This is a genomic window from Meridianimarinicoccus roseus, from assembly GCF_003172915.1.
Taxonomy (GTDB): domain Bacteria; phylum Pseudomonadota; class Alphaproteobacteria; order Rhodobacterales; family Rhodobacteraceae; genus Meridianimarinicoccus; species Meridianimarinicoccus roseus.
In genome coordinates this window covers 55,591-110,367 of sequence record NZ_QGKU01000015.1, presented here as the reverse complement: position 1 = coordinate 110,367, position 54,777 = coordinate 55,591, and the positions used below count along the sequence as shown (strand labels likewise).

Below are 54,777 nucleotides of genomic sequence, written 5' to 3'. Positions count from 1 at the left end.
TGCTCTTCGGCATCGGGCAGCACCGCCTCGCCCAGCGACAGCAGGTCCAGATCGGCCGTCCGCGCGCCCCAGCGATCCGTGCGCGCGCGCCCACATGCGGATTCGACCGCGGTCAAATGCGCCAGAACATCGTCCGGTCCGGCCGCTTCGGGCAGGCTAAGCACGGCGCAGGCATTCACGTAGTCAGGCCCCACGCCTGCCGGAAAGCACGGTGTGGCATAAAACAGGCTCGCCTTTTCGACCGTGTAGCCGTCGGCCGAAAGCAACTTCAGGGCCGCCGCAAGTGTGTCCAAAGGCACACCAATTCGTGACTTGAGGTTCGCGCCCAGCGCTATCAGTGCATTGGCCCGAGGCATCTGCTACAGTTCTCTTTCAGGTTTTTCGTGTTGCGTAACTGTCATATTTGCCTAAGACCTTATCATTCTGTGGCTTGCAACCAGCATTGCCTGCCCCGGGATATTACGAAGGGAAGGTTGGATGTTTTATCGTGACGAACGTCTTGCCCTGTTTATTGACGGGGCAAATCTGTATGCAGCTGCACGCGCTTTGGGTTTTGATATCGATTACAAGCTGTTGCGCCAGGAATTCATGCGGCGGGGCAAACTTCTGCGTGCGTTCTACTACACTGCGCTGCTCGAGAATGAAGAATACTCCCCGATACGGCCGCTTGTCGACTGGCTCAACTACAACGGTTTCTCCATGGTCACCAAGCCGGCCAAGGAGTACACGGACAGTCAGGGCCGACGCAAGGTCAAGGGGAACATGGACATCGAACTGACGGTCGATGCGCTCGAACTTGCCCCCCATGTCGATCACATTGTCTTGTTCTCTGGCGACGGCGACTTCCGGCCGCTGATAGAGGCGTTGCAGCGCAAGGGTGTGCGGGTGTCCGTCGTCTCGACGATCCGCAGCCAGCCGCCGATGATCTCGGACGACCTGCGCAGGCAGGCGGACAATTTCATCGAACTGGACGAGTTGAAGGACGTGATCGGTCGCCCCCCGCGCGAATTTGCGCGCGAGTACGAGGGCAACGGAAACGGGGGCAGCGCGCCGACCGAAACGCAGTCGCGTTGACGCAGGGATCCGGGGCGGCGGCACGATGCTGAGCCTGCCCGCCGCCGGAGCGCTGGCCGGATTGTTCGCAGCCGCGTTCGGCGCGGCAACGCTTCTGCCGTTCCAGTCCGAAATCGTGTTTGTCGGGCTGCAGGTGGCTGGCACGGCGCCGCTCTGGTTGATCGTGACCGTGGCGAGCATCGGGAACACCGCGGGGTCGGTGGTGAACTACGCGATGGGCCTCGGGGTGGAACGGTTCCGCGGCAGCCGCTGGTTCCCGGTGAGCGACCGCCAGCTGGAGCGCGCCCAGGGATGGTACGCGCGCTATGGAGTATGGACGCTGCTGATGTCATGGGCCCCGTTCGGAGACGGGTTCACCGTTGTCGCCGGGATCATGCGCACCCCGTTCTGGCTGTTTCTCGGGCTGGTGGCGCTGGCGAAGACAGGCCGCTACGCCGTGCTGGCCTGGGTTACGGTACACGCGGCCGGCGGATGACATGCGACGCACCCCGAATTGCTGGCAGACACCGCCGCGATGGCCGCTGCGCGCATCGCTGTCGACCTTGGTACGGCGCTCCCGCGTCCGCTCGTGCCGGACCACCCCGCGTCGTCCCCGCGTTGCAATCCCTGCAGTCCGGCCCTCCCTTGTCCCTCGGCGCACCGCCGTTGTCCGACCTTCCCTGCCGGCAAGATCACGTCACGCCCGCGCCAGCCCCGCGCCATTCGGCCCCGGCCGCGCCCTGCCCTCTGGACCCGCGCGGCGCGGTCGCTTAGGTCTGTCGCAGGACCCGGAGACTGCCATGACCCTACCCCCCCTCACGATCCTGCTCGCCGCGCCGCGCGGCTTCTGCGCCGGCGTGGACCGCGCCATCAAGATCGTCGAGATGGCGATCGAGAAATGGGGCGCGCCTGTCTATGTCCGGCACGAGATCGTGCACAACAAGTATGTCGTCGATGGGCTGCGCGCCAAGGGCGCCGTCTTCGTCGAGGAACTGGACGACTGCCCGCCCGACCGCCCGGTCATCTTCTCGGCACATGGCGTGCCCAAGGCCGTACCGGCCGAGGCCGAACGCCGCCGCATGGTCTATGTCGATGCCACCTGTCCGCTGGTCAGCAAGGTCCATATCGAAGCCGCCCGGCACGCCGAGAACGGGCTGCAGATCATCATGATCGGCCATGCAGGCCACCCCGAGACGATCGGTACGATGGGCCAGTTGCCCGACGGCGACGTCCTGCTGGTCGAAACCGAGGCGGACGTGGCCACTGTCGCGCCGCGCGACCCGCAGGCGCTTGCCTTCGTCACCCAGACCACGCTGTCGGTGGACGACACCGCCGGCATCGTCGCCGCGCTGAAGGCGCGCTTTCCCGCCATTGTCGGCCCCCACAAGGAAGACATCTGCTATGCCACCACCAATCGGCAGGAGGCGGTGAAGGCGGCTGCCCCTCGCGCCGATGCGCTGCTCGTGGTCGGCGCACCGAATTCCAGCAACTCGAAACGCCTTGTCGATGTCGGCGCGCGGGCCGGATGCGCCTACGCCCAGCTTGTCCAGCGTGCCGCCGATATCGACTTCCGCGCCCTCGACGGCATCCGCACGCTGGCCGTCACGGCCGGCGCCTCGGCCCCCGAAACCCTCGTGACCGAGGTGATCGACGCCTTCCGCGCTCGTTGGGACGTGACCGTGGAACTGGTCGAAACCGCGCAGGAGAATGTCGAATTCAAGGTGCCGCGCGTGCTGCGCGCACCGGCTTGAGGAGTCCTCCATGCTGTCGCTCCAGTTCCTGCTGACCGCCTTCGTCGTCGTCATCGCCCCCGGCACCGGCGTGATCTACACCCTTGCCATCGGTCTCGGGCAAGGCCGCCGCGCGGCCATCGCCGCCGCGACGGGTTGCACCTTCGGCATCGTGCCGCACCTCGCCGCGGCGATGCTGGGGCTGGCGGCACTGTTGCATACCAGCGCGCTGGCGTTCCAGATCGTGAAGTTCGCCGGCGTCGCCTATCTTCTGTGGCTTGCGTGGCAGGCCCTGAAATCGGACGGCGCCCTGTCCGTTGCGCCCGACCGAAGCGCCACCCCCGCCACCGCGATCGCAGTGCGCGGCGCTCTCATCAACATCCTGAACCCCAAGCTGTCGATCTTCTTCCTCGCGCTCCTGCCGCCCTTCTTGTCGGGCGATCCGTCCAGCGCCAGCGCCGAGATGGCGGCGATGGGCGCGGTGTTCATGGCGCTGACCTTTGCCGTCTTCGTCGGCTACGGGCTGTTTGCAGACGCGGTGCGTGTGCGGCTCTTTGGTCGGCCCGGCGTGCTGCGCTGGCTGAACCGCGGCTTCGCCGGGGTCTTCGCGGCGCTTGCCGCCCGTCTGGCGGTGGAACGGGCATGACCAACCGCCCGCCGGGAGGCGAGCCGCGTATCCCGACCGCTGCTCTCGCGTTGGGGCTCGCCGGGGTGCTGCCCTTCGTCTGGGGGGCGCTGACCGACATGAACCCGGCCCTGCACGGCTGGGCGGTGCGCACCCTAGGACCGCGCTTCGCCGGGCAATACGTGCTCATCTTCTACGGCGCGGTGATCCTGTCTTTCATGTCCGGGGTGCTGTGGGGCTTCGCCGCCCGGACCGAAGGGCGCACGGCCGCCATCGGATTCACGGTCAGTGTGATCCCCGCACTTTGGACATTTTTTCTTGTCGGCGGCGGCGAGGACCGGGCGACCTGGGCGCTGATCGCGGGCTTCCTCGGGCTGCTCGGCCTCGATTACGGCTTCGCCCGCGTCGGCCTCGCGCCGCCCTGGTGGATGAACCTGCGCAGCCTGCTGACCGTGCTCGTGGTGGGCTGCCTCACACTGGGACTGCTGTTCTGACATGACCCAAGATCTGACGCTCTACGCGATGCCGTCCTCCGGCAACAGCTACAAGGTGCAACTGCTGCTGGGGCTCCTGCACCGCTCTTACCGGCAGGTGGATTGCGAAAACGCCAGTTCGGCGCTGGCGCAAGCCCGCGCAGCAGGCGCGCTGCCGCTGGGCAAGGTGCCCGCGCTGCACCTCGCAGACGGTACGATCCTGTCCGAATCCGGCGCGATCCTGTGGTATCTCGCGCAAGGTTCAGCCTTCATCCCGGCGGACCCGCTGGCGCAGGCGCAGATGCTGGGATGGATGTTCTTCGAACAGAACCGGCTGGAAGGCGTGATCGCCGTGCGCGCCTCGCTGCGCTGCTACCCCGAGCGCGCGGCGCAGGCGACGCCCGAACGGCTCGCAGCGCTTCTGGAGGACGGGCACACTCTGCTGGCGCTGCTCGATGCCCACCTCGCAGGGCGCAACTGGCTCGTGGGGGACGCGCCCAGCCTCGCCGATATCGCGGTCTACGGATACACACACTCTTCAGGATCGCGCGGCGGCTACGACATGGACCGCTTTCCCGCCATCGCCGCCTGGTGCGCACGCATCGCCGCCCTGCCCGGTTACGTGCCGCTTCAGGTGCCCGCATGACCCGGCTCTACGCCTATACCGACGGCGCGTGCAGCGGCAATCCGGGACCCGGCGGCTGGGGCGCGCTGCTGATCGCGCGCGACGGAGAAGCGGTGCTGCGCGAGCGGGAATTGAGCGGCGGCGAGGCCGACACCACCAACAACCGGATGGAACTGCTGGCCGCGATCCACGCGCTGGAGACCCTCGTCCGGCCCTCGGCGGTGACGGTGGTCACCGACAGCGCCTATGTGAAGGGCGGCGTGACCCAGTGGATCCACGGCTGGAAGCGCAACGGCTGGAAGACCTCGCAGAAGAAACCCGTCAAGAACGAGGACCTTTGGCGCAGGCTGGACGCCGCCGCCGCGCGCCATGACGTGACCTGGGAATGGGTCAAGGGCCACGCGGGCCACCCGGAGAACGAACGCGCGGACGAACTGGCGCGCGCAGGCATGGCACCGTTCAAACCGGGCCGGGGTGGCGCATGAGCCCACCCGCGCTTCTCGATCTAGCCGCCGTCTTCGTCTTCGCGCTGACCGGCGCGCTTGTGGCAAGCCGCGCGCTGCTCGACCTCGTGGGCTTCCTGTTCGTGGCCTGCCTGACGGCGGTGGGCGGCGGCACCGTGCGCGATCTCCTGCTGGATCGGGCGCCGGTGTTCTGGGTGCAGGCGCCGCATTTCGTGCTGCTGGCCTCGGCCGCGGCGGTCCTGGTTTTCTTCACCGCGCATTTCCTGGAAAGCCGGTATCGCGTTCTGCTCTGGCTCGACGCGGTAGCGCTGTCGGTGGCGGTGGCCGCCGGGGTCGCCGCGACGATCGGAACGGGGCACGGCCCGGTGATCGTGACGCTCATGGGTGTCATCACGGGATGCTTCGGCGGGCTGATGCGCGACGTGGTGTGCAACGAGGTGCCACTGGTGCTGAAGGCGGGAGAACTGTATGTCACCGCCGCCTTCGCCGGGGCGATCGCGGCGCAACTGGCCTTCACCCTGACCGATATGCCATGGTTGCCGCTGGCGGCCTGCATGGCCGTGACCTTCGCGCTTCGCGCAGGGTCGATCCGGCTGGGCTGGCGGCTTCAGGCCTACAAGCCGCGTCCGCCCCGGCACAAGTAGACCCCCGCCAGCAACAAGCGGCGCAGCGCGCGGGCGCGCTGCCGGGGTCGTGTCGGGCCGCAGGCCCGCCCGCCGGATCAGCCGCGATCCTATTGATCAGATAAGGCGGACCTGCGCGCCCACTTCGACCTGATCGTACAGCAGCGCGATCTGTTCGTTGAACAGCCCGATGCACCCATCCGACGAAGGACGCCCGATCTTGCGCACGTCATGGGTGCCGTGGATGCGGTAATATTGCCACGACAGGTACAGCGCATGGCTGCCAAGCGGATTGTCGGGGCCGGGGCCGACCACGGCGGGCCATTCCGGGTTGCGCTCGCGCATGGACGGGGTGGGGCGCCAACTCGGCCCTTCGACCTTCTGCGTGATTTCGGTATAGCCGAGCCGTGTCAATTCGGGCGAGATCGGCACGCTTGTCGGAAACACCTGCACCGGTCGGCCGTCCCGGTGCCAGAAATGCAGCGTCCGGGTGCGCGTATCGGCCAGCAGCAGGTCGGTGGCGCGGTTGTCGAAATGCTCGCGCCAGTCATGGCTGCGGAACCCGGCAAGGTTGCGTGCAGCGCGGGCGGGGGCGTCGGCGGTGGCGGTGGCGCCTGCGTCCGCCGGGGCGGTCTGGGCGGTTGCCGCGCGGGCGGTCAGGCCAAGGGCGGCAGCCCCCGCCATCAGGCGGCGGCGGGTGATCGGGTCGGTCATGGGGCACTCCTGCTCGGGGCGTTTCTTGCGGTCTTTCCGCCATCAGTGCCCGCAAACGCCGACGCCGCATAGCCCCGCACGCTCAACCCTTCGTGAATGGGCGGCGCGGTCAGTCCAGCCGGGCGGGCAGCGGGGCGCCGCGCAGCACCTCGGCGGCGGGCATCGGGCGCTTGCCCTCGCGCTGCGCCTCCAGAACCTCGATTGCCCCACTCCCACAGGCCACGGTAAATCCGTTCAGAACGGTGCCCGGCGGGCCGGAGCCAGACACACAGCGCGTGCGCAGCAGCTTGAGCCGCCTGCCCCCCGCAAGGCACCAGGCGCCGGGAAACGGCGCAAGGCCACGCACCTGCCGGTCGATCTCGGCGGCGGCGCGGGTCCAGTCGATCCGCGCCTCGGCCTTGTCGATCTTGGCGGCATAGGTCACGCCCGTATCAAGCTGGGGCTGCGGGGCAAGCGTGTCGATCTGCGCCAGCGCCGTCACCACCAGCCGCGCGCCCAGTCTTGACAGTGCGTCGTGCAGGTCGGCGGCGGTGTCGGTTGGACCGATCGCCACCGCTTCGCGCAGCAGCACCGGCCCGGTATCGAGCCCGGCTTCCATCTGCATGATGCACACGCCGGTTTCCGCGTCGCCCGCCATGATGGCGCGCTGGATCGGGGCCGCCCCGCGCCAGCGTGGCAGCAGCGAGGCGTGGATGTTCAGGCAACCCCGCGCGGGCGCGTCGAGGATCGGCTGCGGCAGGATCAGTCCGTAGGCCACGACCACCGCCGCCTCGGCCCCGATTGCGGCGAAGGCCGCCTGATCATCCGCGCCGCGCAAGCTGCGCGGGTGGCGCACCGGCAGGCCCAGCGCCTCGGCCCGCGCCTGCACCGGGCTGGGACGGTCGCGCTTGCCCCGACCGGCGGGCCGCGGTGGTTGGCAATAGACCGCAGCGATTTCGTGCCCGGCCTGCATCAGCGCGTCCAGAACCGGCACAGAGAAGTCCGGCGTGCCCATGAAAATCAGCCGCATGATCGCTTCCTTTCGCTGGGCGGGGGACCTCCCGCCCGTCTTCGACATCCTGCCGGATGTCTCATCCCGTTGGGCCCGGCAGGCTATGCCTGCGGTCCCGCCCGCATCAGCCGCTGCGCCCGGCTTTCCCGGTCTTCGCCGCCTTTTCCGCCTTGCGCAGCAGCATCGCCCGCCGCGTCCGGCTCAGCCGGTCGAAATACATCCGCCCCGCCAGGTGGTCGATCTGGTGCTGCACCGACACCGCCCAAAGTCCGACGAAATCCCTGTCCTCCACCAGCCCGTCCGCATTGAGGAAACGCACGGTGACGGCGCGAGGGCGCATCACCTGCGCCGACACACCCGGCAGGCACGGGCTGGCCTCGTCATGGGCACGCGGCTCCACGCTCGCATGCAGCACATGCGGGTTGGCCATCCGCACCGCCTGCCCGCGCGCCTCGGACGCATCCACCACGGCCAGTCGCCGCATCACGCCGATCTGGCAGGCCGCAAGCCCCACGCCCGGCATCGCGTCCATCGTGTCGATCATGTCGTCCCAGGCCGCGCGCACCACATCATCCACCGCCTCCACCTCGGCGCAAGGGGTGCGCAGCCGCTTATCCGGCCAGAGCAGGATCGCCCGGACGGTCATGCCCGCCTGCCCGTTCGGTCCGGATAGGTCGGCTTGGCCTGCGCCTTCGGCCCGGATGCTAGCGGATTACGCACACCCGCGTGCCAACATCGAAGGCCACCGCACGGCATCCGGGTTACGCCGGTCTCAGGGCCGCGCGCGCGCGATGTCCGTCGAGGCCGGCCTTTGTGCGTGGCGGCGTCCGGACGGCGGCAAGAGCGACAGCCATGGTGCACCGGTCAGCCCCGCGCCTTGTCACGCTTGAGCTTGACCATCTTGCGGGTGATCAGCTGGCGCTTTAGCGGGCTGAGGTAATCGATGAAAAGCTTGCCGTCGAGGTGGTCGATCTCGTGCTGCACGCAGGTCGCCCAAAGCCCGCCGAAATCCTGCTGCCGTTCGACCCCGTCGCGGTCGATCCACGCCACCGTCACCTCGGCCGGGCGTGTCACCTCGGCAAACTGGTCGGGGATCGACAGGCAGCCTTCCTCGTATGTGTTCATCTCGTCGGACGCCGCCAGAACCCGCGGGTTGAACATCACCATCGGCTTTGGCTCCGCGCCTTCTTCCTTTTCGCAATCCATCACGATCAGGCGGCTGCCCACGCCGATCTGCGGCGCCGCAAGCCCAATTCCCGGCGCGTCATACATCGTTTCCAGCATGTCGTCGGCCAGCGTACGCAGCGCGTCGCTCAGGTCCGGGACCGCGTCGGCGACCTTCTTCAGGCGGGGATCGGGATGGATCAGGATCGGTTTCACGCTCATGGCCGTGCATGTAGGCCAAGCCGCCCGCGCGTGCAATCACGCCTTGCACCCGCCGACAGGAGGCCTACGCTTCGCCCGCAGCTTACGGAGAATACAATGACCTTCGACACCCTGATCGACCGGCGCGGCACCCATTGCTCCAAGTGGGACGCGATGCAGCCGCTCTATGGCGTATCGCCCGACGACGGGCTCGCGATGTGGGTCGCCGACATGGATTTCGCCGCCGCGGACCCGATCCGTGACGCGGTCCGGCGCATGGCCGATCACGGTGTATTCGGCTATTTCGCCGATGACAGCGCATACCGCGCGGCGATCTGCGGCTGGATGGACACGCGCCACGGCTGGCAGGTTGACCCGGACGCGATCTTCACCACGCACGGGCTGGTCAACGGCGTTGCCATGTGTGTGGACACCTGGACCGCGCCGGGAGACGGGGTGGTGCTTTTCACGCCGGTCTACCACGCCTTCGCACGGGTGATCCGCGCCGCCGGGCGCGACGTGGTCGAATGTCCGCTGACCGAACGCGACGGCCGCTACCAGATGGACTTCGCGGCACATGACGCGCAGATGACCGGGCGCGAGAAGATGGTGATCCTGTGCTCGCCGCACAATCCGGGCGGGCGCGTCTGGACCACCGAGGAGTTGCGCGGCGTGGCCGATTTCGCGCAGCGCCACGACCTGCTTCTCGTCTCGGACGAAATCCACCACGACCTCGTCTATCCGGGAGCGCGCCACGTGCCGATGCCGTTGGCCGCGCCCGACATCGCTGACCGACTGGTGATGCTAACCGCCGCCTCCAAGACCTTCAACACCGCCGGCGCGCATGTCGGCAACGTCATCATCCACGACCCGGATCTGCGCGCTCAGTTCGCCGCGCGCATGGCGGCGATGGGCAGTTCGCCCAATGCGTTCGGTCTGCACATGGTGACGGCCGCCTACAGCCCCGAAGGCGCCGAATGGCTGGATGCGCTGATGCGCTATCTCGACGGCAACCGCGCGGTGTTCGACGCGGGCATCGCCGCGATCCCCGGCCTGCGCTCCATGCCGCTGGAGGCGACATATTTGTCGTGGGTCGATTTCTCCGGCACCGGCATGGACAGGGCCGAGTTCACACGCCGGGTCGAACGCGACGCCCGCATCGCGGCCAACCACGGGCCCAGTTTCGGACAGGGCGGCGCGGATTTCCTGCGCTTCAACATCGCCATGCCCCGCGCCCGCGTGGAAGAGGCCGTCACCCGGCTGCGCGCCGCCTTCGCCGACCTGCAATAGGCCGAGGCGCGCGATGATCCGGACCACGCTGATCGGCGGCGCCATCTTCCTGATCCCGGTCGTCTTCGTGATCTACATTCTCGCCAAGGCGTTCGAGACCTCCAGCGGCGTCGCGCACGCCATCGCGCGCGTCGCGCCGGAGGACGGGCTTGCCGGGGTGCTGCTGGCCGACGCGCTGGCGGTGCTGTTGATCCTCGCGGTGTGCTATGCGGCAGGGCTGGCCGCGCGGCGCGCTTTCTTCGCGCGCCACGTGCAGCGGGTGGAGGCGCTGCTGGTGGAGTTTTTTCAGGCTTAACCATCGCCAAGAGCATGGCCAGCGGCTTGGCCGGGGTGGACGACCGCGCGTCACTGCTGCGGACCGTGCTCGTCGCGTTCGACGATCACAAGGCGATCGGCTTACAGGTGGAGCGCACGGCGGCGCGGGTGATCGTGTTCCTGCCCGGTGCGCCCTCGGCATGGTCCGGGCAGTCCGTGGCGGTGCCGCAGGGGCGCGTCACCGCGCTCGATCTGCCGGTGCACCCGGTCAGCAAGCTGATGCGCACGCTCGGGCTCGGCGCGGCGGCTGCGCTGAACGAGCGCGCCATCGCCGCGCCTGCGGACACACCCACAGGCCCACGGACCGACGTCCAGACTGGCTCCCGAACCGGCCCTGGGCCCAGCGCCTATACGGCGGCGCCGCGCACCTTCGGGCGCAGTACGTGCGGGCTGGCCGGATCGTAAAGCGCGCTGTCACGGAAATCGCGCACCTCGCCCAGAACCGGGCCGACAAGGATCAGCGCGGTGCGGGTGATCTTGGCCGCGCGCACCTTCTCGCGGATGTCGGCAAGCGTGCCGCGCAGGAACATCTGGTCCGGCCAGCCGACGCGATAGGCCACCACCACAGGGCAGTCAGCGCCGTAGTGCGGCACGAGCACACGCTCGATCTCGCGCAGGTTGCGCACCCCGAGATGGATCGCCAGCGTGGTGCGGCTGCGGGCGAAATTCTCCAGCGTCTCATGCTCGGGCATGGAGGTCGACTTCATGGACACCCGCGTCAGTACGATCGACTGCGCGACCTCGGGCACCGTCAACTCCTGCCCCAGCGCGGCGGCGGCGGCGGCATAGGCAGGCACGCCGGGCACGATATCATACGGGATGCCGTCGGCCCGCAGGCGGCGGATCTGCTCGGCGATGGCCCCGTAGAGCGACGGATCACCGGAATGCACCCGCGCCACATCAAGGCCCGCGGCATGGGCGGCGACGATCTCGGCATGGGTGTCGTCCAGCGTCATCGGCGCCGTGTCGAGGACGCGCGCGCCCGCTGGCGCCTCGGCCACGACCTCGGCCGGGACCAGCGATCCGGCATAAAGGCAGACCTTGCAGGCGCGGATCAAGCGCAGCGCCTTGAGCGTCAGAAGCTCCGGGTCACCTGGCCCGGCACCGATGAAATGTACCGTCATGTCGTCACACCGCCTGCTTCGCCGCTTCTTCAAGGTAGATCTCGCGCAGACGGCGCGATACAGGCCCGGGCGTGCCGTCGCCAAGCTGCACGCCATCGATCTCCACCACACCGGTGACGAACGTGGTGGCGGAGGTGATGAACGCCTCGGACGCCGCCTTCGCCTCGTCCAGGGTGAAGGGCCGCTCCTCGACCTTGATCTGCGCCTCGCGGGCAAAGCGCAGCACGGCAGCGCGGGTGATGCCGTGCAGGATGTCGTGCGACAACTGCCGGGTGACGATCGTGCCGTCCTGGGTGACGATATAGGCGTTGTTGGACGTGCCCTCTGTGACGTGGCCGTTCTCCACCATCCAGGCATCGTCCGCGCCCGCGTGCTTGGCCATCATCTTGCCCATGGAGGGGTAGAGAAGCTGGACCGTCTTGATGTCGCGGCGGCCCCAGCGCAAATCATCGATGGAAATGACGCGCAGGCCCTTCTCGGCCTTGGGCGAGCGGCGCAGCGTCATGGCCAGAGTGAACAGGACGAGCGTCGGCTTGGGCGTTTCGGGGTACAGGAAATCCCGGTCAGCCGGGCCGCGGGTGATCTGCAGGTAGACGCAGCCTTCCTTCAGGTTGTTGCGGCTGACGAGTTCGCGGTGAATCTCCAGCAGAGCGTCCATGCCATCTGGCTCGGGCATGTCCAGCTCGGCCAGCGACCGTTCCAGCCGCGTGAGGTGTCCGTCGTAATCCACCAGTTTGCCATCGAGGACGGAGGTCACCTCGTAGACGCCGTCCGCCATCAGGAAGCCACGGTCGAAGATCGAAACCTTCGCCTCCTCCTCGGGCAGGAACTCTCCGTTGACATAGACGATGCGGCTCATGGCGGCCTCCTGATCCTTGCTCGGGGCTGAGGTAACCCGCCCATCCCGCAAGGTCCACGGGGTATCGCGGCTTATTCGGCGCGCGGCGGTACAGGAGGGACGCAGACCGCAAAGATTGGCTGGCGGGAAAGGGCGCCACGGGGATGATGATGGAAAAGCGCCCCAGAGGGAAAGTGGCACTCCCGCCCGTCTTCGACCCTCTGCGCGCGTCTTATCCCGTTGGGCCGTGCAGGCTGCGCCTGCGGTCGGCACAAGGGCCGCCCGAACCCCAAGTGTTGCGGGGTGCTTCGCCCTCCATCCCGTCCGCCCGCAGGCGCAGCCTGCGGGGCCCAACGGGATGAGGCATCCTGCAGGGTGCCGAAAACGGGCGGGAGTGCCCCCTCACCGGCGTCCCGGCGCCCGGCGGCACCTTGCACGGCCCCGGCCGCAGCGGGACCAGACTCATCAGGGACTTCTCCAGCTTTCCGACACGCTTTTCGCTGCGGTTCGAGAGCGGGCCCGGCACCTTTGACCGCCTGCCGCTTCGCCCGCGCGCTCGCAGGATGTAAGGGTCGGCGCGCCGCGCAACCGGGTGGAACAGTCCACCCAATTGTCTCCCGGCAGCCCGCCACCGGCGCTCTGCGCGTTCGGCGCCAACGCCTCACCCCCACAGGGCCCGGTCGGGAGGATGCACACCGCGCTCATCATAGGCCAGCGGATGCGCCCGGTCCTCGGCCAGCAGCAGCGGGCCGTCGAGATCGGTCACCAGCGCCCCCTGCGCCACCAGAACGGCCGGTGCCATCGCCAGCGACGAGCCGACCATGCAGCCGACCATCACCCCGAACCCCTCGGCCCGCGCCGCCGCCCGCAACGCCAGCGCACCGGTCAGCCCACCGGTCTTGTCCAGCTTGATGTTGATCACGTCATACTTGCCGCGCAGTGCGGGCAACGAGTTGATGTCGTGACAGCTTTCATCGGCGCACACCGGCACGGGACGGTCGATCCCGGCCAGCGCGCCGTCGTCCCCCGCGGGCAGCGGCTGTTCCACAAGGTCCACCCCCAGCGCCTTCAGATGCGGGGCAAGCTCAGCGTAGGCCGCCGCGCTCCAGCCCTCGTTCGCATCGACGATGATCCGCGCGCGCGGCGCGCCGGCGCGCACAGCCTCCAGCCGGGGCAGATCGTCCGGCGTGCCGAGCTTGATTTTCAGCAGCGGCCGGTGCCGGTGCCGCTCCGCGGCACGGCGCATCTCGTCCGGCGTGTCGAGCGACAAGGTAAAGGCGGTGATCTCGGGTCCCGGTTCAGGCAAACCCGCGAGTTCCCACACCCGGCAACCCGCGATACGCGCCTCAAGATCCCACAGTGCGCAGTCCACGGCATTGCGCGCCGCGCCCGGCGGCAGCAGGTCCTGCAGGCTATCGCGGCTCACGTCCGCAGGCAGCCCCTTGATCTGCGCCTTCACCGAAGCACGGCTCTCGCCGTAGCGGGCGTAGGGCACGCATTCGCCATAGCCGCGCATCCCGTCCGCCTCGGCCCGCACTGTGACCACTTCGGCGGCGGTCTTGGTCCCGCGCGAGATGGTGAACGCTTCGGCCAACCGGAAATCGTCATAGCTCACGTGCAGATGCATGGCGTCACACGGCCGCTAGCGCATCGACCAGTCGGCCCGCGCCCTGCCGGTAGGGATCCACCGCAGGCAGCCCCATCCGCGCCTCGACCTCCGAAAGATGGGCTAGCGCGGCGGGTTCGCTCAGGTGCTGGGTGTTGACCGAAACGCCTATGACCTCGCAGGCCGGGTTCGCCACCCGCGCCAGCCCCAGCGCCGTGTCGCGCAGCACTTCCAGCGACGGCGCCCTGTAGCCGGGCAGGCCGCGCATGTGCGGGCGGGTCGGCTCGTCGCACAGGATCAGCGCATCGGGCTGCCCGCCGTGGATCAGCGCCAGCGTCACCCCCGAGTAGGACACGTGGAACAGGCTGCCCTGCCCCTCGATCAGGTCCCAGTGATCCGGATCGCCCGCCGGTGTCAGCCACTCGATCGACCCGGCCATGAAGTCGGCGATCACCGCGTCCAGCGGCACGCCCTCGCCGGTGATCAGGATGCCGGTCTGTCCCGTGGCGCGGAACGTCGCGGGCATCGACCGGGCCCGCATCTCGGCCTCCATCGCCAGCGCAGTGTACATCTTGCCGACCGAGCAATCGGTACCGACCGCAAGGCACCGCTTGCCGCTGCGCGGCACCCCGTCGGCGATCGGGTATTTCACCGCGGGCAGCCGCACATCGTGCAGGCTTCGCCCCGCGGCTTGCGCAGCCGAAACGAGGTCGGGATCGTCCCGCAGAAGGGTGTGCAGGCCGGACGCGATGTCGAAACCCGCGGAAGGGGCTTGCGTCAGCACCTCCTTCCAGGTCGCCGAAAAGGTGCCCCCCCGGTTGGCCACGCCGATCACCAGCGTTTCGGCCCCCGCGGCGCGCGCCTCTTCCAGCGTCATGTCAGGCAAGCCCATGTCCGCCTCGCATCCGGGCAGGCGCAACTGCCCGACGCAATGATCGGGTCGCCAGTCGCGGATGCCCTGTGCGACCTTCGCCGCCAGAGGATCGGGCGCATCGCCGAGGAAAAGCAGGTAAGGGGTGCGTATCATGGCATGGCTCCTTTCCGCGGCAGGCTGTCAGAGATCGCCCGGATTGCCCAGACCCGCGCCGATGCTGCGCCGCAACAAAACAGTGCTTGCGCAGCATTGCGCAACATTCTATCCAAGCGCGAAATCTTCGCGCAACTAAAGAACCCGAAAGGTGCCTGCATGAGTTTCCGTATCCAGCCGCAGCCGGTGGCACGTCCCAATCGCTGCCAATTGTTCGGGCCCGGGTCCAACACCAAGCTGTTCGCCAAGATGGCGGCGAGCGCGGCGGATGTGATCAACCTCGATCTCGAGGATTCGGTCGCGCCCAGCGACAAGGACATCGCGCGCGCAAACGTGATCGAAGCGATCGGCGCCCATGACTGGGGCAACAAGACGCTGAGCGTGCGGGTCAACTCGCTCGATACGCCCTACTGGTACCGCGACGTGGTGGACCTGCTGGAACAGGCCTCCGACCGGCTGGACCTGATCATGATACCCAAGGTGGGCTGCGCCGAGGACGTCTATGCCGTGGACGCGTTGGTGACCGCCATCGAACGCGCGAAGGGCCGCACGAAACCGATCGGTTTCGAGGTGATCATCGAATCTGCGGCCGGCATCGCCCATGTGGAAGCCATCGCCGCTGCCTCGCGCCGGCTTCAGGCCATGAGCCTCGGGGCGGCGGATTTCGCGGCCTCCATGGGGATGCAGACCACCGGGATCGGCGGGACACAGGAGAACTATTACATGCTGCAGGGCGGCGTGAAGCACTGGTCGGACCCGTGGCACTGGGCGCAGGCCGCCATCGTCGCGGCCTGCCGGACGCACGGCATCCTGCCGGTGGACGGCCCGTTCGGCGATTTCAGCGATGACGACGGCTACCGCGCCCAGGCGCTGCGGTCGGCCACGCTGGGCATGGTGGGAAAATGGGCGATCCATCCAAAGCAGATCGCGCTGGCCAACGAGGTGTTCACGCCTTCCGATGCTGCCGTCAGCGAAGCGCGCGAGATCCTGGCCGCGATGGAGACGGCCAAGGCCAGCGGCGAGGGCGCGACGGTCTACAAGGGGCGGCTGGTCGACATCGCCTCGATCAAGCAGGCCGAAGTCATCGTGCGCCAGTCCGAAATGATCGCGGGCTGACCGGCGGGCCGGCGGCCCAGCGTGCAAGAAGGGGCAGCGCGGATTGCACGCCGTGCTTGTGCGGCGGCGCGCGCGCCCTAGACTTCCTTCAGGGCGGGATCGCCGCCCACATCAGGGAGGACGACCATGAAACTCACGTCACTTGCTGCCCTTCTCGCCGCGGGGCTTTTCGCCGCGCCGCTTCTGGCCCAGCAGACACCGGCCCCCGACGGCGCCGAGGTCTATTTTATCTCGCCTGCCGACGGCGCGACCGTGTCGAACCCGGTCACGATCCGCTTCGGACTGAGCGGCATGGGCATCGCCCCGGCCGGCTACGATGTGGACAACACCGGCCACCATCACCTTCTGATCAACCTCGAACCGGGCGACGTGGACATGACCACCAGCCTGCCCGCAACCGACCAGATCGTGCATTTCGGCGGCGGCCAGACCGAGATGACCCGCGAGCTTCCAGCTGGCACGCACACGCTGCGGTTGTTGCTTGGGGATTACAGCCATGTCCCGCACGATCCGCCGGTGATGTCAGACCCGATCACCATCACCGTGGAATGACCCGGCTTCGGCCCTGTGCAAAGCGCGCCGGGCCGATTGCATAAGCGCGGCGCAGGGTCCATATGTGCGGCGTTGCCACGACCCGGGACCGCTGAATGACCCATTACCTCGACTTCGAGAAACCCCTTGCCGAGATCGAAGGCAAGGCAAACGAGTTGCGCGCGATGGCGCGGGCCAACGAGGAGATGGACATCGAGGCGGAGGCCGCCGCGCTGGACCGAAAGGCGGCGGACCTGCTGGCCGACCTGTACCGCAAGCTCACACCCTGGCGGAAATGCCAGGTCGCGCGCCACCCGGACCGGCCGAATGGCAAGGACTACATCGAGGCACTGTTCACCGAGTACACGCCGCTGGCGGGCGACCGGAATTTCGCGGATGATCACGCGGTTCTGGGCGGGCTGGCGCGTTTCGAGGATACGCCGGTCGTGGTCATAGCCCATGAGAAAGGCCACGACACCGCGACGCGGCTCAAGCACAATTTTGGCATGGCGCGGCCCGAAGGCTACCGCAAGGCGGTGCGGCTGATGCAGATGGCGGACCGCTTCGGCCTGCCGGTGATCACGCTGGTGGACACGCCCGGCGCCTATCCCGGAAAGGGCGCCGAAGAGCGCGGCCAGGCCGAGGCGATCGCGCGCTCCACCGAGGCGTGCCTGCAGATTGGCGTTCCTCTGGTATCGGTCATCATCGGCGAGGGTGGGTCCGGCGGCGCGGTGGCCTTCGCCACGGCCAACCGGCTCGCGATGCTGGAACACTCGGTCTATTCGGTGATCTCGCCGGAAGGCTGTGCCAGCATCCTGTGGAAGAACGCCGAGAAGATGCGCGAGGCCGCTGAGGCGCTGCGCCTGACCGCGCAGGATCTGCGGCAGTTGGGCGTGGCGGACGTGATCATTCCCGAACCCGTGGGCGGGGCGCAGCGCGACCGCTCGCAGACGATCAGCCGCGTCGGCAAGGAAATTGCCCGGATGCTCGCCCAGCTTGACGGAAAGGACCGCGCGACGCTCGTGTCCGAAAGGCGCCGCAAGTATCTCGACATGGGGCAGATGTCACTCGCGGGTTAGGGTGCCCCCGTGTGCGGGGTGGAACCGCAAAAGCGTCGTTCTGCGGCCTGATCATAGCCAGAACCGGACGGATGCCGGAGCGCGCACCCTTGCCATACCTGCGGGTTTGAGCCGCTCGATTCCGTCTGGCCTTCCGGCCGTTTCGGCCTGCACGCAGGCCATGGCGCGGCTCTTTAGGGAATAAACCGTCTCGCAGTGGCGCGCGGTCTGCGCCGTTCGAAAAAGATGTGCCCAGCACCGGCCGTCGCAACGCGTCTTCCGTTTGACGGTCCGGCACGGATGCCCGGCGCAAAACGACCCGCCCGGCGCGCCATGCGCGGGCACCAGACAGGATGTCAGGGTTCAGAAGCGGAACCCGACCGACAGTTTAACGTAAGGCAGGAAGTCCGGGATGTCGCTTTCCAGATCAGAGATTTCCGCGTCCAGATCAGACTGTGACACCTGCCCCGTCCGATCGGTCAGATTAACGTCGAAGCCACCGGTATACATCGCGCCGAGATCGGCGGACAGCAACCAGCGCCGTCCGAGGGTACCGTCATACCCAAGCGACAGCGCTGGCATGACACGGTTGCGCGCGTGCACGTCCAGAGCCATGTCGACATTCGTGTAATCAGTGCCGCCGATCCGGCCGCTGCCGCGCCCGCCGCCGTCGGCTTCGTACTGCCCGAGGAACGCGCCGCCGGATACGCGCAGTCCTCCAAGCCCCGGATAGTAGTCCGCCAGAAGCCCGACACCGCCAATGGTGAGATCAAGGTCGTAGTCGATCCCGTCCTCGCTTTCGTCGAGGTCGGTTCCGAGATAGCCGACCGGCACCCGTACGCCGAGCCGATCGGAAATGCGGTAGCTGCCCTCCACAGTCGGTCCCAGTGTGCTGACACCGAGGGTCACGCCCACCTCGCCCGGATCCTGCGCCGCCGCCGGGCCAAGCGCCCAGATCAGCGCCAGAACGGCGATACGGCAGGCAGCAAGACCCTGCGGAAGGCTGCGGCGTATCTGCGTCAAACACTCCTCCATCGGCGAGAATCCGCCGAAACCTGCCCTGTGCATAGCATAGATCCACCCGATCGTCTGTCTGAAACAGGGATCGCAAAAGAGGATTGAGGTATGGTTTATCTGTTATGCCGACAGCCAAATTGCTGATGATAAGGGCGAATCTGCCTGCCTATCGGGCATTGTCCGAATCGATTGCCATCCCGGTGTCTAGCGCCAGACGATCAGATGCTTCCTCGATCGTCGATTCGAGCTTTTGCATGAAGACCTGCGTGGGCAGGCCAGGCGCGATCGGGGGCAGGAACTCCACCACCGCAAGGCCCGGTCTGCGCAGGATACCGCGGCGCGGCCAGAACAGGCCGACATTGGTGGCGGCGGGCACGCAAGCCTGCCCACTTTCGGCATAGAGCACCGCAGTGCCGATCTTGTAGGGCCGCTTGTCGCCGGGCGCCACGCGGGTGCCCTGCGGGTAGATCACAAGCTGGCCCGGCAGCGACCGCCCGGCAGCGACGTCGGCGAGCATCTGGTTGATCGCCTGCCCGCGCTGGCCCCGGTCCACCGGCACGCAGCCGATGCGCCCGGCATACCATCCCAGCACGGGAGCGCGGCGCAGTTCAGTCTTCATGATGAACTTGGGGCTAGGCAGGACCGAACACAGCAGGATGATGTCGAAGAAACTCTGGTGCTTCGAGGCGACCAGCACCTCGCCGGACGGGACCGTCCCGCGCACTTCGGACCGCAGTCCGCAGATCAGCCGCGCGGTCAGCCGCACATAGCGGCAATAGACCCGGATCCCGGTGCTCGCGCCGCGCCGGTCCAGAACCGCCCACGGCGTGAAGGCGATGCCCAGCAGAAGCATCGCCAGATACATCTGCGCGATGAACACAAGAGAGGCGGAATAGCGCAGAAGGATCATCGCGGGCTTTCCTGTGGGCAGTACCGAAACGGGACGGGAACCGGGCTTGGGGACAGGCTGCGCCAGATCCCGCTCGCGTGCTTGTGCCCGACGCGCGGGGCCGGTTCAAGCGCGCTGCCGCTTTGCCCCGCCCGCACGGGCTGATAGGCTCTGTCCGAGCCAGTGGAAGGACCAGCGCGAATGCGGATCGAATGCCCGGGTTGCGGGGCACGCTATGACATACCGGAACGCGCGGTGCCCGATCCGGGGCGCGACGTGCAGTGTTCGTCCTGCGGTACGGCGTGGTTCCTGCTCCGGGCCGCGCATGGCCCTGCCGCCCTGGCGCCCCGCCCCGCCGCAACGCCCGCTCAGGACCCGCCCGATGGGTCTGCCACGGAAACCGCCAAGGCGGCATCCCCTTCGCCGCGCCCGGCAGACACCGGTCCGGTCGCCCGCGTCACGGCGCCCGAGACCGACGCGACCGATCAGGATATCCAGCCGGAGCCGGGCCCGGACTCACCGCCGCGCCGCAAGGTGGACCCGTCCGTGCTGGCGATCCTGCGCGAGGAGGCGGAGGCGGAGGTGAAGGCCCGCAAGGCGGCACGCGCCGCACCGATCCCGGCTTCCGGCGCGATGCCGCCGCCCGGTGCCGACCGCGGCGATGGCGCGCGCGGGCGACTGGCCCGGCTGGCCGAGGCGGAAAGGTCGGCCGCAAGGCCCGGCACGGGGTCCGCGCCGGACAATGACGAAGGACTGGTCGAAGACCCGCACGCAGCGACTCGCGATCCGCGCCCACCTCTTATGGCGGCCCTGCCGAATGCTGCAGCGGAACAGGGGGCGACCTCCGAAGCGCGGCACCTGCCTGTCAGAACGCCTCCCGCACCGCCCGCCGTTGTTGCCGAACGGCGGCGGCGCGTTGGCTTCCGTCTGGGCTTCGCGGGCACGGCGGGACTGTCATGCGCTGCCTTGGCGCTGTACCTGCTGGTCGCAAGCATGCCCGAAACAAGCACGCTGCCCTTGGCAGCACAGATCCAATCCCAAGGCGACCGCTTTCAGGCCGCGCTGGTGGACCTGCTGCGGCGGGCGATGCCCGACGACGCCTGAGGCGCGCCGACGCCGAGTGCGCGGCACCGAAAGCTCAGAACCGGTCGAGCAGACGGCGCAAGTAATCCAGTTCTTCCTCCGGCCGGGTCTGATCACCCGACCGGCGGCGCAATTCTTCCAGCAGATCGCGCGCGCGGCGGTACACGTCTTCGTTCTGAAGCATGTTGTCCCGCGTTCCGAGCCGCCCCTGACCCCCCGCATCGCGGCCCAGCGGATCCTGCTGACCATTCTGCCCGGCTTGCCCGGCGGCTTGACCCTGTTGGCCCTGCCCTTGCTGCTGCTGGTTCTGGGCAAGTTCTTCGCCAAGGCTCTGGATGCCGTCGCGCAGGCGGTCCATCGCCTCGGCCTGGCTGTCCATCGCACCGGCAAGATCGTCGTTGCGCAGCGCTTGTTCGGCGTTGTCCATGGCGCGCCCGGCCTCGTCGAGCGATCGGCGCGCATCCTCGGCGCCCTGGCCCAGACCCGGCAAGCCGTCGCGCTGACGGTCAAGCTCGTTGCGCAGGGCGTTCTGGCGGTCGGCAAGGCTGTCGCTGAGCGATTGGCCTTCGCCTTGGCCTTCACCAAGCCCCTGTCCCTGGCCTTGGCCTTGCGCGAAACCCTCGCCCTGCCCTTGTCCCTGGCCTTGCTGACCTTGCTGGCCCTGACCTTGCTGACCTTGGCCCTGTTGCCCTTGTTGGCCCTGCTGCCCCTGCCCCTGCATTCCCTGGAACGAATCGTCCGACAGGTCCTGCTGGTTGCGCAGCGTTTCCTGAAGCCCCTGCAACGCCTGCTCGCCGGGGCTTTGCTGGCCTTGCTGACCGCCCTGCGCCATCTGCATGTTCTGCATCATTTGCGCCAGCTGATCGAGCAGCGCCTGCGCCTCGTCCATGCGGCCCTGTTCCATCAGATCCTGCAACTGCTGAAGCATGTCCTCCAGATCCTGACCCGACAACTCCTGCATGTCGGCAAGGTCCTGCGGCGGGCCGTCCTGGTTCTGCATCTGCTCGGCCATCTGGCGCATGACGTCGGCCATCGCCTCGCGCAGTTCCTGCATCAACTCTGCGATTTCCTCGTTGCTGGCCCCGTCGCGCATCGCCTCTGACAGACGGTCCTGCGCGCGACGCAGCCGCTCCATCGCGTCGGAAAGGTCGCCCTCCTCGATCCGCAGGGCCAGCTCCCACATCGCTTCTGCGATCTCGGCACGGGACGATTCGGCGGGGCCTTGCGGACCAGCGGCCTCGAGTTGGCGGGCGATGAAACGGGTGCGCAGGTAATCTGCCTCCACCCGGAACATGTCTTCCGGCCGGAACGACACGGCACGCATCAGGCGCGCGACCCGCAGACCGTTCTCGCGCGCCCAGAGCAGATCGCGACGTTGTTCGATGATCGCCTTGGCCAGCGGATCGAAGAAGCGCCGCCCCGGCAGCGCGGCAAGCTCCAGCGGCACGGACTGCCCGATCTGCCCGGCGGCATCCTGTGCCTCGAACAGCACGGTGACGGGCAGGCCCGCAAACGGGTGCTTCGAAAAATCCTCCACCAGCGCTTCGGTGAACTCGGCCCGGTCGCCGGTGATGGGCAGCGGCAACTGCACGGTGATCGGCTCGCGCGGGTCGGGTTCGGCCACCAGCCCGTGGACCCGCGCAACCGCGTCCAGATCCAGCCGGATCGTCGCCGTGGCCGAGGTCACGCCGAAATCGTCCGATGCGGTGTAAGGCTGGGTCATCTCGCCCGACGCGGTGCGGCTGAGCGTGCCGTCCGGCGCGATGCTGGGTGGCGAATCGGGGGTCAGCACGATGTCCCATGCCGCGCCGCCCGGACCCATGATCTCAAGCCGTCCGGCCTGCACGATGTCGAACCCCTGCGAGGGCGCTGCGGCACTTTCCACCTCGCCCGTGCGGCCCGACACGGATTCCGCGACTGTCAGCGCCCCGACCTCGCCGTAAAGGCGCAGTTCCACGTGGCTGCCCGCCGCCACATCCAGCGGGCCGGGAGGCAGGTCGTTCAGGTAAAGGCTCGGCTGGCCTGTATAGGCGGGCGGCTGGACCCAGCCTTCCCAGCTTGGCCCCGCCGCGACGGCGGCTCCGCTGCCGCCCGTCAGGCTGCCGGTGCCGCCATCCATCCGCAGAAACGACCCGAACAGGGCGCCGATCACGAACAGCGTCAGCGCGACATAGCGCAAACCATAGCGGTCAAAGCGCGACAGGCGCAGGTCCGGGCGCACCGGGCGCGCCTCGGACAGGCGCAGTATCATCCGGCGCATGTGCGCTTTCCACACCATTTCGGAGGCGGCATCGCCGGCACCGATCGCCTGCCTGTCGGCCAGCGCGGTCAGCGGACGCCCGGCCAGCGTCGCATCAAGCCGCGCCGCAGCGTCGTCCGGGGACGGCCAGCGGAACGCCCGCAACCCGCGCCATGCAGTCCAGCCAAGCGCCGCACACACCGCAAGGGCGGCGGCCCAGAACGCTTCCAGCGGCAACATCGAAGGCACGTTCAGCAACACGCCGGCGGCGGCGAACAAGAGCACAGCCCAGAGCGGCCAGAAGGCGCGGGTCAGCCGTTCGGCCACCATCCCGATGCGGGTCAGCAGAAGCGGTCCGCGCACACGGCGGATCGGGTCGAACGGGCGTCTGGAGAGGTCTGCCATGCGGGCCTCCGGGCAAGGCGGCCGGAACGGACCGCTCGGGAATGGTATCGCGCCGGGCTGGCAGGTCAAAGGGGTGCGTGTTCACAATGCGCGAAGACCAGCCAACGGACCACGTCTTCTGCCCGCGTTTCAGGCAGCGGCGGGCGATCAGTCCGCGCCCGCGCCGTCCAGCCAGTCCGGCACGGTGTCGCGCGCGATCATCTCGTCGAGAGTGGGGCGCGGGCGGATCACCGCCCAGCGGTCGCCCTGTACCAGCACTTCGGGCACCAGCGGGCGCGAATTGTATTCCGACGCCATCACCGCGCCGTAGGCGCCTGCCGACCGGAACGCCACGAGGTCGCCCGCCGCGAGCGCGGTCAACTCGCGGCCGCGCGCGAAGGTGTCGCCGGTCTCGCAAACCGGGCCGACCACATCGAAAGGCTGTTGCGGCGCGCCCGGCGCAGGTTCGCGCAGCGGCACAATGTCGTGATACGCATCGTACATCGACGGGCGGACCAGATCGTTCATCGCCGCGTCGAGGATCAGAAAATCACGCCCCTCGCCGGACTTCAGATAGATCACCTCGGACACCAGCACACCGGCATTGCCCGAGATCAGCCGCCCCGGTTCGATCTCGACCTCGCAACCCAGATCGCCCACCGTGCGGCGGATCAGGTCGCCATAGTCGCGCGGCAGCGGCGGCGCTTCGTTCGATCGGGTATAGGGAATCCCGAGCCCGCCCCCGAGATCGAGCCGCCGGATATCATGCCCGTCCTCGCGCAGCGCGCGGGTCAGGTCGGCAACCTTGCGATAGGCGACCTCGAAGGGCGCAAGCTCGGTCAACTGGCTGCCGATATGGACGTCGATGCCGATGACGTCGATCCCCGGCAGTCGCGCGGCCATCGCATAGACCTCGCGGGCACGCGCAATCGGAATCCCGAACTTGTTCTCGGACTTGCCCGTGGCAATCTTGGCATGGGTTTTGGCATCCACGTCCGGGTTGATCCGAAGGGTGATCGGCGCGCGGGATCCCATTGCGGCGGCGACCGCCGAAAGGCGTTCCAGTTCGGGTTCGCTTTCGACGTTGAACTGCCGGATGCCGCCCTCCAGCGCCGTGCGCATCTCGGCCGCGGTCTTGCCGACACCGGAAAACACGATCCGGTTCCCCGGAACCCCGGCCGCGCGGGCGCGGGCGTATTCTCCGCCAGACACCACGTCCATCCCCGCCCCCGCATCGGCAAGCAGACGGATGATCGCCTGGTTGGAATTCGACTTCATGGCGAAGCACACAAGATGCTCCATCCCGTTCAGAGCCTCGTCGAAAAGGCGGTAGTGGCGCAGCAGCGTGGCGGCGGAATAGCAGTAGAATGGCGTGCCCACCTCGGCAGCGATGGCCGCGAGAGGAACATCCTCGGCGTGAAGCGCGCCGTCCCTGTAGAGAAAATGGTCCATTTTGCGCCCCCGTGCCTTCCGTTCGCGGCCTCGCGCCTCATGGCAAAAGCGCGGCGGGTTTGCAATGCGCCGCGGACCGGGCAGATCCGGCCGGTCCCTTTCAGGTCAGTCCAGATCGCGGCGCATCGTGGCCATGCCACCGCGCCGGGCAAGTTCCTCGAAGCCGGCGGCGCGATAGGCGTTCAGCGCGGCCTCATTATCCAGTTCGACCTTCAACGTGACCGAAAGCGCGCCCAACTCATGGGCGGCGGCCTCCACCTCGGCCGCGAGTTGCGCCCCGGCACCGCCGCGCGCCTCTTCGGCGACGAACACGTAGGTCAGGTGCCGCACCTCGGGCCCGATCCCGACGCGAAGGGCGAAGAAGCCGACCTCGTGCCCCTGTTCGTCCAGCAGGTAGTAGGACGCATCGTCCGGTTCGTTCAGCCACTTCTCCTGCCATTCCAGCGGGTCGAAGGGCTGCTTGGCGTTCGGGTTGACCAGAGCGACATCGGTGTCGTCGGTCAGCAGCCGCGCCAGCGGCGCAAGATCGAAGGGAATGTTGTGTCGTGCGGACAGGTCTGCCATCGCGGGCCTCTCGCAGTTTGGGATCAAAAGCCGTCTGGCTGTCACAGAAGGGCGCAGGATTCAACCGCAGTACCCCCTCGCAAGCCTGTGCGCGCCTTTGGAAAGTTGACAATTGCAACAGCGTGGCATCGCGGTATGGTGAGCACGGCGCGACGGTCCGGCTGGGCCCGTCTCCGGGGGGAAGCGGAACATCAGGATACCGAAACTCAGGTCGAATGTGCGGTATGCAAATTTTTGTATACAATGCGCCCGCGCGATCTTGTGTTTTGGATAGTTTGTGTTACCAATTGCCACAGGTGCGAAAGCGCTCGAAAAAGATGCGCGGTCGGCGAATGCCGCCGCGCAACGTGCCGGGAAACATCCCGGCGTGGCTTCAGGGAGGAAGACAATGACGACAAAATCCATCAACCGCCGTTCGTTCCTGCGCAAAACCGCGCTGGCAGGCGGCGCGTCCGTCGGCGCGCTTGCCGCACCGGCGGTGTTGGCGCAGGCGCCGCAGGTCGTGAAGATGCAGACCTCGTGGTCGGCATCCAACATCTGGCAGGAATTCGCCAAGGACTATGCCGACCGCGTTGAAGCGATGTCGGGCGGTCGCCTGACCATCGACCTGCTGCCCGCGGGCGCGGTCGTCGGCGCGTTCCAGGTGCTGGACGCGGTGAATGACGGTGTTCTGGACGCGGCCCACTCGGTGCCGGTGTACTGGTACGGCAAGAACAAGGCAGCGTCGCTGTTCGGCACCGGCCCGGTCTTCGGCGGGTCCGCCACCACGATGCTGTCGTGGTTCTACGAAGGCGGCGGCAAGGAGCTGTACGACGAACTGACCCAGGACATCATGGGCCTCGACGTGGACGGCTATCTGGGCTTCCCGATGTTCGCGCAGCCGTTCGGCTGGTTCAAGGGCGAGGTTAATACCGTCGCGGACCTGGACGGCTTCAAGTACCGCACCGTGGGTCTTGCCGCTGACCTTCTGCAGTCGATGGGCATGTCGGTCGCACAGCTGCCCGGCGGCGAGATCGTCCCGGCGATGGAACGCGGCGTGATCGACGCGTTCGAGTTCAACAACCCGTCGTCCGACAAGGATTTCGGTGCGCAGGACGTGGCCAAGAACTACTACCTGTCGTCCTATCACCAGGCGTCGGAAAGCTTCGAATTCCTGTTCTCGCGCTTCTTCATGGAAGAACTGGAACCGGACCTGCGGGCGATCATGATCCACGCAGTCGAAGCCGTGTCCACCGCGAACACCGCCAAGGCGATGCGCCGCTACTCGGCCGACCTGAAGTGGCTGCAGGAAGAGGCGGGCGTCACCGTCCATCGCACCTCGCAGGACATCCTCGACGGTCAGATCCAGGCATGGGACCAGCTGATCCCGGAACTGGAAAGCGATCCGTTCATGAAGAAGTGCCTCGACAGCCAGCGCGCCTGGGTGGAGCAGGTCGCCTACTACGAACTCATGAACTCGCCCGACTACGCACTCGCGTACAACCACTACTTCCCCGGCAAGCTCAAGATCTGAGCCGCCTCGTGGCGTAGTGCGTTTTTCACCCCGGCGGCTTTGCTGCCGGGGTTTCCCTTACATGCGGAGACATCCCCGTGATCGGTTTCATACGATTCGCCGACAACCTGTCGGCGTGGTTCGGAAAGGCTTTCGCCTGGCTCATCATCTTCATGGCCGCCGGAACCGGCTATGAGGTGTTCGTCCGATACGTCCTGAACAGCCCCACCGCCTGGGCGCTCGACGTGTCCTTCATCATGTACGGTTCGCTGTTCATGATGGGCGGGGCCTACACGCTGTCACGCGGCGGGCACGTACGGGGCGACTTTCTTTACCGGCTCTGGCAACCGAAGACCCAGGCCAAGGTGGACCTGGTGCTTTACATCCTGTTCTTCTTTCCCGGCGTGACCGCCCTGATCTTCGCGGGCTGGAAATACGCTGCACGGTCCTGGCAGTACGGCGAGGTTTCGGTCAACAGCCCGGCCGGCATCCCGATCTACCAGTTCAAGACCGTCATCGTCGTCGCCGGTATCCTGCTGTTCGTGCAGGGCATCGCGCAGGTGATGCGCTGCCTGATCGCAATCCGCACCAACCAGTGGGTCGAAGCCGAGGAAGACGTGTTCGAAACCGAAGACCTGCTCATGCAACAGGCCGCGAAGGCCGAAAAGGACGCGCATCCATGACCGACCCCCAGATTGCCCTGATGATGCTGGGGCTGTTCATCGTCTTCGTGTTCCTAGGGTTCCCCATCGCGTTCACGCTGATGGCGATGGGCATCGGCTTTGGCTACTACGCCTATTTCGAAGAACGCCGCATGTGGCGCGAATACTTCCGGCTGGACGAGACCGCGTCCTGGTGGGACAGCACGTCCACCTACATAGAAGGCTTCTTCAACAACCGAATATTCGACCTGTTCGTGAACCAGACCTATACGGTCATGTCGAACGAGGTTCTGACCGCCGTCCCACTGTTCCTGTTCATGGGTTACATCGTCGAACGTGCCAACATCGTGGACCGTCTGTTCACCACGCTCAACATCGCGTCCAAGAACATTCCGGGCTCGATGGGCGTGGCGGCGCTGATCACCTGCGCACTGTTCGCCACCGCCACCGGCATCGTAGGCGCCGTTGTGACGCTGATGGGTCTGCTGGCCCTGCCCGCGATGCTCAAGGCGCGCTATGACCGCTCTTTCGCATCCGGCATCATCTGCGCGGGCGGCACGCTGGGGATCCTGATCCCGCCCTCGATCATGTTGATCGTCTATGCCGCAGCTTCCAACGTATCGATCGTGCGGCTCTATGCCGGGGCGCTGCTGCCGGGCCTGACGCTGGTCGCGCTCTACCTTACCTATGTCGTGGGCCGGTCGATCCTTCAGCCCTCCGTCGCGCCGCGCCCCACCGCGGAAGAGGTGCCGGACGTTCCGATGGGCAAGCTGCTTCTGATGATCGTCACATCCTTCGTGCCGCTGGCCTTCCTGATCTTCGCGGTGCTCGGCTCCATCCTGTTCGGCCTCGCCACCCCGACCGAAGCCGCCTCCATCGGGGCGCTTGGAGGGATCCTGCTCGCCTTCATATACCGCGCGATGACCTGGCAGCGGCTGCGGGAAAGCGTGTACCTGACACTGCGCACGACCGCGATGGTGTGCTGGCTGTTCGTCGGCTCGTACACCTTCTCGGCGGTGTTCTCGTATCTCGGCGGCGAACACGTGATCTCGGAATTCGTGCAGGGGCTCGACCTGACGCCGGTGCAGTTCCTGATCATGGCGCAGATCATCATCTTCCTTCTGGGCTGGCCGCTGGAATGGTCCGAGATCATCATCATCTTCGTGCCGATCTTCCTGCCGCTGCTGGTGTTCTTCGAGATCGACCCGCTGTTCTTCGGCGTGCTGGTGGCGCTGAACCTGCAGACCAGCTTCCTTACCCCGCCAATGGCGATGTCGGCCTACTACCTGAAGGGCATCGCGCCACCTGAGGTGAAACTGACGCAGATCTTCGCGGGCTGCATGCCGTTCCTGTTCTGCGTGATCGTGGCAATGGTGTTGATGTACCTGTTCCCGCAGATCGTCTTCTACCTGCCGGAACTGTTCTATGGCTCTTGATCGCGCAAGCCTTCTGGCGATCGACGCCTGCACCCTGCGCGACAGGCTGGCCACCGGGGCGATCCGCGCGATCGACCTGGTGGAGGCCTGCCTCGCGCAGGTGGCCGAGCGTGACCCGGAGGTGCGGGCCTTCGCCTGGATCGACCCGGAGCACGCCCGCGCGCAGGCCCGCGCGCTTGACGAACACCGCCTGCGGGGTCGGCCCACCGGCCCCCTGCACGGAGTGCCGGTCGCGCTGAAGGACATCATCGACACCGTTGGCATTCCCACGGAAAACGGCTGCGCGCTCGATGCGGGGCGCAAGCCGATGCACGACGCCTTCGTGACTGAACGGCTGAAAGCGGCGGGCGCTGTGATCTTCGGAAAGACGGTAACCACGGAACTGGCGTTCATGACGCCCGGGCCGACGACCAATCCGCACGATCCGGCGTACACGCCCGGCGGCTCGTCGCAGGGATCGGCGGCGGCGGTGGCCGCGGCAATGGTGCCGCTGGCGATCGGCACGCAGACCGGCGGGTCGGTGATCCGGCCCGCTTCGTTCTGCGGCGTGACCGGCTACAAACCGACTTTCGGAGCGATCCCCCGCCGGGGCATCCTCGCGCAGTCTCCCAGTCTCGACACGGTGGGGGTGTTCGCCCGGTCCCCCGCCGAGGCGGCGATGCTCGGCGAGGTGCTGTTCGGTTACGACGTCGGCGACCCGGCGACGCGGCTTGCGCCGCATCCTGACCTGCACCGCATCGCCACAAGCGAACCGCCGCTGGCACCCGTCTTCGCCATCGTTCAGCCGCCCGGCTGGAACGAAGCGGACCAGGACCTGCGCGACGCCTTCGACGAACTGGCCGCCGAACTGGGCGATCAGGCGTTCGTCGCCCCCCTGCCGAAACTGTTCGACGATGCGGCAGCGGTCCGCGAGAGGATCAACTTCGCCGAGATGGCGCGCTGCTACTACACCTACGGGCGGGATGGCGGCGACGTTCTGGGCCCGCATGTGCGGGACGCCATCGAAACCGGCAACGGCATCCTCGCACGCGACTACCTGTCCGCGCTGGACATGCCCAAGGTTCTGAATGCCGCGCTCGACGAAATCTTCGACCGCTGCGACGCGATCCTGTGCCCAGCTGCGCCCGGCCCCGCGCCGAAGGGTCTGGACAGCACTGGCAGCGCGATCTTCAACGGGCTCTGGACCCTGTGTGGCACGCCCGCGGTCACCGTGCCCGCGCTGACGGCATCGAACGGCTTGCCGATGGGGCTGCAGCTTGTGGCGGCCCGCGGAAATGACGCACGGCTTCTGCGCAACGCGCACTGGCTGCACACCCGGCTTGACCAGCCCTGACACGCGAAGGACCCAATCCATGAACAAGCTTCTCGCCCTGCTCGCCTTCGTCGCCATCGGCGGTTTCATCGGCATCCTCGTGATGGAAGTGCCGCAACCGGACCTGATGAGCGTGGCCTTGCTGACATTCCTGCTGGTCGCCTACGATTTCGCGACCTCCGCCCGCGACAAGAAGGACTGATCCATGACCGGCAAACCCGTTCTCTGGCTCCCCAGGCACCTGTCGGCGGCGACGCTTGAACGCGCGCGCCGGGACTACGATGTGATCCTGAACGACACCGACACCGCGGGCACGCCCGAACAGATCGTCGAGATGAGCGGCAAGGTGGACGCGATCCTGCCCTGCCATTCGGAACGCTTCGATGCGGACACGGTGGCGCGGCTCGATCCGCGGCTGAAGATCGTGGCGAACCATTCGGTCGGCACCGACCATTGCGACCTCGAGGCGTTCGCGAAGAAGGGCATCGTCGTGACCAACACGCCCGACGTGCTGTCCGACGCCACCGCCGAGATCGCCATGCTTCTGATGCTGGGCGCCGCGCGCCGCGCCGTGGAGGCCGACCGGATCGTGCGCTCCGGGCAGTGGGACTTCTGGTCCCCCGCCTTCATGGTCGGCAAGCAAGTCAGCGGCGCACGGATCGGCATCGTCGGAATGGGCCGCGTCGGGCGCGCCTTCGCGCGCATGTGCCGCGGCTTCGACATGGACATCCACTATTATAACCGCTCGCGCCTGACGCCCGAGCAGGAGGTCGGCGCGACCTATCACGAAACGCTGGACAGCTTGTTGCCGGTTGCGGATTTCCTGGCGCTGCACTGCCCCGCGACGCCCGAAACAAAGGGCATGATCAATACCGAAACGTTGGGCAAGCTGCCCAAGGGCGCGATCCTCGTGAACACGGCGCGCGGGGCGCTGGTGGACGAAGACGCGCTGGTCGCGGCGCTGGACAGCGGGCACGTGGCGGCGGCGGGGCTGGATTGCTTCGTCACCGAACCGGGCGGCAACCCGGCCTTCGCGCGGTTCGACAACGTGTTCATGGCACCGCATATGGGCAGCGCTACGCGTGAGACCCGCGACGCGATGGGCTTTCGGGCGCTCGACAATCTCGATGCTTTCTTCCGTGGCGAGAGGCCGCGCGACGCGCTGACCTGACCGTGACGCGGTCCCGGCGACGGCGAGGCCTGGGATCGCGTCCGGGGCCTCGCTGTCGCGGCGCGCGCCCGGTTTTCCGACGTGCAGAGGCGAACGCCGCGGCTGTCGAGGGGTGGTACGGGCGGCGGGACTCGAACCCGCACGGGCCTACGCCCCTCAGATTTTAAGTCTGGTATGTCTACCATTCCATCACGCCCGCACGCGCCCCCTTGCTAGCCGGTCCGCCCGCGCGTTTCCAGTGCCCGTCCAGTGCCGACGCCGAATATCCCGCCGCCGCCCTTGACCGGGCCGCACCGCGCGCGCACTTCTGGTCCATGTTTCCGATCCGCGACCACAATCCGGCGGCCCGACTGCCCTTCGTGAACTACGCGCTGATCGCGGCGAACGTGGCCATATTCCTGTCCTACCTGCCGCTTTTCTCGAACCCTTTCGCGCTGACCGCCTTCTTCGACATATGGGCAATCGTGCCCGCCAAGGTCAGCACCGGTCAGGACAGCTACGCGCTGGTCAGTTCCATGTTCCTTCATGGCGGCTGGATGCACCTTCTGGGCAACATGCTGTTCCTCTACATTTTCGGCGACAACGTGGAGGACCAGTTGGGCCATTTCGGCTATGCCGCCTTCTACCTCGCCTCGGGCATCGGCGCGGGTCTGATGCAGGTGCTGGCGGAACCCGGATCGGCTGTCCCGGTGGTCGGCGCTTCAGGGGCCATCGCCGGGGTGATGGGCGGCTACCTGCTGCTGTTCCCGCGCGCACGCATCGACATTCTGCTGTTCCTGATCGTGATCGTGCGGATCATCTCGGTCCCCGCATGGATGATGCTCGGGCTGTGGTTCGGCATGCAGGTGGTCAACGGCGCCGCCGCGCAGGCGGGCACGGGCGGCGTCGCCTACTGGGCCCATGCCGGCGGGTTCCTGATCGGCATGGCGCTGCTGGTCCCGGCATGGCTTCGCAAGGGCGGACCGGCCTACTGGAGGCGCACCCACGGTGCCCCGGCCCATCCCGAAGCGCGCTACCGCTACATCCGGTCGGACGTGCCGACGGTTCCGCGCACACGGTCCGCCGCGCCTTCCGCCGAACCGGGACGCAAGGCGCCGGGCGCGGTGCCAGTGGTCCGCCGCCGCCGCTGATCAGCCGCCGTAGCGCGCTGCAGTCAGCCCGTCCAAGTCGATCTCAGGCGTCTTGCCCAGCACCGCGTCGGCCACGGCGCGGCCCGACCCGCAGGCCATCGTCCAGCCCAACGTGCCATGCCCGGTGTTCAGAAACAGGTTGTCATAGCGCGACGGCCCAAGCACCGGCGTGCCGTCCGGCGTCATGGGGCGCAGACCTGTCCAGCCTTCGGCCTTGGAGATATCGCCCCCCTTCGGGAACAGGTCCCCGATCACGTGGCGCACGGTGTCGGTGGCGTGAGGCCCGAGCCGGTTGGAATAGCCCGCAATCTCGGCCGTGCCCGCCACGCGAATCCGGTCGCCCAGCCGTGTGATCGCCACCTTGTGCGTCTCGTCCATGATCGTCGATTGCGGCGCGAAGGCGTCGTCAGTGACCGGCAGCGTCACCGAATAGCCCTTCACCGGATAGACCGGCAGCTTGACCCCGACCGGGTTCAGCACCGACGGCGCGTAGCTGCCCATCGCGCAGACATAGGCGTCGCCGGTGATGCGGCCCGCGATCTCGGTGTCCACGCCCGCGATGCGCCCGCCCTCCACCGCAAGCCCGCGGATCGACTGGCCGTACTGGAAATCGACACCCATCGCCGCGCAACTCTCGGCAAGGGCGATGGTGAACAGACGGCAATCGCCGGTGCGGTCCGCGGTCAGGCGCAACCCGCCCACGAACTTGTTGCGCACCTCTGCCAGCGCCGGTTCGACCGCGATGCATGCGTCACGCCCCAGCACCTCGTAGGGCGAGCCATACTCGGCCAGGATTTCCTGATCGGCCTTGGAGCCCTTCATCTGCTTGGCGGTACGGAACAGCTGCAGGGTGCCCTGCTCGCGGCCGTCATATTCAATGCCCGTCTCGGCGATCAGGTCGGGCATCACGTCGCGCGAATAGTTCGACACCCGCACCATGCGCCCCTTGTTCACGCGATAGCTTTCCTCGTTGCAGTTGCGGATCATCTGCACGCCCCATTTCCACATGGTCGGGCTGATCAGCGGCCAGATAAAAAGCGGCCGACGCTTCATGAAAAGCCACTTCAGCGCCTTCATCGGCACGCCCGGCGCCGCCCAGGGCGAAGTCATGCCATAGCTCAGCTCGCCCGCGTTGGCATAGCTCGTCTCCAGTCCCGGTCCCGCCTGGCGGTCGAGGACGGTCACCTCGGCGCCCCCGCGCGCAAGGTAGTACGCGGTGGTCACGCCGATCACGCCGGCCCCCATCACGACGACTTTCATGGCAAAGGCTCCTGTGCTTGTTGCACGCCCAGCCTGCGCCGATGCACGGGGTCGCCGCAAGGGCACAGGGCATACGGATGCCCCGGCTGCCCTATCGTAAGGGCGCGCCGACGCCGGGTCGGGCGCTGGTCTGTTCGGAAATTGGGCGATGCAAGACGTGCCTGGACGCGACCAGGCCCGCAGGCACGGACCCGCCGCGGCGGTCAGACCGGGAAGGTCTTGGGCGCGGTGCTGTCCACGTTGCGGATCGTGTCCACGAAGGGCCGCGACAAGGGGTCGTTGGTGGCGATCACGCCGCGCCCCTCGAAGATACCGCGCCCCTCGTGCAGCGGCAGGATGAACCCGCCCGCCTCGCGCACGATCACGAGGCCCGCGGCCATGTCCCAGGGTTGAATGCCGCGTTCCCAGTAGCCATCGAAGCGCCCGGCCGCCACATAGGACAGGTCCAGTGACACCACACCCCAGCGGCGCACGCCCGCGCATTGCGGCATCAGCCGCCCAAGGTCCTGCAGCACCGTGGGCAGGAAGGCCCCGCCGCCGAACGGCACACCGGTGGCGAACACCGCCTCGATCATCCGCGACCGGGACGACACGCGCAGGCGCTGGCTGTTGTTCATCCAGGCGCCCTTGCCCTTCTCGGCATAGAACATCTCGTCCTTGGCCGGGTCGAACACCACGCCGGCGACGACCTCGCCCTTGTGTTCCAGTGCGATGGACACCGCCCAGTGCGGCATGCCGTGCAGGAAGTTGGTCGTGCCATCCAGCGGATCGACGATCCAGCGCCGGGTCGGGTCCTCGCCGTCCTCGCCGCCGCCTTCCTCGGCCAGCCAGCCATAGCTGGGGCGCGCGGTCATCAGCTCTTCCTTCAGGATCGCCTCGGCCGCAAGGTCCGCCTTCGACACGAAGTCGCCCGGCCCCTTCATCGTGGCCTGAAGGTTCTCCACCTCGCGGAAGTCCTTCACCAGCGACCGGCCCGCCTTGCGTGCGGCCTTGATCATGATGTTCAGGTTGGCGCTGCCCTGCATTGGAATGCTCCTTGTTCAGGGCGCGCGTATACGCGCCGCCGCCCCGCTTGCCAAGGGCGCGCCGCCACGCACAGCCCCCTTGCGCGGGCGCACAGGACAGCGGCGCGCGCCGCGCTTATGTGAACTCCAGATGAAAACACCAGACCGGAAGAAGGAGGCCGCCATGACCGCGCCGAAGATCACCATCGCCTACTATTCGACCTACGGCACCAACCATGCCGTGGCCGAAGCCGCCGCCGAAGCCGCCCGCGCCGCCGGCGCCGAGATCCGCTTGCGCCGGATCCCCGAAACCGCGCCGCAATCGGTCATCGACACGCAGGACGCTTGGAAGGCCCAGGTCGAGAAGACGGCCCACATCCCCGAAGCGACCGCCGACGACATGGCCTGGGCGGACGGCTATTTCTTCATCGCGCCGACCCGCTTCGGCAACATGCCCAGCCAGGTGCGCGCCTTCATCGACACCCTGGGCGGGCTGTGGTTCCAAGGCAAGCTGGCGAACAAGACGGTCACCGCGGCGACCAGCGCCAACAATGCCCATGCCGGGCAGGAAAGCACGCTGCTTGGGCTCTACACCACGTTCATGCATTGGGGCGCCTACATCATCACGCCGGGCTTCACCGACGAAGCCGTCGCCAAGGCGGGGGGCAACCCCTACGGCTTCTCGACCACGGCGGGCGCGTTCGACGACGCGGGCCGCGCCGCCGTCGCACACCAAGCCCGCCGCCTGGTGGAGGTCACGGCGAAGCTCGTGACCTCAGACGCCACGCGCGAAGCCGCCTGACGCTCAGGGCCTGCGCGCCATCCGGTCCGCCATACGCGCATGGCCGGTGGTGCGCAGCCCGTCCATGGCACCGGCGTGATCCGCCGCATCGCGGTTCTGACTCAGCTTCGACTTGGCAAGCACACGTTCCGCGGTCACCCGGAAGGCGACTATGGCGGCCAGCATCCCGTCCATGTAGTCGGCGGGCGCATCCCTCATGCGCCACGCCGCCGCCCCGTTAACCCGCCGCTCGTGCAGCCGCGTGAGCAACCCCACCGCCGCGCGCTTGCGCGCCACATCGTGCTCGAACGTGATCGTGCCATGCACATGCACCACCTCGTAGTTCCAGGTCGGCACCGCGCGGTGCGTGACCTGCTTGCCCGGATACCAATTCGGCGAAACATACGCGTCGTCGCCCCGGAAAATCGCCAGAACCTGCTGCCCGTCGGACAGTCGCCGATGCATGTCGTTGGCCAGCGCGACGTGGCCGATCAGCGTGCCGTCCGGTGCCGCAAGCAGCGGCAAATGGTTCGCGATCAGCCCGTCCGGCGTGTGCCCGACCACGCAGGCCAGCGGCGCGCCCTCCATGATCCCGGCGATCGCGGCGGGATCGGTTTCGGCGAAATGGTCCGGAACATACATCGCGGCCCCCTTATCCTGCCGATGCGGCGCGCTGCAGCTTGACCGGCTCGCTGCGCGCAAGCTTCAGGAATTGCGCGACATAGGGCTTGGCCACGTCCGCCGCGCGCGTCGCAGCGAACAGGCGGCGCGTGACACCCGCCTCGGTCAGCGGCAGCGTGACATAGTCGGGATTGGTGCGCACCGACCGAACCACCCAGTCCGGCAGCACCGCCACACCGCGGTTCGACGCGACCAGCATCAGGATCACCGCGGTCAGTTCCACCTGCCGTACCGACCGGGGCGCGACCCCGGCGGGCATCAGAAGCTGGCTGAACACGTCCAGCCGCTCGCGGTCCACCGGATAGGTGATCAGCGTCTCGTTGCGGAAATCCTCGGCCACGACGAAGGGGCGGTCGGCCAGCGGATGCGCCTTGGCCGCCACGAACACCGCGTCGTAGTCGAACAGGGGCGAGAAGACGATCCCGTCCAGATCCTCCGGGTCCGAAGACACGACAAGATCCACGTCCTCGCGCGCCAGCGCGGGAAGCGCGCCGAAACTCAGGCCCGGCCGGATGTCCACGTCGATGTCTGGCCAGGTCTTGCGGAACGATTCGAGCACCGGAAGCAGCCAGTCGAAGCAGGCGTGACATTCAATGGCGATGTGCAGCCTCCCCGAGCGCCCGGCCTCGTCCCCGCGCAGATCGTCCTCCACCGCCTCGACCTCGGGCAGCACGCGCTCCGCCAGGCGCAGCAGTTTCTGCCCAGACGGTGACAGCCGCATCGGCTTGGCCCGACGCAGGAACAACTCGACGCCGGCCATCTCCTCCAAGGCCTTGATCTGGTGGGACAAGGCCGACTGCGTGAGGTTCAGCCGCTCCGCCGCACGGGCCAGTCCGCCCGCCTCGTGGATCGCCCGCACCGCCCGCAGGTGTTTCAGCTCAAGGTACATACCGCGAATCCTTCATCATCTTCTTGAGGATTATGAATTTTGCTCACAGTTCGTTTCATGGCATGTCTTGCGCAATTCAAAAGGAAAAATCCATGACCGCTCCCCGCATCTCGTTCGAATTCTTCCCGCCGAAATCGCTCGACGCGTCGTTCAAGCTGTCCGAAACCGTGCGGATGCTGGCCCCTCTGAACCCCGGCTTCGTGTCGGTGACCTATGGCGCGGGCGGCACGACACGCAAGCTGACCCACGAGGCGGTGGAAGCGATCCACAAGAATTACGGTCTGAACGTGGCCGCGCACCTGACCTGCGTCGATGCCAGCCGCGCCGAGACTTTGGAAATCGCCGAATCATATTCGAACGCGGGCGTGACCGAGATCGTGGCACTTCGCGGCGACCCGCCCAAGGGCGCGGGCAAGTTCACGCCGCATCCCGAGGGGTTCAACAACTCCATCGAACTGATCGAGGCGCTGGCCGCCACCGGCAAGTTCAAGCTGCGCGTCGGCGCCTATCCCGACCGCCATCCCGAGGCCGCGTCCGATACCGCCGACGTGGACTACCTGAAGCGCAAGCTGGACGCGGGCGCACATTCCGCGATCACCCAGTTCTTCTTCGGTGCCGAGACGTTCTTCCGCTTTCGCGACCGCTGCGCGGCGGCGGGCATCACCGCGCCGATCATTCCCGGCATCGTGCCGATCGACAACTGGAAGGGCGTGCGCAAGTTCGCCGTCGCCTGCGGCACCGTGATCCCCCCCGAGGTGGACGAAGCCTATGACAAGGCGATCCGCGACGGCCGCGAAGCTGATCTATCCATCGCCATGTGCACCGAACTGTGCAGCGAGTTGATGGAAGGCGGTGTCGAAGACCTGCATTTCTACACGCTCAACAAGCCGCACCTGACGCGCGACATCTGCCACGCGCTCGGTGTGACGCAGACCGCGACGCTGGAGAATGTGGCCTGAGCGACGCCGCCGGCGGCGCAACGGCCTTGAACCAAGAAACGCGCGCCCCTCACCGGGCGCGCGTTTTTCGTGGCTGCGGTGTCGGGCGGGATCAGCCGCGACGATGGCGCCGCAACAGGCCCAGCCCGACCACGCCCGCCGCCAGCAGCGGCAGCGCGGGCGGCAGGGGCACGGGCGCGGTCGTGGCGACAAGCGACACGTTGTCGAGCCCGGCCAGAAGGTTGCCGGAATTGTCCACCTCGCCGAAGCGCAACTGGTAGGTGCCGCCGGGGGCCAACGCGCCGGTCAGATCGAAAACGCCGCTCGGCAGCCAGGGGTTGGACCCTGCCGCGAAGGCCGGTGCCGGGAACGGGTTCGTTATGCTCGTCACCACGTCGCCGGGCAGCGGCATCAGCGCGTCGGCCCCGGCTGTCAGGATGTCGAACAGCACGAACTGCGTCGACGAAGTCGGCGTTTCGTCCAGTCCCGGCCCCAACTGGCCCGGGATGCCCGGAAAGGCCGGGCCCACAGGCGACGCGCCGGAATAATCGTCGATGAAGTTCGAGAAGGACAGTTCCAGCTTCACCGTTGCGAGCGGCACCGTGAAGACCTGAGTCAGCGCGACCGCGTTCGGGCCGGTCTGCTCGCTCATGGCGGCGAAACTGCCGCCCGCGGGATTCCCCGGCACCGGAAACGCATTTACCGGTGACGGCGTGCCCGTGGGCGAGATTGGCACGATCAGGAAATCGCCGGCCGATCCGGGCGTCTTCGCCGTGCTCCAGCCGGTGAAATCACCGGTCTCGAAATCGCCGTTCGTGATCAGTTCGACCACCCCGGCCTGCGCCGCGCCCGCTGCCAGCAGCAGCGCCAGTCCCGCTGCCGCCGCGCCGATGCGCCCACGTGTACCAGATGTCTCGTCCGCCCGTGCCATGCGGCGTCCCCCTTGTGAATGACATACGCTCGCATGCTAGCACGGAAGCCTCCGCAAGTTAACCTTTGGTTAACCCTGTGGCAGGCGTGGGGCTGACGGGCCGGGCAGATCAGGCAGGCCGGGCGCGAAATCGGGCGCGAGCCCGCCGGGTGCAGCGCCGGTCACCGGCAGGCCCTGCCGCCCGGCACGGCGATGTCCCTGCGCACTGGCATGGAGCCGCTCGGACGGGTCCAGCCCGACCGCGCGCCGCCGCCGCAGCGCGAACAGCTTGCCCCAGCCGCGCCACGCGCCCGAACTTGGCGCTGACGCATCGCAGGGCAGCCCGGTCCGCCAGCCCGGCGCAAGCGGCAGCCCACAGCCTTCCAGCCGACACAGCATCCAGACCAACGGGATGTTCGCCAGCGGGCGCGCCGTTTCCCGGCCGCCCAGCTGGCCGCCCACATCGGCATGGGTGCCGCGGAACCACACCTGTTCCACGTGCCCCGGCCAGCCCGGCGGGCACGCCCACATCACCGGGGCAAAGGCGACACGCGTCTCGTCCAGCGCCAGCGCGTGAAAGCCGTGCCGCACCCGCGCGCCCAGGTGATGCGAATGGAAGGCATGGGCCTTTTCGGTGATCCCCGCCAGGACCGGAAGCCGCACGCCCAGCGCTTTCACCGTGTCGAAGACACCCACAGCGGCGATCTCGGCCTCGGGCACGCAGAAGCGCCGCGCGAAGGCCCGCGCATGGGGCCCGTGCGGGTCCAGCATGTAAAGCCTGTAAAGCTGCTCGATCATCGGAACCGTCGCGCAGCGCGGGCGCAGCAGGCCTATCCGGTCGATCAGCCCCGCAAGGCTGCGCACCGCGTAGGCCCCGCGCGAATAGCCCAGCAGGAACACCCGGTCGCCGGGCCGGTAGCGGGCCGCGAGAAAGCCATAGGCGCGGCGGATCTGCCGGTTGATCCCGCGCCCGGTCATGACCGGGCCCATGTCGCGCCAGCCCTGCCACTGGCCGCCCTCTTCATAGAACACCTCGGCCCGCCGCAGGCCGCCATCCTCAAGCAGCCGCGCGATCCGCCCGGCATGGGTCATCCGGCCCGGCGCCCGGCGGCCCAGCGTCCCGTCGAGGATCACGACAAGGTCACGCACATCAGCCGCGGCGGTCGTCCCGCCACCGTCCACGTTCCTCTCACCGTACCGCCCAGCGCTCATCGCCATCGCCGCCCCTCCCGTTCCCAGACTAGCCGCGATTCGCTTAACGACCGATCCACGTTTCCTCACAGCCCCGCGCGTGCCACCAAGCGCGCCCTTGGCCTTGCCCGCGTCCTTCGCTATGTCCCGCGCAATCACGTTGACGCACCGGGGACACGCACATGGCCATGGACAAGACCTTCAACGCGGCCGAGGCCGAAGCACGGCTCTATGCCGCCTGGGAAGACGCGGGCTGCTTCAAGGCCGGCGCCAACGCGAAACCGGGGCCCGACGGCAAGACCGAGGCGTTCTCCATCGTGATCCCGCCGCCCAACGTGACCGGCTCGCTGCACATGGGGCACGCCTTCAACAACACGCTTCAGGACATCCTCGTGCGCTGGCACCGGATGCGGGGACACGACACCCTGTGGCAGCCGGGCACGGACCACGCCGGCATCGCCACGCAGATGGTGACCGAACGCGACATGGCGGCAAAAGGCGAACCAACCCGCCGCGAAATGGGCCGCGAGGCGTTCCTGGACCGGGTCTGGCAACAGAAACAAAATTCGCGCGGCACGATCATAGGACAGCTCAAGCGGCTGGGCGCGTCCTGCGACTGGTCGCGCGAGGCGTTCACGATGGGCGGCGCGCCGGGCGACCCGGAACCTGGCAGCGGGCCGAACTTCCACGACGCGGTGATCCGCGTGTTCGTGGACATGTACGAGAAGGGGCTGATCTACCGCGGCAAGCGGCTGGTGAACTGGGACCCGCATTTCGAAACCGCGATCTCCGACCTCGAGGTCGAGAATGTCGAGATGCCGGGCCACATGTGGCACTTCAAGTACCCGCTGGCGGGCGGCGAGACCTATGAATACGTCGAGAAGGACGAGGACGGGACCATCACTCTGCGCGAGACGCGGGACTACATCTCGATCGCGACGACGCGGCCCGAAACGATGCTGGGCGACGGCGCGGTGGCGGTGCATCCGTCGGACGAACGATATGCTCCCATCGTCGGCAAGATGTGCGAGATCCCGGTCGGGCCGAAGGAACACCGCCGCCTGATCCCTATCATCACCGACGAATACCCCGATCCCGCCTTCGGGTCGGGCGCGGTGAAGATCACCGGCGCGCATGATTTCAACGACTACGCTGTGGCCAAACGCGGCGGCATCCCGATGTACCGCCTGATGGACACGAAGGGCCGGATGCGTGACGACGGCGCGCCATATGCCGATTGCGCCGCGATCGCGCAGCGCCTCGCCGCCGGCGAAACGGCGACGGAGACCGAGGTGGACGCGATCAACCTTGTCCCCGACCATCTGCGCGGGCTCGACCGGTTCGAGGCGCGCGAGAAAGTCGTGGCGGAAATCACCGCCGAAGGGCTCGCCGTGATGGTGCCGCCGACCGACCCGCGCCTTGGCAAGGCGGCCACGAAGGCCCCGGCCGCGCCCGAGGAGGGCGGCGAGGAACAGGACAACACGCTTGTCCCGCTGGTGGAATCCAAGCCGATCATGCAGCCTTTCGGCGACCGCTCCAAGGTCGTGATCGAACCGATGCTGACCGACCAGTGGTTCGTCGATGCCGAGAAGGTCGTCGGCCCCGCCATAGACGCCGTGCGCGACGGTGATGTTGAAATCCTGCCGGAACGTGATGCGCGGGTCTATTTCCATTGGCTCGAGAACATCGAACCGTGGTGCATCTCGCGCCAACTCTGGTGGGGCCACCAGATCCCGGTGTGGTACGGGCTCGACATCTGGCCGACGGGCTTCCGTGACGATGAAGGCGACAACGCGCTCGACGAGGTGGAGATTTTCCGCCTGCTGGGCGACGGCGCATTCAACCACGCCGAACCGACGCACCATTGCGCCTTCGATCTCGATCGCGTGGGCGAAAAGTTCCGCAAGGACCTTGCCGCCCTGCCCGCGCCGCTCCATGCCGCGCGGATCGTCGAGGTCGCGGACAAGCACGCCGCGATCGAGGCGTTGGCCGCCGCGATGGCCGACTACAACATCAGCCAGGACCCGACGCATCTGGTCTACCCGGTCTGGCGCGATCCCGACGTGCTCGACACGTGGTTCTCCTCCGGGCTGTGGCCCATCGGCACGCTGGGCTGGCCGGATGAGACCCCGGAACTGCAACGCTACTTTCCGACGTCCGTCCTCGTGACCGGCTTCGACATCATCTTCTTCTGGGTTGCCCGGATGATGATGATGCAATACGCCGTCGTCGGGCAGAAACCCTTCTCCACCGTCTATGTGCACGCGCTGGTGCGTGACGAGAAGGGCAAGAAGATGTCCAAGAGCTTGGGCAACGTGCTCGACCCGCTGGACCTGATCGACGAATACGGCTGCGATGCGGTGCGCTTCACGCTCTCGTCGATGGCGGCGATGGGGCGCGACCTGAAACTCAGCAAGGACCGGATCGCGGGCTACCGCAACTTCGGCACCAAGCTGTGGAACGCCGTCCGCTTCGCCGAGATGAACGGCGTGTTCGACGGCGATGTCGAGTCATATGGGAGTCATATGCGAGTCATATGCGACTCCGACACCACCCAGACGGCCAACAGATGGATCATCGGCGAGACCGCCCGCGCCCGGGCCGAGATCGACACGGCGCTTGCCGCATTCCGGTTCAACGATGCCTCGGCGGTGCTTTATTCGCATGTCTGGGGCAAGGTCTGCGACTGGTATGTCGAGTTCGCCAAACCGCTTTTTGCCAGTGAAGATGCTGCAATCGTTGAAGAAACTCGCCGCACCATGGCCTGGGTGCTGGACCAGTGCCTGATCCTGGCGCATCCGTTCATGCCCTTCATCACCGAAGAGCTGTGGGGCCTGACCGCGAAGCGCGACAAGATGCTGGTGCATGGCGATTGGCCGACCTATCAAGCCGCTGATATGGCTGATGAAAAGGCGGATGCCGAGATGGGTTGGGTGATCGGCCTGATCGAGGATATCCGCTCGCTCCGTGCCCAGATGCACGTGCCCGCGGGGGCCAAGCTGCCGCTGCTGCAACTGGGCCTCGACGCCGCCGGGCAGGCCGCCTGGGACCGCAACGTCACGCTGATCCAGCGCCTTGCCCGCATCGAAAGCGTCAGCAAGGTCAGCGAGTTACCCAAGGGCGCCGTGACAATCCCGGTGGAGGGCGGGACCTTCGCGCTGCCGCTCGCCGACGTGATCGACGTGGCCGAGGAACAGGCCCGGCTGGAAAAGACGCTGGGCAAGCTGGCCAAGGACATGGGCGGGCTGCGCGGCCGTCTGAACAACCCCAAGTTCGTCGCCTCGGCCCCCGATGACGTGATCGAGGAGACCCGTGACCTGCTGGCCCAGAAGGAAGACGAGGACGCCAAGCTGCGCGCTGCGCTCGAACGGCTGGCCGCGTTGGCGTGACCGTCAAACCCCTTGCCTGAAAAGCGTTTTCCACGTTAGGCAAGGGGAATGACCCGTGCTCCTCGTTACACTGCCACGATCGCCGCGCTGCCCGCCACCGTGCCCTTCACCGGCCCCGAAACGCTGGAACGCGCCTCCGGGCGGGCCTTCGCGGCGCGGCTGGGGGCCAATGAAAGCGTCTTCGGCCCCTCCCCCCGCGTGATCGAGGCAATCGCGGCTGCCGGACCCGAGGCCTGGATGTACGGCGACCCGGAAGGTCACGACCTGCGCACCGCGCTGGCCCGGCACCATACCCTCATGGCCGAGAACATCGTGCTTGGCGCGGGCATCGACGGCCTGCTGGGCACGCTGGTGCGGCTGCTGGTGGCACCCGGCGATCCGATCGTCACTTCGGCCGGGGCTTATCCGACCTTCGCATACCACGTCGCCGCGAATGGCGGCGCGCTGCGGACCGTGCCCTATGCGGGCGACGCCGAGAACCCGGACGCGCTTGTCGCCGCCGCCCGCGAGACCGGGGCGAAACTCGTTTATATCGCCAATCCCGACAACCCGATGGGCAGTTGGCACAGCGCCGCCGTCATGCAGCAGATGATCTCGGCCCTACCCGAGGACTGCATGCTCGCGCTGGACGAGGCCTATATCGACCTTGCTCCGGCGGGGGCCGCGCCGCTGTTCGACGTGGCCGATCCGCGCGTCCTGCGGCTGCGCACTTTTTCCAAGGCGCACGGGCTGGCGGGACTTCGCATCGGCTATGCCATCGGCGCGCCAGCGACGATCCGCATGTTCGACCGCATCCGCGACCATTTCGGGGTTGGACGGCTGGCACAGACAGCCGCGCTTGCAGCGCTGCAGGATGTGGAGTGGCTGCATCAGGTCAAGGCGCATGTCACTGCTTCGCGCGCCGAACTGTCTGACATCGCAAGGAAAAACGGGCTGACGCCGCTGCCCTCCGCGACCAATTTCGTGACGATGGATTGCGGCGGTGACGGCACTTTCGCCCGCGCGGTCCTGGCCGGACTGCTGGCGCGCGGGATCTTCGCGCGGATGCCCTCGGTTCCTCCGTTGGACCGCTGCATCCGCGTCAGTTGTGGCGGGACCGAGGAGAACGCCCTTTTCGCCGCCGCACTTCAGGATACGCTGGCAGAATTGCGCAACACGGATGTGACTTGACGCAAGCGCAGCCTGGCGGCCCAATGGCGCAAAGCCAAGCAGTCTGTCCACGGAGTCTGCCCATGCCGCGATTCGAGCCGTCGGACAGCCGGTCCCCCCTGCCGGGACACGGCCGTCCGGTTGAGAACTATACCAACGCCTTCCTCGTGACCGCCGGTGCGCTGCTGTTCTGCCTGCTCGGGACACTCTGGGCGATCTGGGGCCTGCTTGCGCCGCTGGCCGCTGCTTGGGCGCTCGACCGGGCGATCAGCAGGCTCAGTCGCCGCAGCAGACGCTGACCCGCCCGGCCGGCGTGGTCCCGGCGGCCACGCTGCCAGCCGGACGCGCGGCCTGCGCGATCACCCGTGTCGCTGCGTCCACCCCGCCCGGCGCATGTGGCACGTCCAGCGCGGCCATCCCCGCCTGAAGCGAGGCCAGAACGCCCAGCACCATATGAGGGTTCACATGGCCCATGTGACCGATGCGGAAGAACCCTGCGGCTTCGGGCGTTCCAGGCGCGGCCATACCCAGCCCGATGCCCAGCGTTACCCCGGCCTCGTGTTCCATCCACGAACGCAGTTGCGCCCCATGCGGCGCGGTGCAGCGCAGCGCGGTCACGGCGTGGCTGCGGCTGGCCGGATCGGCGATGTTCAGCGACACTCCGCCCGGCGTATCCCAGGCATCGAACGCGGCCCAGACCGCACGAGCCAGAACCGCATGGCGCGCCAGCGCGGCATCAAGCCCCTCTTCGCGGACCAGCATGTCCAGCGCCTCGCGCAGCGCGAAAAGGTGATGAGTCGGCGCCGTCCCGAAGAAATACTGGTAGAATATGTCGGCCCGCGTGCGCGGCACCCAGTCCCAGTAGGACGTCACGCAATCGGCGCGGGCACGGGCCTCGGCCGCCTTTTCGTTGAAGAACACGAAACCCAGCCCCGGCGGGGTCATCAGCCCCTTCTGGCTGCCGGTCACGACCACGTCCACGCCCCAGTCGTCCATCCGCAGGTCGTCGCAGGCGAGGCAGGCGATGCAGTCCAGCAGCAACAGCGCCGGATGCCCGGCCGCGTCCATCGCGTCTCGGATTGCGGGAACGTTGTTTCGCACGCTGCTGGCGGTGTCCACCTGCACACACAACACCGCACGGATCGCGTGACCTGTATCGGCGCGCAGGCGTTCTTCCACCGCAGACGCGTCCACGCCGCTGCGGGGGCCGAAATCCAGAACCTCGACCACGGCGCCGAACCGTTCCGCGATCGCACCCCAGCCCTTTGCGAAATGCCCGGTGGACAGCACCAGCACCCGGTCGCCGCGCGACAGCACGTTGGACAGCGCCGCCTCCCATGCGCCGTGACCGTTGGCGATATAGATCGCCACCTCGCCGCGGGTGCGCGCCACCGCCTTCAGGTCGGGGAAGATCGTATCGACCATTTCGGGCAGAGCGCCTTCATAGATGTTGGGCGCTGGCCGGTGCATCGCCTGCAGCACGCGGTCGGGCATCACCGACGGGCCGGGAATGGCAAGATAGGGACGTCCGTTTGCAAGCGACATCGGGGAACCTCTGGGAATTCGGCTGACCGGAGCGAGGTAGATCAGCCACGCGCGGCGGTCAACGTGGCCGCCACAGATTGATCGCAGCGGGCGGGAAGGTTACATCCCCCGGACCCTGCCCTTGCAATGGTCTGCCGCCTTGTCGCTCAAGTCCCGTTTCCGCGCCCTCGAACACGCCTTGCGCGACCGCTATGGCCGCAGCATCGACGGCGCGCGCGCGCGGCGCCGGGCGTGGTGGCATTTCCAGTTGCTGGACCACGCATTCCTGCGGATCGTGTGGTGGAACCTGTTCGAGATCGCGCCGGGAGTGTGGCGGTCGAACCAGCCGTCGCCACGCAGGCTGAAACGTTATCACCGCATGGGGATCCGCAGCGTCATCAACCTGCGCGGCGCGGTGCAGCAAAGCCCCTATCTGTTCGAACAGGAGGCATGTGCACGGCTGGGCCTGCATCTGCACAACATCACGCTGAGCGCGCGCAAGCTGGTCCCCCGCGAAAACATCCTCGAACTGATCGCGCTGATGCGGACGGTGGAAAAGCCGTTCGTGCTGCATTGCAAGTCGGGGGCGGATCGGGCCGGCTTCGCATCGGCGCTGTATCTTGCGGTGATCGAAGGCGTGCCGGTGGCACTGGCGCGTCGGCAACTTCATTGGAAATACATGCATCTCGCCTCCACCGACACGGGCGTGCTGGATCATGTCTTCGACGTCTACGAAGCGGAAACGGAAACGCAGCCGATGTCCTTCGAAACCTGGCTGGAAACGCGGTACGACCACGTGGCGCTGACGGAAAGCTGGGACGCGAAGCGCGCCTGACCCTGTCGCGGCACCGTCCGCGTGCCTATATCGACCCGAAAGGAAAAGGACCCGCGATGACCCGATCCCGCCGCATCTTCCGCATTGCCGGGCCCGACCGGATACAGTTCCTGCAGGGCCTTGTCACCAACGACGTGCGCCGCCTGAACGAAGGCGCGGTCTATGCCGCGATGCTGACCCCGCAGGGCAAGCTGCTGGCCGATTTCTTTCTGGTGCCCGATGGCGCGGACGCGATCCTGCTGGACGTGGCCGAACCGCTCGCAGCGGGGCTGTTCAAGCGCCTGTCGATGTACAAGCTGCGCGCCGATGTGACGATCGCGCAGACCGATCTGAAGGTTTCGCGCGGGACGGGCGACGCGCCCGACGGCGCGTTCGCCGATCCACGGCACCAGGCGCTTGGCTGGCGCGCCTATGGTTCCATGCAGACCGGCGACATCGCTCCCGCGGACTGGGACGCGCTGCGCGTGCTGCACATGATCCCGGAAACCGGGATCGAGCTGCTGCCGGACGCGACCTTCATTCTGGAGGCCGGGTTCGAACGGCTGAACGGCGTCGATTTCCGCAAGGGCTGCTATGTCGGGCAGGAAGTCACCGCGAGGATGAAGCACAAGACGGAATTGCGCAAAGGGCTCGCGCGTGTGGCGGTGGACGGCAGCGCGCCGGTGGGCACGGCGATCACCTCGGAAGGAAAGCCGGCCGGGACGCTCTATACCCAATCGGGCGGGGCCGGCATCGCCTATCTGCGCTTCGATCGGGCACAAGGCGACCTTGAAGCGGGCGATGCACGCGTCCGGCTGCCAGAGCCCGCGCAAGGCGCTTGACCGGCGCGCGGGCCGGTTCTAACGCTGCTGTCAGCCACGATGGCGTCGTGGTTCCGCGCACCGCGCGGCTTCCGTAGTCCTGCACGCCGGGACGCCCTGTCCGGGCGTCGCAGCCCGGCCTGTTTCGGGACAATCGCCATGACAAACACCCTTATCCGCCCCGCGACCTTCACCTGCCACAACGGCGAGAAGGGCCCGCTTCCGTTCCCCCGCACGGAATACGACCGCCGCCTTGCCGCCCTGCGCGCCGCGATGGCTGCACGGGACATTCCCGTTGTCCTGCTCACCTCCATGCACAACATCGCGTATTTCAGCGGGTTCCTCTATTGCAGCTTCGGTCGGCCCTATGGCTGTGTCGTCACGCAGGACGCCTGCACCACGGTCAGCGCGAATATCGACGCGGGCCAGCCGTGGCGCCGATCGGTGGGCGACAACGTGATCTACACTGACTGGGCGCGCGACAACTACTGGCGCGCTGTCCGTGACCTTTCGGGCGGGGTGCGGCGAATCGGGATCGAAGGCGATCACCTGACGCTGCTGCAAGCCGGCAAACTGGCAGATTTCCTTGGCGCTCCCGAAACCGTGGATATCGCCGATGCGACGATGGCGATCCGGATGCGCAAGTCGAACGTGGAAATCGCGCTGATCCGCGAGGGCGCGCGCATTGCCGACCTCGGCGGCGCCGCAGTGCGCGAGGCGATCCGCGAAGGCACCCGCGAGATCGACGTGGCGATGGCCGGTCGCGACGCGATGGAGGCCGAAATCGCGCGCGCCCATCCCGACAGCGAACTGCGCGACAGCTGGGTCTGGTTCCAGTCTGGACTGAACACCGATGGCGCACACAACCCGGTGACGACCCGCGCGCTGCAAGGCGGCGACATCCTGAGCCTGAACACCTTCCCGATGATCTCGGGCTATTACACGGCACTGGAACGCACGTTGTTCCTGGGCGAACCAGACGCTGCCTCGTGCAAGGTCTGGGAGGCGAATGTCGCCATCCACGAATTGGGCCTGTCTCTGATCCGCCCCGGCATGACCTGCGCGGGCATCTGCGCGGAGCTGAACGCCGCGCTGACCGACATGGGGCTTCTGCAGTACCGGTCCTTCGGATACGGCCATTCGTTCGGGGTGCTGTCGCACTATTACGGCCGTGAGGCAGGGCTGGAACTTCGCGAGGATATCGACACCGCGCTGGAGCCGGGCATGGTCGTGTCGATGGAACCGATGCTGTGGGTTCCCGAGGGAACGCCCGGCGCGGGCGGTTACCGCGAACATGACATCCTGATCGTCACTGAAGACGGGGCCGAGAACATCACCGGCTTCCCCTACGGCCCGTCGCACAACATCGTTGCGGTCTGACGACGATTCGGCCCCGGATTCGCCTTTAACGGTGTTCCACGACTGGCGAAATCCGGGGTTCATTGCGCAAATACCGTTCATTTGCATCCCCTAGGGCGGTTTTGGCTGAAAATGGTCGCTAACCGGTTGCGCCCACGGGACGCAGGGGTTTTCATAAGACCAACAATAAACGCACAGCAACGGGGAGCCCTTCGTGGCCTATGACCAATCGACAGACGCGTTCGTGGCGTTCGAGCGCGTGCAAAAAAGCTATGATGGTGAAACCCTGGTCGTCAAAGACCTGAACCTCGCGATGCCTAAGGGCGAATTTCTGACGATGCTCGGGCCGTCCGGGTCCGGCAAGACGACCTGCCTGATGATGCTCGCCGGGTTCGAGACGGCCACCCACGGCGAGATCCTGTTGGACGGAAAACCGATCAACAACATCCCGCCGCACAAGCGCGGCATCGGCATGGTCTTCCAGAACTACGCCCTGTTCCCGCACATGACGGTTGCGGAAAACCTGTCCTTCCCGCTGGAAGTGCGCAAGATCGGCAAGTCGGACCGCGAAGCGAAGATCAAGCGCGCGCTCGACATGGTGCAGATGGGAGCCTTCGGCGGCCGCCGCCCGGCGCAGCTTTCGGGCGGACAGCAGCAGCGCATCGCGCTGGCGCGCGCGCTGGTGTTCGAACCCGAACTGGTGCTGATGGACGAACCGCTCGGCGCGCTCGACAAGCAGTTGCGCGAAACGCTGCAGTTCGAGATCACGCGCCTGGCCCACGAACTGGGCATCACAGTGGTCTACGTGACCCATGACCAGACCGAGGCGTTGACGATGTCCGACCGTGTCGCCGTGTTCGACGACGGCCGCATCCAGCAGCTTGCCCCGCCGGACGAGCTTTACGAAAGCCCACAGAACAGCTTCGTTGCGCAGTTCATCGGCGAAAACAACACGCTGGAAGGCGTGGTCAAGAACATCACGGACGGTCTTGCCCATGTGCAGCTCGACAGCGGCGACATCATCGACTGCAAGCCGGTGAACGTTTCCAAGCCGGGCGAGCGCACGAAAGTGTCAATCCGCCCCGAACGGGTCGAGTACAACAAGGACCGCCTGAGCCCCGACGCCCATACGCTGAAGGCGGAAGTTCTGGAATTCATCTACATGGGCGATATCTTCAGGACACGGCTGCGCGTGGCGGGCAATGACGATTTCGTCGTCAAGACCCGGAACGCGCCGGACCAGGTCAGGCTCAAGCCGGGCCAGCAGATCGAGATCGGGTGGTTGCCCGAAGACTGTCGCGCGCTCGACGCCTGACCGCCCTAGACACGACCGACGCGGTTGCACCGCCTGAGGCGCATCCGCCCGGACTTCCGGCGGACCCGGTTCGACCCGTGGCCCGACACGCCGGTCCCAAACAAACACGGGAAAACAGGGGAAGACTGAAATATGAAACTCACCTCCGCTTTCTTGGCAAGCACGGCGCTCGCTGTGGCGTTCAGCCCGGCAGTGGCGCAGGAAATGTCCAATGAGATGACGATCGTCTCCTGGGGCGGCGCCTACCAGCGCAGCCAGCAGGAGGCCTATTCCAAGCCCTACGTCGAAATGCACCCCGAGGTCACGGTGACCTGGGACGAATCCTCGAACGAGGCGGTGGCCAAGCTGCGCGCGATGAACGAGGCCGGCAACATCACCTGGGACCTCGTGGACGTTGTGGCCGCAGACGCCATCCGCCTGTGCGACGAAGGCTTGGCGATGGAATACGACCCGGACGATCTTCTGGCCGAGGCGCCCGACGGCACCTCTGCCGAGGACGATTTCGGCGACCTGATCGTGTCCGACTGCTTCATTCCGCAGATCGTCTACTCCACGACCTTCGGCTATCGTACCGACATGGTGGGCGACACGCCGCCGACCGACGTCTGCGCCGTGTTCGACCTGGAAGCCTATCCGGGCAAGCGCGCACTTGAAAAGCGCCCCATTAACAACATGGAATGGGCGCTGTATTGCGACGGCGTGGCCAAGGATGAAATCTACGACGTGCTGGCGACGCCCGAAGGGCAGGACCAAGCGCTGGCCAAGCTCGACACCATCAAGGACGACGTGATCTGGTGGTCGGCCGGTGCGGACACACCGCAGCTTCTGGCGGACGGCGAAGTCGTGATGGGGTCCACCTACAACGGCCGCCTGTTCAGCGTGATCGTGGAACAGAACCAGCCGGTCGGGATGCTCTGGGACATGCAGGTGTTCGATCTGGACGGGTGGATCATCCCCGAAGGACTGAGCGACGAGGAACTGGCCCGCGTGAAGGACTTCCTGTTCTTCGCCACTGACACCCAGCGCCTTGCGGATCAGGCCAAGTACATCTCTTACGGTCCGGCACGCCAGTCATCGGCGCCGCTGGTCGGCGAGCACGCCGATCTGGGGATCGCCATGGCGCCGCACATGCCGACCGATCCGGATAACGCGAAGAACACCCTGCTCTACAACTACGAGTTCTGGGCAGACTACCGCGATGACATTGACGCGAAGTTCCAGTCCTGGCTGGTTCAGTAACATCGCGCACGAAAAGGGGCCCCAAGGCCCCTTTTCACCGTCCCGCTGGGACACACCGAACAAGAAGAACCGAACGGGGATGACATGGCCGACGCGACACAGACCAATGCGGGGGCATCGGGCCGGGCACCGGACGACGCTTCAGGACAGGCGCAGGACAGCGGCGCCACGGGGCCGGTTCTTGCCGCCGACGGCACGCCACTCAAGGCCAGCCTGAACCGGGCGCTGCGGGCACAGAAACTTCGGGCGCTGGCGCTGATCGCACCGCTGCTGATCTTCGTTCTCGTGACCTTCATCGCACCGATCGTGGACATGCTGTTCCGGTCGGTAGAAAATCAGATCGTGTCGGAAACGCTGCCGCGCACTGTGGCCGAGTTGAGCGACTGGGAGGCGACCAGCAACACGCTGCCGGACGACGCCACTTTCGACGCGCTGTATTACGACCTGTTCCTTGCGTCGGAATACAAGAACCACACGCGCCTCGGCAGCCGCCTGAACTATGAGCAGACCGGCATGTCGTCGATGTTCCGGCGCGTCGGGCGCGACGTCGGCGACTTCGGCGACCTCTACCTCGACCAGTTCGAGGACTTGGACGAACGCTGGGACGAAGCCGAACCATGGGCCGCGCTGATGGCACATCCGGGCTACCTGGAAGACGCGGCCGAATGGCGCGAAAGCCGCGATGCCGACCGGATAGACCCGCGCGACACGCCCGCCCCGCGCTTCCGCCTTGCACCCGGCATCGAGGATCTTCTGCCCAAGACAGCGCAGGCCTACACCCACTACGCGGCCTTTATGCGTACCGAGGAAGAGGAAACCGCCGACGAGGACGAGCCGTGGACGTTGGTTTCGACCATGCTCTATGAAGACCTCATGGCCGCTTCCGCCGCCGATATCGCGGCCTATGACGGGCCAATGGCGGATGCGCTGCAGACCGCTCACGCGGCCGCGCCGGACTTCGAGACGATGACGCGCAAGGCGCAGTTCCTCGAGGCGGACGACGAATGGGGCAACCTCGACAACTGGGCGACAATCAAGGTCTATTCACCGTCCTACACGTCAGGCTACTTCCTGACCGCCGTTGACATGAAGCTGGGCGCCGACGGCATCGTCAGCCAGCCCGAGGACCAGCAGATTTACGGTCTGCTGTTCAAGCGCACGCTGTTCATGTCGATGGTCATAACGATCAGCTGCATCCTTCTGGGATATCCGGTGGCGTGGCTTCTGGCGAACCTGCCGATGCGTTCCGCCAACCTGCTGATGATCCTCGTACTGCTGCCATTCTGGACATCGCTGCTGGTACGCACAAGCGCGTGGAAGGTGATGCTGCAACAGCAGGGCGTGATCAATGACGTGCTCGTCTGGCTGGGCGTGGTCGCAGACGAAAGCCGTCTGATCATGATCAACAACCAGTTCGGTACCATCGTGGCGATGACGCACATCCTGCTGCCCTTCATGATCCTGCCACTCTATTCCGTGATGCAGACAATCCAGCCGTCCTATCTGCGCGCGGCAAAATCGCTGGGGGCAACGCCGTTCACTGCATTCTGGCGGGTCTATTTCCCGCAATCCGTGCCGGGGATCGGCGCAGGATCGATCCTCGTGTTCATTCTTGCCATCGGCTACTACATCACGCCCGAGATCGTGGGCGGCACATCCGGCACGTTCATCTCCAACCGGATCGCCTATCACATATCCAGTTCGCTCAACTGGGGCCTTGCCGCCGCGCTTGGCACGATCCTGCTGGGAGCGGTGCTGATCCTCTACTGGGCCTATGACCGCATCGTCGGCATCGACAACGTCAAACTGGGGGGCTGATTCACATGCCGACCGTTCTACCGCTGAAAAAGCAGCCCTTTTCCTTCGTCGGCCCCGTGTCGGCCGCCGCCGGAGCCTTTGCCGGGCTGTTCGTCGGCACCGCACAGGGTTCAGGCCTTCTGGGCATACTGCTGGGCGGCGCGCTGATGGCCGGGCTGGCCTATGGGCTGATGACCCTTGAATTGCCACGCCGCGCCACGCGTTGGGGCATTGCAGCCGTCTTCGCGCTGATCGGCCTTATGGTCGGCGGCGTGATGGGCCTGATCGTCGGGACCGCCTTCGGGGCTTTCTTCGGCTGGTTCCCGCTGTGGCTGGCCGATGGCCGCTATCGCGCCGGACTGCCGCCCTACCTGACTGCGGGCGAAGTGCTGTGGCACTACGCCTTCCGGGTCATCTGCGGGATGATCTTCTTCTTCCTGATCGCGCCGATCGTGGTGGTGATGCCGCTCAGCTTCAACGCCGAGAACTTCTTCACCTTCACGCCGGAAATGCTGCGTCTCGATCCGGCAGGCTACTCGATGCAGCACTACGAAGACTTCTTCCAGAGCGGCGACTGGCAGGCCGCGCTGCGCAACTCGCTGACGATTGCGCCAGTGGCAACGCTTCTGGCGGTATCTTTCGGCACTCTCGCCGCTATCGGGCTGAGTTCGGAACACGTCCCTTTCCGACAGGCGATCATGGCGATCCTGATCTCGCCGATGATCGTGCCGCTGATCATCTCGGCCGCAGGGATGTATTTCTTCTACAGCCGGATCGGGTTGCAGGGCACCTATCTGGGCGTCGTACTGGCCCATGCCGCGCTTGGCATCCCCTTCGTCATCATCACTGTCACCGCAACGCTGGTGGGCTTTGACCGGTCGCTCACGCGGGCGGCGGCGAACATGGGTGCGAACCCGGTGACGACCTTCTTCCGGGTACAGATGCCGCTGATCCTGCCCGGCGTGATCTCGGGCGGGCTTTTCGCCTTCATCACGTCCTTCGACGAGGTTGTCGTGGTGCTGTTTGTCGGCTCGGCCAGCCAGAAAACGCTGCCATGGCAGATGTTCATTGGCCTGCGCGAACAGATCAGCCCGACCATCCTCGCGGTGGCGACGATCCTGGTATGCTTGTCCATTGCGTTGCTGACGACACTGGAGCTGCTGCGCCGCCGGTCCGAGAAACTGCGCGGCATGTCGCCGGGCTAAAACCGGCGCACGGCCAGACGGCAAGAAAAAAGGGCGGCCCGCACATCGCGGTCCGCCCTTTTCGCATGGTGCAGGGTGACCGCCGTCAGTTCAGGATCGCGCCCACCGCTTC

At 66.8% G+C, this 54,777-nt stretch carries 56 protein-coding genes and 1 tRNA gene (2 of these 57 cut by a window edge); 34 read left to right on the top strand and 23 right to left on the bottom strand.

The window, feature by feature from the left end:
- A protein-coding gene (gene folK, locus DKT77_RS04265) for a 2-amino-4-hydroxy-6-hydroxymethyldihydropteridine diphosphokinase (protein WP_109810491.1) crosses the window boundary here: on the bottom strand, positions 1–356 show its 5' portion. Its footprint begins 220 nt before the window's first position; only the first 356 of its 576 coding nucleotides appear in the window; its start codon is at positions 354–356; the stop codon falls past the left edge of the window.
- 121 nt (positions 357–477) lie between these two features.
- Here folK and DKT77_RS04260 point away from each other — a divergent pair, with 121 nt between their 5' ends.
- The 8 genes from DKT77_RS04260 to DKT77_RS04225 all read left to right on the top strand — a co-directional run bounded on the left by DKT77_RS04260 (position 478) and on the right by DKT77_RS04225 (position 5,614).
- Positions 478–1,074, top strand: a complete 597-nt coding sequence (locus DKT77_RS04260; protein WP_238547675.1) for a LabA-like NYN domain-containing protein — start codon at positions 478–480, stop codon at positions 1,072–1,074.
- 25 nt (positions 1,075–1,099) lie between these two features.
- A complete protein-coding gene (locus tag DKT77_RS04255) occupies positions 1,100–1,549 on the top strand; it encodes a YqaA family protein (protein WP_109810490.1) in 450 nt (149 codons plus the stop codon).
- A 304-nt stretch (positions 1,550–1,853) separates the two neighbouring features.
- Positions 1,854–2,804 (top strand): 4-hydroxy-3-methylbut-2-enyl diphosphate reductase, encoded by a 951-nt coding sequence (gene ispH, locus DKT77_RS04250; protein ID WP_109810489.1) that lies wholly within the window; start codon positions 1,854–1,856, stop codon positions 2,802–2,804.
- 10 nt (positions 2,805–2,814) lie between these two features.
- On the top strand, positions 2,815–3,429 hold the full coding sequence (locus DKT77_RS04245; protein ID WP_109810488.1) for a LysE family translocator: 615 nt from the start codon (positions 2,815–2,817) through the stop codon (positions 3,427–3,429).
- Entirely contained in the window at positions 3,426–3,902 is a 477-nt protein-coding gene (locus DKT77_RS04240; protein WP_109810487.1) for a DUF3429 domain-containing protein, read from the top strand. Before DKT77_RS04245 ends, DKT77_RS04240 begins: the two co-directional genes overlap by 4 nt.
- A 1-nt stretch (position 3,903) precedes the next feature.
- The gene (locus DKT77_RS04235; RefSeq protein WP_109810486.1) at positions 3,904–4,527 is read left to right on the top strand and encodes a glutathione S-transferase family protein; all 624 of its coding nucleotides are present in this window, start codon (positions 3,904–3,906) and stop codon (positions 4,525–4,527) included.
- Entirely contained in the window at positions 4,524–4,991 is a 468-nt protein-coding gene (gene rnhA, locus DKT77_RS04230; RefSeq protein ID WP_109810485.1) for a ribonuclease HI, read from the top strand. The genes DKT77_RS04235 and rnhA overlap by 4 nt, the downstream gene beginning before the upstream one ends.
- A complete protein-coding gene (locus DKT77_RS04225) occupies positions 4,988–5,614 on the top strand; it encodes a trimeric intracellular cation channel family protein (RefSeq protein ID WP_109810484.1) in 627 nt (208 codons plus the stop codon). Before rnhA ends, DKT77_RS04225 begins: the two co-directional genes overlap by 4 nt.
- A 96-nt stretch (positions 5,615–5,710) precedes the next feature.
- Here the strand turns inward: DKT77_RS04225 and DKT77_RS04220 are convergent, their stop codons facing one another.
- The 4 genes from DKT77_RS04220 to def (DKT77_RS04205) all read right to left on the bottom strand — a co-directional run bounded on the left by DKT77_RS04220 (position 5,711) and on the right by def (DKT77_RS04205) (position 8,684).
- The gene (locus tag DKT77_RS04220; RefSeq protein WP_109810483.1) at positions 5,711–6,307 is read right to left on the bottom strand and encodes a L,D-transpeptidase; all 597 of its coding nucleotides are present in this window, start codon (positions 6,305–6,307) and stop codon (positions 5,711–5,713) included.
- Positions 6,308–6,416: 109 nt separating this feature from the next.
- Complete coding sequence (gene fmt / locus DKT77_RS04215; RefSeq protein ID WP_109810482.1) at positions 6,417–7,316, bottom strand: methionyl-tRNA formyltransferase; 900 nt, start codon at positions 7,314–7,316, stop codon at positions 6,417–6,419.
- A gap of 106 nt (positions 7,317–7,422) precedes the next feature.
- The gene (def, locus tag DKT77_RS04210; RefSeq protein ID WP_109810481.1) at positions 7,423–7,944 is read right to left on the bottom strand and encodes a peptide deformylase; all 522 of its coding nucleotides are present in this window, start codon (positions 7,942–7,944) and stop codon (positions 7,423–7,425) included.
- 218 nt (positions 7,945–8,162) lie between these two features.
- A complete protein-coding gene (gene def / locus DKT77_RS04205) occupies positions 8,163–8,684 on the bottom strand; it encodes a peptide deformylase (RefSeq protein WP_109810480.1) in 522 nt (173 codons plus the stop codon).
- 96 nt (positions 8,685–8,780) lie between these two features.
- Here def (DKT77_RS04205) and DKT77_RS04200 point away from each other — a divergent pair, with 96 nt between their 5' ends.
- From DKT77_RS04200 to DKT77_RS04190, 3 genes are read left to right on the top strand one after another with little or no spacing between them, the layout of a single operon-like run.
- The gene (locus DKT77_RS04200) at positions 8,781–9,953 is read left to right on the top strand and encodes a MalY/PatB family protein (protein WP_109810479.1); all 1,173 of its coding nucleotides are present in this window, start codon (positions 8,781–8,783) and stop codon (positions 9,951–9,953) included.
- A gap of 13 nt (positions 9,954–9,966) precedes the next feature.
- Positions 9,967–10,248 (top strand): hypothetical protein, encoded by a 282-nt coding sequence (locus DKT77_RS04195; protein WP_109810478.1) that lies wholly within the window; start codon positions 9,967–9,969, stop codon positions 10,246–10,248.
- A 14-nt stretch (positions 10,249–10,262) separates the two neighbouring features.
- Positions 10,263–10,673 carry a hypothetical protein gene (locus DKT77_RS04190; RefSeq protein ID WP_109810477.1) on the top strand — a complete coding sequence of 137 codons (411 nt, stop codon included), beginning with the start codon at positions 10,263–10,265 and terminating at the stop codon, positions 10,671–10,673.
- On the opposite strand, the gene cobM is transcribed toward DKT77_RS04190, so the two are convergent.
- The 4 genes from cobM to dgcN all read right to left on the bottom strand — a co-directional run bounded on the left by cobM (position 10,616) and on the right by dgcN (position 14,863).
- Positions 10,616–11,392 (bottom strand): precorrin-4 C(11)-methyltransferase, encoded by a 777-nt coding sequence (gene cobM / locus DKT77_RS04185; protein ID WP_109810476.1) that lies wholly within the window; start codon positions 11,390–11,392, stop codon positions 10,616–10,618. The genes DKT77_RS04190 and cobM overlap by 58 nt on opposite strands.
- A 4-nt stretch (positions 11,393–11,396) precedes the next feature.
- Complete coding sequence (locus tag DKT77_RS04180) at positions 11,397–12,251, bottom strand: D-amino-acid transaminase (RefSeq protein ID WP_109810475.1); 855 nt, start codon at positions 12,249–12,251, stop codon at positions 11,397–11,399.
- 640 nt (positions 12,252–12,891) lie between these two features.
- Positions 12,892–13,857 (bottom strand): N-acetyl-D-Glu racemase DgcA, encoded by a 966-nt coding sequence (gene dgcA, locus DKT77_RS04175; protein WP_109810474.1) that lies wholly within the window; start codon positions 13,855–13,857, stop codon positions 12,892–12,894.
- A gap of 4 nt (positions 13,858–13,861) precedes the next feature.
- Positions 13,862–14,863, bottom strand: a complete 1,002-nt coding sequence (gene dgcN / locus DKT77_RS04170) for an N-acetyltransferase DgcN (RefSeq protein WP_109810473.1) — start codon at positions 14,861–14,863, stop codon at positions 13,862–13,864.
- A gap of 159 nt (positions 14,864–15,022) precedes the next feature.
- On the opposite strand from dgcN, the gene DKT77_RS04165 reads away from it, so the two are divergent.
- From DKT77_RS04165 to DKT77_RS04155, 3 genes are all read left to right on the top strand, one after another.
- Positions 15,023–15,979, top strand: a complete 957-nt coding sequence (locus tag DKT77_RS04165) for an L-malyl-CoA/beta-methylmalyl-CoA lyase (RefSeq protein ID WP_109810537.1) — start codon at positions 15,023–15,025, stop codon at positions 15,977–15,979.
- 126 nt (positions 15,980–16,105) lie between these two features.
- A complete protein-coding gene (locus DKT77_RS04160) occupies positions 16,106–16,531 on the top strand; it encodes a DUF4399 domain-containing protein (protein ID WP_109810472.1) in 426 nt (141 codons plus the stop codon).
- A 95-nt stretch (positions 16,532–16,626) separates the two neighbouring features.
- Positions 16,627–17,589, top strand: a complete 963-nt coding sequence (locus DKT77_RS04155; RefSeq protein WP_109810471.1) for an acetyl-CoA carboxylase carboxyltransferase subunit alpha — start codon at positions 16,627–16,629, stop codon at positions 17,587–17,589.
- 342 nt (positions 17,590–17,931) lie between these two features.
- On the opposite strand, the gene DKT77_RS04150 is transcribed toward DKT77_RS04155, so the two are convergent.
- Both DKT77_RS04150 and DKT77_RS04145 read right to left on the bottom strand, forming a co-directional pair.
- Positions 17,932–18,591, bottom strand: a complete 660-nt coding sequence (locus DKT77_RS04150; protein ID WP_146204950.1) for a porin family protein — start codon at positions 18,589–18,591, stop codon at positions 17,932–17,934.
- A gap of 160 nt (positions 18,592–18,751) precedes the next feature.
- Positions 18,752–19,495, bottom strand: coding sequence for a lysophospholipid acyltransferase family protein (locus tag DKT77_RS04145; RefSeq protein ID WP_109810469.1), 744 nt, complete (start codon positions 19,493–19,495; stop codon positions 18,752–18,754).
- Between the two features lie 180 nt (positions 19,496–19,675).
- Here DKT77_RS04145 and DKT77_RS04140 point away from each other — a divergent pair, with 180 nt between their 5' ends.
- Positions 19,676–20,578 carry a zinc-ribbon domain-containing protein gene (locus tag DKT77_RS04140; protein ID WP_109810468.1) on the top strand — a complete coding sequence of 301 codons (903 nt, stop codon included), beginning with the start codon at positions 19,676–19,678 and terminating at the stop codon, positions 20,576–20,578.
- 34 nt (positions 20,579–20,612) lie between these two features.
- Here the strand turns inward: DKT77_RS04140 and DKT77_RS04135 are convergent, their stop codons facing one another.
- From DKT77_RS04135 to DKT77_RS04125, 3 genes are all read right to left on the bottom strand, one after another.
- Positions 20,613–23,201: a TIGR02302 family protein gene (locus DKT77_RS04135; protein ID WP_238547674.1), complete on the bottom strand. Its 2,589-nt coding sequence runs from the start codon at positions 23,199–23,201 to the stop codon at positions 20,613–20,615.
- Positions 23,202–23,348: 147 nt separating this feature from the next.
- Positions 23,349–24,632, bottom strand: coding sequence for a diaminopimelate decarboxylase (lysA, locus tag DKT77_RS04130; RefSeq protein ID WP_109810467.1), 1,284 nt, complete (start codon positions 24,630–24,632; stop codon positions 23,349–23,351).
- Between the two features lie 105 nt (positions 24,633–24,737).
- Positions 24,738–25,196, bottom strand: a complete 459-nt coding sequence (locus DKT77_RS04125; RefSeq protein ID WP_109810466.1) for a GNAT family N-acetyltransferase — start codon at positions 25,194–25,196, stop codon at positions 24,738–24,740.
- Between the two features lie 388 nt (positions 25,197–25,584).
- Here DKT77_RS04125 and DKT77_RS04120 point away from each other — a divergent pair, with 388 nt between their 5' ends.
- The 6 genes from DKT77_RS04120 (at position 25,585) to DKT77_RS04100 (ending at position 31,269) form a co-directional block, all read left to right on the top strand.
- Positions 25,585–26,709 (top strand): TRAP transporter substrate-binding protein, encoded by a 1,125-nt coding sequence (locus DKT77_RS04120; protein ID WP_109810465.1) that lies wholly within the window; start codon positions 25,585–25,587, stop codon positions 26,707–26,709.
- 77 nt (positions 26,710–26,786) lie between these two features.
- Complete coding sequence (locus tag DKT77_RS04115; protein WP_109810464.1) at positions 26,787–27,371, top strand: TRAP transporter small permease subunit; 585 nt, start codon at positions 26,787–26,789, stop codon at positions 27,369–27,371.
- Positions 27,368–28,786, top strand: a complete 1,419-nt coding sequence (locus tag DKT77_RS04110) for a TRAP transporter large permease (protein WP_109810463.1) — start codon at positions 27,368–27,370, stop codon at positions 28,784–28,786. The genes DKT77_RS04115 and DKT77_RS04110 overlap by 4 nt, the downstream gene beginning before the upstream one ends.
- Complete coding sequence (locus tag DKT77_RS04105) at positions 28,776–30,119, top strand: amidase (protein WP_109810462.1); 1,344 nt, start codon at positions 28,776–28,778, stop codon at positions 30,117–30,119. The genes DKT77_RS04110 and DKT77_RS04105 overlap by 11 nt, the downstream gene beginning before the upstream one ends.
- A gap of 19 nt (positions 30,120–30,138) precedes the next feature.
- A complete protein-coding gene (locus DKT77_RS20830) occupies positions 30,139–30,300 on the top strand; it encodes a hypothetical protein (protein WP_238547673.1) in 162 nt (53 codons plus the stop codon).
- 3 nt (positions 30,301–30,303) lie between these two features.
- On the top strand, positions 30,304–31,269 hold the full coding sequence (locus DKT77_RS04100; RefSeq protein ID WP_109810461.1) for a 2-hydroxyacid dehydrogenase: 966 nt from the start codon (positions 30,304–30,306) through the stop codon (positions 31,267–31,269).
- A 113-nt stretch (positions 31,270–31,382) separates the two neighbouring features.
- Here DKT77_RS04100 and DKT77_RS04095 read toward each other — a convergent pair.
- Positions 31,383–31,468: transfer RNA gene (locus DKT77_RS04095), tRNA-Leu, on the bottom strand.
- A gap of 115 nt (positions 31,469–31,583) precedes the next feature.
- On the opposite strand from DKT77_RS04095, the gene DKT77_RS04090 reads away from it, so the two are divergent.
- Positions 31,584–32,399 carry a rhomboid family intramembrane serine protease gene (locus DKT77_RS04090; protein ID WP_109810460.1) on the top strand — a complete coding sequence of 272 codons (816 nt, stop codon included), beginning with the start codon at positions 31,584–31,586 and terminating at the stop codon, positions 32,397–32,399.
- Here the strand turns inward: DKT77_RS04090 and DKT77_RS04085 are convergent, their stop codons facing one another.
- Positions 32,400–33,659: a D-amino acid dehydrogenase gene (locus DKT77_RS04085; protein WP_109810459.1), complete on the bottom strand. Its 1,260-nt coding sequence runs from the start codon at positions 33,657–33,659 to the stop codon at positions 32,400–32,402.
- 203 nt (positions 33,660–33,862) lie between these two features.
- Positions 33,863–34,684, bottom strand: coding sequence for an inositol monophosphatase family protein (locus DKT77_RS04080; RefSeq protein ID WP_109810458.1), 822 nt, complete (start codon positions 34,682–34,684; stop codon positions 33,863–33,865).
- A 163-nt stretch (positions 34,685–34,847) separates the two neighbouring features.
- Between DKT77_RS04080 and wrbA the strand changes: the two genes are divergently transcribed.
- Positions 34,848–35,465, top strand: a complete 618-nt coding sequence (wrbA, locus tag DKT77_RS04075; protein WP_109810535.1) for an NAD(P)H:quinone oxidoreductase — start codon at positions 34,848–34,850, stop codon at positions 35,463–35,465.
- Positions 35,466–35,468: 3 nt separating this feature from the next.
- Here the strand turns inward: wrbA and DKT77_RS04070 are convergent, their stop codons facing one another.
- Positions 35,469–36,086, bottom strand: coding sequence for an FMN-binding negative transcriptional regulator (locus tag DKT77_RS04070; RefSeq protein ID WP_109810457.1), 618 nt, complete (start codon positions 36,084–36,086; stop codon positions 35,469–35,471).
- 10 nt (positions 36,087–36,096) lie between these two features.
- On the bottom strand, positions 36,097–37,014 hold the full coding sequence (locus DKT77_RS04065; RefSeq protein WP_109810456.1) for a LysR family transcriptional regulator: 918 nt from the start codon (positions 37,012–37,014) through the stop codon (positions 36,097–36,099).
- Between the two features lie 92 nt (positions 37,015–37,106).
- Between DKT77_RS04065 and metF the strand changes: the two genes are divergently transcribed.
- Complete coding sequence (gene metF / locus DKT77_RS04060) at positions 37,107–37,973, top strand: methylenetetrahydrofolate reductase [NAD(P)H] (protein WP_109810455.1); 867 nt, start codon at positions 37,107–37,109, stop codon at positions 37,971–37,973.
- A 91-nt stretch (positions 37,974–38,064) separates the two neighbouring features.
- Here metF and DKT77_RS04055 read toward each other — a convergent pair whose 3' ends face one another.
- Positions 38,065–38,883: a hypothetical protein gene (locus tag DKT77_RS04055; protein WP_109810454.1), complete on the bottom strand. Its 819-nt coding sequence runs from the start codon at positions 38,881–38,883 to the stop codon at positions 38,065–38,067.
- A 69-nt stretch (positions 38,884–38,952) separates the two neighbouring features.
- On the bottom strand, positions 38,953–40,080 hold the full coding sequence (locus tag DKT77_RS04050; protein WP_109810453.1) for a DUF2235 domain-containing protein: 1,128 nt from the start codon (positions 40,078–40,080) through the stop codon (positions 38,953–38,955).
- A gap of 155 nt (positions 40,081–40,235) precedes the next feature.
- Here DKT77_RS04050 and DKT77_RS04045 point away from each other — a divergent pair, with 155 nt between their 5' ends.
- The 3 genes from DKT77_RS04045 to DKT77_RS04035 all read left to right on the top strand — a co-directional run bounded on the left by DKT77_RS04045 (position 40,236) and on the right by DKT77_RS04035 (position 44,890).
- Positions 40,236–43,442, top strand: a complete 3,207-nt coding sequence (locus DKT77_RS04045) for a valine--tRNA ligase (RefSeq protein WP_109810452.1) — start codon at positions 40,236–40,238, stop codon at positions 43,440–43,442.
- A gap of 48 nt (positions 43,443–43,490) precedes the next feature.
- Positions 43,491–44,612 (top strand): pyridoxal phosphate-dependent aminotransferase, encoded by a 1,122-nt coding sequence (locus DKT77_RS04040; protein WP_109810451.1) that lies wholly within the window; start codon positions 43,491–43,493, stop codon positions 44,610–44,612.
- A 62-nt stretch (positions 44,613–44,674) separates the two neighbouring features.
- A complete protein-coding gene (locus tag DKT77_RS04035; protein ID WP_109810450.1) occupies positions 44,675–44,890 on the top strand; it encodes a hypothetical protein in 216 nt (71 codons plus the stop codon).
- Here the strand turns inward: DKT77_RS04035 and DKT77_RS04030 are convergent.
- A complete protein-coding gene (locus DKT77_RS04030) occupies positions 44,868–46,136 on the bottom strand; it encodes a pyridoxal-phosphate-dependent aminotransferase family protein (protein ID WP_109810449.1) in 1,269 nt (422 codons plus the stop codon). The genes DKT77_RS04035 and DKT77_RS04030 overlap by 23 nt on opposite strands.
- 121 nt (positions 46,137–46,257) lie before the next feature.
- On the opposite strand from DKT77_RS04030, the gene DKT77_RS04025 reads away from it, so the two are divergent.
- From DKT77_RS04025 to DKT77_RS03995, 7 genes are all read left to right on the top strand, one after another.
- Entirely contained in the window at positions 46,258–46,950 is a 693-nt protein-coding gene (locus tag DKT77_RS04025) for a tyrosine-protein phosphatase (protein ID WP_109810448.1), read from the top strand.
- Between the two features lie 56 nt (positions 46,951–47,006).
- Complete coding sequence (gene ygfZ, locus DKT77_RS04020; RefSeq protein ID WP_109810447.1) at positions 47,007–47,771, top strand: CAF17-like 4Fe-4S cluster assembly/insertion protein YgfZ; 765 nt, start codon at positions 47,007–47,009, stop codon at positions 47,769–47,771.
- Positions 47,772–47,909: 138 nt separating this feature from the next.
- Positions 47,910–49,130: a M24 family metallopeptidase gene (locus tag DKT77_RS04015; protein ID WP_109810446.1), complete on the top strand. Its 1,221-nt coding sequence runs from the start codon at positions 47,910–47,912 to the stop codon at positions 49,128–49,130.
- A gap of 193 nt (positions 49,131–49,323) precedes the next feature.
- Positions 49,324–50,424, top strand: a complete 1,101-nt coding sequence (locus DKT77_RS04010) for an ABC transporter ATP-binding protein (protein ID WP_109810445.1) — start codon at positions 49,324–49,326, stop codon at positions 50,422–50,424.
- Positions 50,425–50,556: 132 nt separating this feature from the next.
- Positions 50,557–51,663, top strand: coding sequence for an extracellular solute-binding protein (locus tag DKT77_RS04005; protein WP_109810444.1), 1,107 nt, complete (start codon positions 50,557–50,559; stop codon positions 51,661–51,663).
- Between the two features lie 84 nt (positions 51,664–51,747).
- Positions 51,748–53,481, top strand: coding sequence for an ABC transporter permease (locus DKT77_RS04000; RefSeq protein WP_109810443.1), 1,734 nt, complete (start codon positions 51,748–51,750; stop codon positions 53,479–53,481).
- 5 nt (positions 53,482–53,486) lie between these two features.
- Positions 53,487–54,665: an ABC transporter permease gene (locus tag DKT77_RS03995; RefSeq protein ID WP_109810442.1), complete on the top strand. Its 1,179-nt coding sequence runs from the start codon at positions 53,487–53,489 to the stop codon at positions 54,663–54,665.
- A gap of 85 nt (positions 54,666–54,750) precedes the next feature.
- Here DKT77_RS03995 and DKT77_RS03990 read toward each other — a convergent pair whose 3' ends face one another.
- Positions 54,751–54,777 carry the final stretch of an excinuclease ABC subunit A gene (locus DKT77_RS03990; RefSeq protein WP_238547672.1) on the bottom strand. 312 nt of this gene lie beyond the right edge of the window, so 27 of the gene's 339 nt are visible here — the last part of the coding sequence; the start codon falls outside the window, past its right edge; the stop codon is at positions 54,751–54,753.

What these genes read in the sequence shown, in the direction of transcription:
- DKT77_RS04260 (WP_238547675.1), top strand. Translation starts at nt 478, where the DNA reads ATGTTTTATCGTGACGAACGTCTTGCCCTGTTTATTGACGGGGCAAAT.
- DKT77_RS04255 (WP_109810490.1), top strand. Translation starts at nt 1,100, where the DNA reads ATGCTGAGCCTGCCCGCCGCCGGAGCGCTGGCCGGATTGTTCGCAGCC.
- ispH (WP_109810489.1), top strand. Translation starts at nt 1,854, where the DNA reads ATGACCCTACCCCCCCTCACGATCCTGCTCGCCGCGCCGCGCGGCTTC.
- DKT77_RS04245 (WP_109810488.1), top strand. Translation starts at nt 2,815, where the DNA reads ATGCTGTCGCTCCAGTTCCTGCTGACCGCCTTCGTCGTCGTCATCGCC.
- DKT77_RS04240 (WP_109810487.1), top strand. Translation starts at nt 3,426, where the DNA reads ATGACCAACCGCCCGCCGGGAGGCGAGCCGCGTATCCCGACCGCTGCT.
- DKT77_RS04235 (WP_109810486.1), top strand. Translation starts at nt 3,904, where the DNA reads ATGACCCAAGATCTGACGCTCTACGCGATGCCGTCCTCCGGCAACAGC.
- rnhA (WP_109810485.1), top strand. Translation starts at nt 4,524, where the DNA reads ATGACCCGGCTCTACGCCTATACCGACGGCGCGTGCAGCGGCAATCCG.
- DKT77_RS04225 (WP_109810484.1), top strand. Translation starts at nt 4,988, where the DNA reads ATGAGCCCACCCGCGCTTCTCGATCTAGCCGCCGTCTTCGTCTTCGCG.
- DKT77_RS04220 (WP_109810483.1), bottom strand. Translation starts at nt 6,307, where the DNA reads ATGACCGACCCGATCACCCGCCGCCGCCTGATGGCGGGGGCTGCCGCC.
- fmt (WP_109810482.1), bottom strand. Translation starts at nt 7,316, where the DNA reads ATGCGGCTGATTTTCATGGGCACGCCGGACTTCTCTGTGCCGGTTCTG.
- def (WP_109810481.1), bottom strand. Translation starts at nt 7,944, where the DNA reads ATGACCGTCCGGGCGATCCTGCTCTGGCCGGATAAGCGGCTGCGCACC.
- def (WP_109810480.1), bottom strand. Translation starts at nt 8,684, where the DNA reads ATGAGCGTGAAACCGATCCTGATCCATCCCGATCCCCGCCTGAAGAAG.
- DKT77_RS04200 (WP_109810479.1), top strand. Translation starts at nt 8,781, where the DNA reads ATGACCTTCGACACCCTGATCGACCGGCGCGGCACCCATTGCTCCAAG.
- DKT77_RS04195 (WP_109810478.1), top strand. Translation starts at nt 9,967, where the DNA reads ATGATCCGGACCACGCTGATCGGCGGCGCCATCTTCCTGATCCCGGTC.
- DKT77_RS04190 (WP_109810477.1), top strand. Translation starts at nt 10,263, where the DNA reads ATGGCCAGCGGCTTGGCCGGGGTGGACGACCGCGCGTCACTGCTGCGG.
- cobM (WP_109810476.1), bottom strand. Translation starts at nt 11,392, where the DNA reads ATGACGGTACATTTCATCGGTGCCGGGCCAGGTGACCCGGAGCTTCTG.
- DKT77_RS04180 (WP_109810475.1), bottom strand. Translation starts at nt 12,251, where the DNA reads ATGAGCCGCATCGTCTATGTCAACGGAGAGTTCCTGCCCGAGGAGGAG.
- dgcA (WP_109810474.1), bottom strand. Translation starts at nt 13,857, where the DNA reads ATGCATCTGCACGTGAGCTATGACGATTTCCGGTTGGCCGAAGCGTTC.
- dgcN (WP_109810473.1), bottom strand. Translation starts at nt 14,863, where the DNA reads ATGATACGCACCCCTTACCTGCTTTTCCTCGGCGATGCGCCCGATCCT.
- DKT77_RS04165 (WP_109810537.1), top strand. Translation starts at nt 15,023, where the DNA reads ATGAGTTTCCGTATCCAGCCGCAGCCGGTGGCACGTCCCAATCGCTGC.
- DKT77_RS04160 (WP_109810472.1), top strand. Translation starts at nt 16,106, where the DNA reads ATGAAACTCACGTCACTTGCTGCCCTTCTCGCCGCGGGGCTTTTCGCC.
- DKT77_RS04155 (WP_109810471.1), top strand. Translation starts at nt 16,627, where the DNA reads ATGACCCATTACCTCGACTTCGAGAAACCCCTTGCCGAGATCGAAGGC.
- DKT77_RS04145 (WP_109810469.1), bottom strand. Translation starts at nt 19,495, where the DNA reads ATGATCCTTCTGCGCTATTCCGCCTCTCTTGTGTTCATCGCGCAGATG.
- DKT77_RS04140 (WP_109810468.1), top strand. Translation starts at nt 19,676, where the DNA reads ATGCGGATCGAATGCCCGGGTTGCGGGGCACGCTATGACATACCGGAA.
- DKT77_RS04135 (WP_238547674.1), bottom strand. Translation starts at nt 23,201, where the DNA reads ATGGCAGACCTCTCCAGACGCCCGTTCGACCCGATCCGCCGTGTGCGC.
- lysA (WP_109810467.1), bottom strand. Translation starts at nt 24,632, where the DNA reads ATGGACCATTTTCTCTACAGGGACGGCGCGCTTCACGCCGAGGATGTT.
- DKT77_RS04125 (WP_109810466.1), bottom strand. Translation starts at nt 25,196, where the DNA reads ATGGCAGACCTGTCCGCACGACACAACATTCCCTTCGATCTTGCGCCG.
- DKT77_RS04120 (WP_109810465.1), top strand. Translation starts at nt 25,585, where the DNA reads ATGACGACAAAATCCATCAACCGCCGTTCGTTCCTGCGCAAAACCGCG.
- DKT77_RS04110 (WP_109810463.1), top strand. Translation starts at nt 27,368, where the DNA reads ATGACCGACCCCCAGATTGCCCTGATGATGCTGGGGCTGTTCATCGTC.
- DKT77_RS04105 (WP_109810462.1), top strand. Translation starts at nt 28,776, where the DNA reads ATGGCTCTTGATCGCGCAAGCCTTCTGGCGATCGACGCCTGCACCCTG.
- DKT77_RS20830 (WP_238547673.1), top strand. Translation starts at nt 30,139, where the DNA reads ATGAACAAGCTTCTCGCCCTGCTCGCCTTCGTCGCCATCGGCGGTTTC.
- DKT77_RS04100 (WP_109810461.1), top strand. Translation starts at nt 30,304, where the DNA reads ATGACCGGCAAACCCGTTCTCTGGCTCCCCAGGCACCTGTCGGCGGCG.
- DKT77_RS04090 (WP_109810460.1), top strand. Translation starts at nt 31,584, where the DNA reads ATGTTTCCGATCCGCGACCACAATCCGGCGGCCCGACTGCCCTTCGTG.
- DKT77_RS04085 (WP_109810459.1), bottom strand. Translation starts at nt 33,659, where the DNA reads ATGAAAGTCGTCGTGATGGGGGCCGGCGTGATCGGCGTGACCACCGCG.
- DKT77_RS04080 (WP_109810458.1), bottom strand. Translation starts at nt 34,684, where the DNA reads ATGCAGGGCAGCGCCAACCTGAACATCATGATCAAGGCCGCACGCAAG.
- wrbA (WP_109810535.1), top strand. Translation starts at nt 34,848, where the DNA reads ATGACCGCGCCGAAGATCACCATCGCCTACTATTCGACCTACGGCACC.
- DKT77_RS04070 (WP_109810457.1), bottom strand. Translation starts at nt 36,086, where the DNA reads ATGTATGTTCCGGACCATTTCGCCGAAACCGATCCCGCCGCGATCGCC.
- DKT77_RS04065 (WP_109810456.1), bottom strand. Translation starts at nt 37,014, where the DNA reads ATGTACCTTGAGCTGAAACACCTGCGGGCGGTGCGGGCGATCCACGAG.
- metF (WP_109810455.1), top strand. Translation starts at nt 37,107, where the DNA reads ATGACCGCTCCCCGCATCTCGTTCGAATTCTTCCCGCCGAAATCGCTC.
- DKT77_RS04055 (WP_109810454.1), bottom strand. Translation starts at nt 38,883, where the DNA reads ATGGCACGGGCGGACGAGACATCTGGTACACGTGGGCGCATCGGCGCG.
- DKT77_RS04050 (WP_109810453.1), bottom strand. Translation starts at nt 40,080, where the DNA reads ATGGCGATGAGCGCTGGGCGGTACGGTGAGAGGAACGTGGACGGTGGC.
- DKT77_RS04045 (WP_109810452.1), top strand. Translation starts at nt 40,236, where the DNA reads ATGGCCATGGACAAGACCTTCAACGCGGCCGAGGCCGAAGCACGGCTC.
- DKT77_RS04040 (WP_109810451.1), top strand. Translation starts at nt 43,491, where the DNA reads ATGACCCGTGCTCCTCGTTACACTGCCACGATCGCCGCGCTGCCCGCC.
- DKT77_RS04035 (WP_109810450.1), top strand. Translation starts at nt 44,675, where the DNA reads ATGCCGCGATTCGAGCCGTCGGACAGCCGGTCCCCCCTGCCGGGACAC.
- DKT77_RS04030 (WP_109810449.1), bottom strand. Translation starts at nt 46,136, where the DNA reads ATGTCGCTTGCAAACGGACGTCCCTATCTTGCCATTCCCGGCCCGTCG.
- ygfZ (WP_109810447.1), top strand. Translation starts at nt 47,007, where the DNA reads ATGACCCGATCCCGCCGCATCTTCCGCATTGCCGGGCCCGACCGGATA.
- DKT77_RS04015 (WP_109810446.1), top strand. Translation starts at nt 47,910, where the DNA reads ATGACAAACACCCTTATCCGCCCCGCGACCTTCACCTGCCACAACGGC.
- DKT77_RS04005 (WP_109810444.1), top strand. Translation starts at nt 50,557, where the DNA reads ATGAAACTCACCTCCGCTTTCTTGGCAAGCACGGCGCTCGCTGTGGCG.
- DKT77_RS04000 (WP_109810443.1), top strand. Translation starts at nt 51,748, where the DNA reads ATGGCCGACGCGACACAGACCAATGCGGGGGCATCGGGCCGGGCACCG.
- DKT77_RS03995 (WP_109810442.1), top strand. Translation starts at nt 53,487, where the DNA reads ATGCCGACCGTTCTACCGCTGAAAAAGCAGCCCTTTTCCTTCGTCGGC.